Raw genomic sequence first — 57,671 nt, 5'->3', positions numbered from 1 at the left:
CATCAGCTCGGTCGCAGCCTTGGCTGGGATCTGCGGCGTGATGGTCAGGGACGACGGTGGCTTTACCATACGGGCTATACTGGCACTTTCTGGCTCATTCAGCCACAAAGTCAACTGGCACTGATCGTGTTGACAAACCGTGTCCACCCGCAGCCTAGTCGCGAGTTTCTGGGCAAACGCGACCAACTTGTGCAACGCTTTTTGGCGACCGAGCCAGATGCAGAGGCGAAAGAGTCCTGAACCCAGTAAGAATAATCGCCAATCTTGGTCAAGCGTCAAAAAAAAACAGGGCTCTTTGATAATCAGGTCCTGTTTTTTTGCAACAATCGCGTTTGTGGGTTCAACTTAAAATCCCGCCTTAATATAACCGCCTTCGCTCAACTTTTTGCGCAGCTGCAACATTGCCGTATAGGTTGACAAAACATAAAGCTGCTGCTGCGGCATTTTTTGCAGCTCGACGATCACGTTGTTAAGATCAGGTTGCGTCATGAGTTTGTCTTCCGGAACACCGGCGACTGTGAGCCGCAATGCAATGTCTTTGTAGCGTTCGCCGCCGACCAGATACGTCGCGGCTTTTTTGCTAGCAACAAAATTCTCGAAGTTACCGTCCCAAATCCAGCTGGTATCGATACCATCAGCATAGTTGGCATTCAGTAGCATGGCAAAACCAAAAGGCTGCTTGGCGGTTTCGATCATGCTGAGTACCTGATTCAAGCCGACCGGATTTTTCACCAAAATCAAGGTTAACTTTTTGTCACCGAGCTGAATGACCTCTTGGCGGCCGAAAACTTTCTCGTCATATGCGAAAGCCTGGCTGATTTGTTCAGGACTGACGCCAAAAGTCCGACCAACAGTGAAAGCGGCTAAGGCATTGTAAATGTTGTACGTGCCGCCGATATCAATGTGGCAAGGCTGGCGGTCGATGACGAAATCGCTGCTTTGCGGGGTCATTTTGGTCACTACATTTACTTGGTACTTAAGCTCTGGCCGTTTGAAACCGCAGTTGGGGCAGAAATAATTGCCAAGGTTGGCATAGGTGATGGCGTGATAATGCAAGATATGTTGACAGACTGGGCACAAGACGCCATCCGTATTTGGTGGGGCTTTATGATCACCTTCATCAGTCAACGTAAAGCCGTAATAATGAACTGGATTGGGCAACTTACGGGAACTAAAAATCGGGGCATCCCCATTAGCCAGCACCACGGCTTTAGGATCAAGGGTGACGCCGTCCAGAATTTTTTGATAGGTCGTGTAGAATTCACCATAGCGATCCATCTGATCACGGAAGATGTTGGTTAGCACAAAAGCTTTCGGTTTTAACTGGGCAGCCACTGGGGCAACGTTGGCTTCGTCGACTTCCAGAACCGCAATACCTCGGCCGTGCCCATGTTTGGGTTGCGCCAGGAAAGCAGTGGTGATGCCTTGCAACATGTTCGAGCCGGTGGGGTTGGTCAAAACTTCTTGATATTTTTGTTTAAGTACTTTGACGATTAAGCTCGTGGTTAGGGTTTTCCCATTGGTACCGGTCACCACGATCACATCATAGTCACGACCTAGCGCCTGCAAAACGTGCGAATCAATTTTATTGGCGAGTTTGCCAGGGAGGCTTGACCCGCCTTTTAAAAATGTGTGTAAGAACCAGTAGCTGCTGCGACCAATGGCAGTTGCCAGGCTGGCTTTTGCTGAAAATGCCACGGCGTTCTTCCTCTCAACTTAATGGGACTATTTTAGCATAAACGACAAGTAAACCGGCAGTCACGGTGTTCTTTGCAAAAAAAATCCGTTATACTGTGAGCTGTGAGATTTTAGATGGAGGCGGCATATGGCCCAGCTTTTCTTTCGATATGGTGCGATGAACTCAGGTAAAAGCATTGAAATTTTGAAAGTCGCGCATAATTATGAGGAACAAAATAAACGGGTGATTCTGATGACCAGCGCCTTAGATGATCGGGCCGGCGTTGGCTTGATTGCCAGTCGAATCGGGTTTGAACGGACAGCGATTCCGATCAAGCATGACACGGACTTATATGAAACGATCAAAGAAACAGACCCGCACGCGGCCTGTGTGCTGATTGACGAAGCCCAATTTTTACAAAAGCATCACATTTTTGAAGCTGCGTGCGTTGTTGACAAGCTGCATATTCCGGTCATGGCATTTGGCTTGAAGAATGACTTTCGCAACGAGCTATTTGAAGGTTCTAAATACCTGTTGCTGTATGCAGATAAAATTGAAGAAATGAAAACGATTTGCTGGTTTTGCGCCAAAAAGGCCATTATGAACTTGCGGATTCATGACGGAAAGCCGATTTATGAAGGCGAGCAGGTTTTGATTGGCGGCAATGAGTCGTATTACCCAGTTTGCCGGCATCATTATTTTCATCCGCCGTTAGATAAGATTGAGCACCAGGATTAGTGGGTAGTTGCTGACGCACGATCATAACGCGTTCGCAGTCGCAGAAATCAGAGTGTAAGGACCTTGGGCGTAATGGCCTAAGACCGGGCCATCACGCCCAAGGCCACTTACACTCTGATTTCTAAGCGCTCCTGCTCACGCTCACAGGAGGACAAATGGATAAGATTTTTGAACAACTGGACGGTCTTTTGGATCGTTATGAAGAATTGGAAGAATTGATGTCGGATCCTGAGGTTATCAGCGACACGAAGCGGTATCTGGCTTTGTCGAAGGAAGAAGGCGGGATGCGGGATGTCGTCGCTGCCTATAAAAAGTACAAGCAGGTATTGTCCGACATCAAGGAAAGCGAAGAAGTGCTTCGTGAGAGTAAAGACGAGGATATGGAGGCGCTGGCCAAAGAAGACCTTGATGATCTGCAAAAGCAAAAAGCCGATCTTGAAGATAAGATCAAGGTTCTGATGCTGCCGAAGGATCCTAACGACGACAAAAACATTATCATGGAAATTCGCGGGGCTGCCGGTGGCGATGAGGCCAGTTTGTTTGCTGGTGATTTATTGAATATGTATATGCATTACGCTGAACGCCAAGGTTGGAAAGCAGAAATCATTGATTCGACGCCAACTGAAGTGGGTGGCTACAAAGAAGTCGTCGTCATGATTACCGGCGACAATGTTTATTCCAAGCTGAAGTATGAAAACGGGGCGCATCGAGTGCAGCGTGTGCCCGTGACCGAAAGCGCCGGCCGGGTTCATACCAGCACGGCAACTGTTGGCGTGATGCCCGAATATGATGAAGTGGATCTAAAAATTGATCCCAAAGATATTCGGACGGATGTTTATCGCTCGTCAGGTGCCGGTGGTCAGCACGTCAATAAAACCAGTTCCGCAGTGCGGATGACGCACATTCCAACTGGGATTGTCGTATCGATGCAGGATGAACGTAGCCAGCAAGAAAATCGGGCACGGGCATTACAAATTCTGCGTTCCCGGGTCTACGACTATTACGAGTCTGAAAATCAAGAAAAGTACGATCAGACGCGTAAAAATGCCATTGGGACTGGCGATCGTTCCGAGCGAATTCGCACTTACAATTATCCGCAAAATCGGGTAACGGATCATCGGATCGGCTTGACGCTTAATAAGTTGGATCGCATCATGAACGGCGACCTTGACGAAATTATTGATGCCTTAATCGTCCACGATCAAGCTCAGAAGATGGAATCGCTCAATGTCTAAAACGTACGCTGAGGCGCTCAAATGGGCGTCTTTGTTATTGAGAGAACACCAAGTTGATCCTGATGGGGCACGGTATGTTTTAATGACACGGGCTAATTGGACGCCAAGTCAATTGATTTTGCATCGGCAAGATGTGATGCCCGATGCTTCATGGCAACAATTTCAAGCAGATGTCACACGTCTAATTAAATTTGAGCCGGCACAATATATTACCGGTGTCGCGCCGTTTTTTGGTGCGATGTTTAAAGTCACCCCAGCAGTTTTGATTCCGCGGTTTGAAACGGAAGAGTTAGTTGATTGGGTCGCAAAAGAACAGACGGCGGCTCGAAACGGTTTGGATCTAGGAACCGGTAGCGGTGCAATCGGTATTACCTTGGCTCGTCAGCTACCGGATGTTGCGATGACGCTAAGTGACGTGTCCGAAGCAGCACTGACAGTCGCCAAGCAGAATGCACAGTCACAACACGTTCAGGTACAATTTGTGACGAGTGATTTATTTAGTCACTTGCCGGGGCGTTTTGATTTTGTGGTCACTAACTTGCCATACATTGCGCCTGGAGAAACGCCAGTGATGGATCAAAGTACGTTGCGTTATGAACCCAAGTTGGCCTTGTTTGCCGATCATCACGGTCTGGCACTTTTTGAACGATTTATCGTAGCGTTACCGGCACATCTGAATGACGAAGGAGCCGCTTATTTAGAATTCGGTTACCGGCAACAACCGGCATTACAGAAGTTATTTGCGGAAAAAGTACCACAAGCACAGGTGAGTTTTCGGCAGGACATGGCCGGCCATCCGCGTATGGCGAAGTTGCAGTTTTAGGCATTTGCCGATGAAGAATCGACGTGATACCGGTTCTTTTGGCGTTACGTAGCAATAGACGAAAGATGGAGGCAAAAAAATTTGTCAAAACGTTATCATGAATCTGATATCCCGGAAGCCGCAGCTGCTTTAAAGCGCGGCGAGTTAGTCGCTTTTCCAACAGAAACGGTTTATGGCCTGGGTGCTGACGCCACCAATGTGAATGCGGTAGGTAAAGTGTATGCAGCTAAGGGTCGGCCTTCAGACAATCCGCTGATCGTAACGGTGGCGGATGCGGCGATGGTCGGGCAGTATGCAACGATTACCCCTACAGCAGCTAAACTAATGGCGGCTTTTTGGCCGGGACCATTGACGTTGATTCTGAATATTTTGCCTAGGCACTTGTCCATGAAAGTGACAGGGGGCTTGCAGACGGCCGCTTTTCGCAATCCCGATAATGCCTTGACGCGTAAGTTGATTGCCACAGCTGGCGTTCCGATTGTCGGCCCATCAGCAAATACATCAGGCAAGCCGAGCCCGACGACGGCCGATCACGTGTTACATGACCTGTCAGGAAAAATTGCCGGCGTGCTTGACGATGGGCAAACGCGAGTCGGGGTGGAATCCACGATCGTTGATTTAACCGTGACCCCGCCAGCAATTCTGCGCCCGGGGGCAATTGGCCCGAATGAATTGGAACCGATATTGGGACCGGTCGACTCTGCGGTGCGCCACGTCGGCAAGAATGAAGCGCCGAAAGCACCAGGCATGAAATACAAACATTATGCGCCATCTGCTCAAGTCGTTGTTGTCGACGATCCCAGTGAGTTTGCCGCAGCAGTCGAATGGGCGAAAACAACGGGTCAGACTTATGGTATTTTGGCAACCGATGAAATTTTAGCCAAGTTTTCCGATGTGCCTGGCTATTCGTTAGGACGCGATATTGAAAGTGCGACCCATGCACTATTTGCTGGCTTGCGGTGGTTTGACCTTCATCCAGATGTGACACTTGTGCTGGCGCAAGCTTTCTCTGACAGTGAATTGAGTATGGCTTACATGAATCGCCTCCTTAAATCTGCTGGAAATATGCACTTTCAACCAAATATGCCAACAGATTCGTTTTGATTTGCTATAATAAGGCCAGCTGGCTTGTGGTTGTCAGCTGGCTTTATTTGAATTAACGTACATTAGTGTTGCTGTATCGGTCTTTTTAACGGTTTTAGGTAATAGACAATTCGAAGAAAGGTGTTTAATAGTTTCAAGTTGGGTATAGGATCGCATTCAAGAGGAGATGGTAGATGTGGATTTTATGGCACAAGACCCACAAGTTTTCGGCGCCATTCATCATGAAGAAGAACGTCAGGAGCATAATATTGAACTCATTGCCTCGGAGAACATTGTTTCACCCGCAGTTCGCGCTGCTCAAGGTTCGGTTTTGACCAACAAGTATTCTGAAGGCTATCCTGGTCATCGGTATTATGGCGGTAACCAATACATAGACGTGACCGAGCAGCTGGCGATTGACCGGGCGAAGAAACTTTTCGGTGCCGAGTTCGCCAATGTACAGCCGCATTCTGGCTCCCAGGCTAACATGGCGGCATATCGAGCTTTTTTGGAAGACGGCGATAAAGTCTTGGCGATGGATCTGACCGATGGTGGGCACCTCACTCATGGGAGTCCTGTCAGTTTTAGCGGCCAGGAATATCATTTTTACCATTATGGCTTGGATGCTAAAACTGAACGTTTAGATTATGACAAGATTCGGGAACAGGCGGAACAGGTTAAGCCGCGGTTAATTGTGGCGGGCGCCTCGGCATACAGTCGCGGGATTGATTTCAAGAAGTTCCGTGAAATTGCCGATCATGTCGGCGCCTTTTTAATGGTGGATATGGCACATATTGCCGGACTGGTTGCTGGCGGAGTGCATATGAATCCGGTGCCGTATTCAGACGTTGTGACGACCACGACGCATAAGACGCTGCGTGGGCCGCGTGGTGGGATGATTTTGGCTAAGGCTGAATATGGGAAAGCCATTAATTCTGCTTTGTTCCCGGGGATTCAAGGTGGACCACTGGATCATGTAATCGCTGCTAAAGCCGTTGCACTGGGTGAAGCGTTGAAGCCCGAATTCAAGACATATACCCAACAGATTCTCGATAATATGCAGGCAATGGTTGCCGGCTTTGATGAGGATCCGCACTTACGGTTGATTTCCGGCGGATCGGATAATCACATGGTATTAATCGATGTCACGGGTTATGGCGTCAATGGGCGACAAGTCCAAGACTTATTGGACGAAGTGGACATTACCACCAATAAAAACCAGATCCCAGGCGAGCAAAACGGTCCGTTCAAGACTAGCGGCATTCGGGTCGGCACAGCGGCCATCACCACTCGCGGCTTTACCCCAGAAGAAAGCAAGCGGGTTGCGCAACTGATCAGTGCAGCGATTGCACATCGCGATGATCGACCGGCTTTGGATCAGATCCGTCAAGAAGTCCTTGCGCTGACAGCCCGACATCCCTTATCATAGATAGGGTTTGCAAACAATTGGCTCACACAGGAGGCTCGTCATGGGGAAATTTACAGTTTTAAATCACCCGTTGATTCAGCATAAGCTTACTTTGATTCGAAATAAGCATGCCGGTACTAAAGAATTTCGGGAAATTGCCAATGAAATCGCGGAATTAATGGTGTATGAAATTACGCGGGATCTGCCACTCGAAAGTGTCGAGATCGAAACACCGATGGGGAAAACGGTTCAAAAGCAGCTTTCCGGTAAGAAACTTGCGGTTATTCCGATTCTTCGTGCTGGTTTGGGCATGGTGGATGGCGTTTTGCGCCTTATTCCAGCCGCTAAAGTCGGTCACATTGGAATGTATCGCGACGAAAAGACACTAAAGCCGCATGAATACTTTGTGAAGATGCCGCCGGATATCGACCAGCGGGACTTAATCATTGTTGATCCCATGCTGGCAACGGGCGGCTCGGCCAACATGGCTATTGAAGCGCTCAAAAAACGCGGGGCAACATCTATGCGGCTCGTGGTACTTGTTGCTGCTCCTGAAGGCGTCAAAGCCGTTCAGACAGCCAATCCGGACGTGGACATTTATGCAGCCGCGCTGGACGATCATTTGAATGAAAACGGTTATATTGTGCCTGGTCTCGGCGATGCTGGCGACAGACTTTTTGGGACAAAGTAATATGAATTGGCATGCGTTCACGCACATGCCTTTTTAATTTTTAGTCAAAAGATTTTTTGTGAGTGCATTAAGAGCCTTGAAAACCACGGCCGCCGTGAAAAAATCAGTGAAAAAGCCTTTATGACAGCAAATTTTCTCTTTTTAGCGCTTTGTTTTTTCACTGAAATGGTGTTAGAGTAATGGTTGTGTTTCAAGGGTCTACCCTAGTAACCAACGATTATCGAAGTCTCTGCAATCTTGCCCCATCTCTTTGATGGTACGCACGATATGAAGCCACTTTAGTTAGGAGGTGAAATCTGTGAACGAAAAGTATCCCCAGTTCACGTTTTATGGTTTAGATTTTAACCTGACAAACGACCTTGGCGTTTTGGTTTCAGCGATTCTAGTATTCTTGCTTGTATTTTGGCTATCGCGTAACTTGAAAATGCGCCCTGGTGGCAAACAGAACGTGCTGGAATGGATCATGGACTTTACAAACGGTATCGTTAAGAGTGCCATACCCGGTTCGGAGCGTTACACGTTCAATCTTTTCGCGTTTACGCTTTTCTTGTTTATTTTTATCGCTAACCAGCTAGGGCTGTTTATAGAGTTAGATATCGGTAAAGATACATGGTTCCGTTCACCAACGGCGTCTCCGGTGATTACAATGACCTTGGCGTTGGCCGTTTTGGTACTTTCGCATTACTTTGGCGTTGTTTTCAGAGGTTTCAAGGGCTATCTCAAAGGATATGCGTCGCCGCTTCCACTACTTTTACCAATTAATCTATTGGAAGAGTTTACCAACTTTATTACGCTTTCCTTGCGACTATACGGAAACATCTTCGCTGGTGAAGTGCTGGTACTGTTGATTCGACAGTGGGCATTTTCCGGTGGCGCAATTAATTTTGTCAGTGCGACGGTCGCTGAGATAGCTTGGCAAGGCTTCTCAGTCTTCATTGGTAGTATTCAGGCTTATGTTTTCGTCACACTTGGTATGGTTTATACATCAAACAAAGTTCTACCCGAGTAATTAATTTAGGAGGAAAAATCATATGCAATTTATAGCTGCCTCACTCGCCGCTGGCCTTGCTGCCTTAGGTGCCGCAATCGGTAATGGGCTGGTCATCAGCAAAACACTTGAAGGTATGGCACGTCAGCCGGAAATGTCTGGAACTTTGCGTGGTACCATGTTCATTGGTGTTGGTTTGATCGAAGCTGTTCCGATCATCTCTGTCGTTGTTGCCTTCATGTTGATGCTCCGCTAACCTGGTTCATCAATAAAGAAGGGAGTGGCAAAAGATGAGTTTAGGTGACACACTCTTCACAATCGTTACATTTTTGATTCTGGTGATTGCGGTTGGAAAAGTGGCATGGAAACCAGTCGCAAAAATGATGGCGGATCGCCAGCAAAAGATTTCCGGCGACTTGGATTATGCTGAAAAATCCCGTAAAGATGCGGAAGAATTAGCAGATAAGCGCCGGGAGGAATTGCAACACTCCCATGCTGACGCTGTCAAGATTGTCAATCGAGCCAAAGAAAACGGTGAGAAACAACGACAACAGCTGCTTGACGCGGCCAATACCGAAGTCGCCACGCTGAAAAAAAATGCGCAGGAAGACATTGACCAAGCACGCAAAGATGCTTTGGCCGACGCTAAAAACGATGTGGCCAATTTAAGTTTAACAATCGCACAGAAATTGATCGGTAAGGAACTAAACGCAACTGATCAAAAAGACTTAATTGACGACTATATTAAACGGTTAGGTGATGCAAATGGCAGTCACTAATCAAATGGTTGCACCGCGTTATGCTAAAGCATTGCTTGAAGCAGCCCATGACCAGGATCAAGTGGGAACCGTTCATGAAGAGTTACAGGCGTTATCGTCTATATTTAAAGATAATCCGACGATTTTGACAATTTTTGATAATGTCCGAATCACAGCGGATGATAAGGCCGCACTGATGACGGCTTTGTCCAAAAATGTCAGTCCGCTTGTGGCTAATTTGTTGAAGCTAACCCAGCAGTATGGCCGCTTCGGCGCATTGCCAGCAATCATCGAGGCGTTTAATCGCGCTTATGATGAAGAAGCGGGGATTATTAAAGCTACCGTCACGACTGCAGTTGCTTTGTCAGCGAATCAAGCGGATGCTTTGCGCAGTGCTATTACAGAGCGTTTTGGCATGAAGTCGACGCAACTGGAACAAATCGTTGATCCGAGTGTCATCGGCGGCGTGCGTATTCAAGCGCACGGATCTGTTATCGATGGAACGATTAAACACCGTTTCGAGAAGATGAAGGCAGCACTGCTGGCAGATTAGAGATAAGTAAAGAGGTGAACCGGATGAGCATCAAGACTGAGGAAATCAGTTCTCTGATCAAAAAACAACTTGAAGGATATCAAGATGATTTAGCGGCTGAAGAAGTTGGCACCGTTACTTACATTGGTGACGGGATTGCCCGTGCAACTGGGCTGGAAAATGCCATGGCCAATGAATTGCTCCAATTTAGCAACGGCTCATACGGGATAGCGTTAAACCTTGAAACGAACGATGTCGGGATCATTATCTTAGGTGACTTCGATGAGATTCGCGAAGGTGACCAGGTTAAGAGAACTGGTCGGATTATGGAAGTTCCTGTCGGGGACGCCATGATTGGCCGGGTTGTCAATTCCTTGGGACAGCCAGTCGATGGCTTAGGCGCGATCAAGACGGATAAAACCCGTCCGATCGAGTATAAGGCACCTGGCGTTATGCAACGCAAATCTGTATCCGAACCTTTACAAACTGGATTAAAAGCGATTGACGCCTTAGTTCCGATTGGCCGTGGTCAGCGTGAGTTGATCATTGGCGACCGGAAAACTGGGAAGACATCTATTGCGATTGATACGATTTTGAATCAAAAAGATCAGAATATGATCTGTGTTTACGTTGCGATTGGGCAAAAGGACAGTACGGTTCGTGCCCAGGTCGAAACGTTGAAGAAATACGGTGCTATGGATTATACCATTGTTTTGACGGCTGGCCCGTCCGAACCGGCACCGATGTTGTATATTGCGCCTTATGCCGGTGCGGCCATGGGTGAAGAATTTATGTACAACGGTAAACACGTTTTAATCGTGTATGATGATCTAAGCAAGCAGGCAACTTCATACCGTGAGCTGTCCTTGCTGCTCCGTCGTCCGCCTGGTCGTGAAGCCTATCCTGGGGACATTTTCTATACCCACAGTCGTTTGTTGGAACGTGCTGCTAAATTGAGCGACAAGCTCGGCGGTGGTTCTATGACGGCGCTACCGGTTATTGAAACCCAGGCAGGCGATATTTCGGCTTATATTCCGACTAACGTTATTTCAATCACGGATGGTCAAATCTTCTTACAAAGTGACCTGTTTTATGCGGGTACACGGCCGGCGATTGATGCCGGGGCTTCCGTTTCTCGAGTTGGTGGGGATGCCCAGGTCAAAGCCATGAAGAAAGTTGCCGGTACATTGCGACTGGATCTTGCATCCTTCCGTGAACTGGAAGCTTTCACCCAGTTTGGTTCTGACTTGGATGCTGCTACGCAAGCCAAGTTGAATCGTGGTCGGCGCACTGTTGAAGTTTTGAAACAACCATTACACAAGCCATTGCCGGTCGAAAAACAGGTTATTATTCTCTATGCTTTGACCCACGGTTTTCTCGATCCGATTCCAATCGAAGATATCGGCCGTTTCCAAAATGAAATGTTTGATTTCTTTGATAGCAATGCGGCTGATTTGTTGAAGCAGATCAAAGATACCGGTGATTTGCCGGATACAGATAAGCTGGATGCACAGATCAAAGCCTTTGCTGGCGGCTTCCAGACTAGCAAACAGCTTGCTGCTGCTAAAGGTTAGGGAGGTGCCGCATGGCTGAATCATTAATGGATATCAAGCACAAGATCGCCTCGACCAAGAAAACCGGTCAAATCACGCAGGCCATGCAGATGGTTTCGGGTGCCAAATTGAGTCAGATCGAAAAACGCGCCAAAAAATATCAAGTTTATGCAGATAAGGTCCGTCAGATTGTGACTCATTTAGCTGCGGGTCAGCTTCTTAAGCTAGCTAGTGCCGCGAATAATGATGCTGAGTCGAATAAGAATCAGCTTGTTTCCGTTTCCAGTCTACTCGAGAAGCGTCCGGTTAAAAAGACAGGTTACCTCGTCATAACCAGTGATCGCGGATTGGTTGGCAGCTATAACAGTACGATTTTAAAAGCGATGATGCAGATGATCAAAGACGACCACGAAGGCGCGGATGATTATGTCATGATGGCCATCGGTGGAGTCGGTGCGGACTTTTTTAAGGCTCGTGGTCTGAATCTAGCTTATGAGTATCGTGGTGTTTCCGATATCCCGACTTTTAACGAAGTCCGCGAAATCGTGAAAACAGCTGTGACAATGTACGATAATGGTGTGTTTGACGAACTTTACGTTTGCTACAACCATCATGTCAATACATTAACCTCTGCTTTTCGGGCGGAGAAAATGTTGCCGATCAGTGATTTGGATGTCAGCGAAGTTGAGGATACCAATGTAGATTATTTGGTTGAACCTGATCTTGACGCTGTCTTGGATGCAGTCTTGCCGCAGTATGCGGAAAGTCTGATCTTTGGGGCGATTATGGATGCGAAGACGGCCGAGCACGCCGCATCGACAACCGCCATGCGCACTGCAACCGATAATGCTAATGATTTAATCTCGACTCTGTCTACCCAGTACAACCGGGCACGACAGTCGGCTATCACTACCGAAATTACTGAAATTGTCGGTGGTGCGGCAGCTCTAGAATAAAGAGGTGTGAACTGGCTCGTGAAGGGTCGGTTTGCGTTTACTATAACGCGTTCGTCAGCTCAGAAGTCTGCGTGTAAGGACCTTGGTCGCAATGGCCTAAGTTCACTTATACTTCGGTTTCTGGCGGCGCTGACGCACGCTCAAGGAGGACGAATATGCCAAATGCAACTGGTAAAATCGTGCAAGTGATCGGTCCTGTTGTCGACGTAGCGTTCCCAATCAATGACAATTTGCCAGAAATTAACAACGCCTTGACAATTACCCGCAAAGATGGTTCCCAGCTGGTACTAGAAGTTGCCTTGGAACTGGGTGATGGCGTCATGCGAACCATCGCTATGGATTCTAGCGATGGCCTGCAGCGCGGCATGGCAGTTCAAGATACTGGCGGTCCGATCTCAGTGCCTGTCGGCAAAGACACATTGGGTCGCGTGTTCAATGTATTGGGTGAGCCTATCGATGACGGCGAAGCTTTTGGGCCTGATCACCGGCGTGACAGCATCCACCGTGATGCACCAAAATTCGAAGATTTGAATACCAGTTCTGAAATTCTGGAAACCGGCATCAAGGTCATTGATTTACTCGAACCCTACCTGCGAGGCGGGAAAGTCGGGCTCTTCGGTGGTGCCGGTGTCGGTAAAACCGTTTTGATTCAGGAACTGATTCATAATATCGCCGAAGAACACGGCGGCATCTCCGTCTTCACCGGGGTCGGCGAACGAACCCGTGAAGGGAACGACCTTTACTTTGAAATGAAGGAAAGCGGCGTTCTGGAGAATACAGCCATGGTCTTCGGTCAGATGAACGAGCCGCCTGGTGCCCGGATGCGAGTTGCCTTGACCGGTTTGACGATTGCGGAATACTTCCGGGATGTTGAAGGTCAGGACGTCTTGCTGTTTATTGATAACATTTTCCGGTTTACTCAGGCTGGTTCCGAAGTTTCTGCCTTGCTGGGCCGAATTCCGTCAGCTGTTGGTTATCAGCCGACATTGGCAACTGAAATGGGTCAGTTACAGGAACGGATTACATCGACGAAGAAAGGATCAGTTACTTCCATTCAGGCCATTTATGTGCCTGCCGATGACTATACCGATCCGGCGCCAGCGACAACTTTTGCCCATTTGGATGCCACAACTAACTTGGAACGGCGTTTAACTGAGCAAGGTATTTATCCGGCCGTTGATCCGTTGGAATCTTCTTCCAGTGCCTTGGCACCCGAAATTGTCGGTGAGGAACACTACAAAGTGGCCACCGAAGTGCAGCGTGTCTTGCAGCGTTACCGTGAATTGCAGGACATCATCTCTATTTTAGGGATGGACGAATTATCCGACGAGGAAAAGGTGATTGTTGCCCGTGCTCGTCGCATTCAATTCTTCCTCTCGCAAAACTTCAACGTTGCGGAACGCTTCACCGGCCAACCGGGTTCATACGTACCGGTTGAAGAAACCGTTAAAGGCTTTAAGGCGATCCTAGACGGCAAGTACGATGACTATCCGGAAGATGCTTTCCGTTCAGTCGGTCGCATTGAAGAAGTTGTCGAAAAGGCTAAGAAGATGGGCTTTGCTCCTGATGAAAAGAACGCGGATGCTGACGAAAAGCCAGCTGCACAAGCTGCAGCTAACTAAGGAGGCGACGTGTTTTGGCAGAAACGAGCAATGTTCTTCGTGTCAATATCGTGACGCCTGATGGCTTGGTTTATGACCATCGTGCCAAGATGTTGGTGGTTCATTCTGTTGCTGGCGAATTGGGGATCATGGCCAACCATGAGCCGATTGTAACCCCCTTAGCGATCGGAGAGGTTGACGTGCAACGCGTTGACTCAGGCGATCATAACGATTCAATTGCGGTTAATGGAGGCTTTATGGAGGTTTCAGATAACGTTGCCTCAATCGTCGCTGACTCGGCCGAACGCGAACGCGATATTGACCTGAGCCGTGCTCAAGCAGCACGTGCTCGGGCTGAAAAGCAGATCGAGCAGGCCAAGAATGAAAATAACCAAGATGATCTGCGGCGTGCGCAAGTCGCATTGCGGCGAGCGATCAACCGGATCAATGTTAAAACCGGTCATTAGACTCATGAAGTCGCGTGAGTGTGTTTAGGTTGGTCGTACGATCATGAAGAACAAAAAGGTACTGGAGGCGAGTTTTGTCCCCGGTACTTTTTTTGCGCGTAAGCAAAGAGTTTTTCGAAACTTCAGGCTTGCGTTGAAACGCGATCGCAGGGCCAAAAACTGCACATAAGGACCTTGGTCGCAATGGCCTAAGCCCAGGCCATCACGCCTAAGGCCACTTATGCTCCGACTTCTAATCGCGCCAGTTCACGCTCTTGCATGAATGCCGAAAGTGCGGGAAGATAGCGTATGAGGTGATCGCATGTTTCAGGAAATCGGCCTAAATGCCGCCATAACGCTCGTGTCTCACTTTGTTTTCATCATGTTGGCATTCCGGGCATTGAATGCGCTGCGTTTTGAGCGGTTTATCAAGGCCAACCATGTCCGTGAAGCGCAAGTCTTGCTGCTTTTCATGGCTGTCGGGTTAGGTTATTTGGTCAGCTCCTTCTTTTTATCACTCGTTCAAGCAGCTTTAAACTTACCTAAACTTTTCCTATAAAAACCTCGTCTTAACTATGTTATAATGCGATAGTTAGTCAATTTACAAGGAGAGATATATACCCATGGCAAAAGATATTGGGATCGACTTAGGGACAGCCAATGTACTAATCAATGTTAAAGGCAAAGGCATCGTCTTAAATGAGCCGTCCGTTGTCGCCATTGATACCCATACCGGCAAAGTATTAGCGGTGGGGACAGAAGCCTATAAAATGGTTGGGCGCACACCGGGTAACATTCGGTCAATTCGACCACTTAAAGATGGCGTTATCGCTGATTTCGACATTACCGAAGCAATGCTTGAATATTTCATTAACAAATTAAACGTAAAAGGCGTGTTTTCAAAACCCAATATTTTGATTTGTGCCCCGACGAACATTACGGATATTGAGCAAAAGGCCATCATCCAGGCGGCTGAAAAATCTGGTGGTCGTCATGTCTACCTTGAGTTCGAGCCTAAAGTGGCAGCAGTTGGCGCTGGTTTGGATATTTTCCAACCACAAGGGAACATGGTGATCGATATCGGCGGTGGCACCAGTGACATCGCGGTGCTTTCTTTGGGGGAGATTGTCACCAGTCGTTCGTTGCGTTTAGCAGGCGATAAAATGGACTCGTCGATTGCAGCTTATGTGAAGAACAAACACAAACTGATTATCGGCGAACATACCGCTGAGCAGATTAAAATCAAAATCGGCGCTGTTTACGATGCCGATCCTAACGAAACCATCGAAGTTCGTGGACGGGATATTGCGACTGGCCTGCCACGTGAGGTATCGGTGACTTCTGAGGAAGTTTCTGATGCTTTACACGAAACCATGATGGCCATCATTGATGGCGCTAAAGGCGTCTTGGAAAAGACCCCGCCGGAGCTTTCTGCCGATATCATCGATCGCGGCATCATGCTGACTGGCGGCGGTGCGTTATTAAAAGGTATCTCCCAGTTATTTGCCGCTGAATTGAAGGTGCCAGTGCTCTTGGCTGATGATCCGTTAGACGCGGTTGCTCTAGGCACAGGAGTCTTACTAGATAACATCGAACATCATCGACAGTACTAGGAGTTAGCTTATGGACCCGGAGTATCCGAAACGCATTTTCCATCATATTAAAATTTGGTTGATCATTGCCGTGATTGCATTGATTTTAGGCCTGTTGATCGGTTTTGGCATGGACGGCAGCAATCCGTTTAAGGTGTTTTTGCCGTCCACCTGGATCCATTTCTTTAATTTCCTGCGTTAGGAGTGGACATGAAGCAAATCCTGACCTGGCTGGTGCGGGGCTACCAGCGATTTATTTCCCCGTTACTGCCGCCGAGCTGCCGGTATTATCCGACCTGTTCGACATACATGATTCAGGCGTTGCAGCGACATGGCGCCATTAAAGGGACACTTATGGGGATTGCCCGGATCTTGCGGTGCAACCCCTTTGTTAAAGGCGGACTTGATCCGGTGCCGGCTTATTTCACGTTACGGCGGAATCCGCATCCTGAAAATGACTTGGATCTCAGCGATATTCAAAATCTTAATCATAAGCTAGGAGGCCATCATGGCTAAAGAAAGAAACGTCAAGGTCACCCAAACGGATGAAACCCGTAATGGCCATACGGTTTCAGTGTTAAAAATTGGTGATCAGGAAATTGGCTTTGTTGAATCGGCTGGCACGCGTTTTGCAGCGTATGTTGCCGGTTCAGACAAGCCGAACCGTTATAAGAGTCTGGAGGATGCTGTCAACGCTTTGATCGCGGAATATCATTTACATCAAGGTTGACTCGATTTCGTAGAGCGCCAACTGGGACGGTTTCTAACCGAGTAAGCGTGTATTAAAACAGCGCGTGAACAGTAGCGTTAAAGGAGGTTCGCCGTGGAATCGCATGAAATTAAATCAAATTCTGAGGGCGATCGCATCGACTATGGCATCATTTTGTCCGTCATGCTTCTGGCGTTGATCGGATTGGTGTCGATTTATCTAGCAAGTTCCCATGACAGTTCAACGATAGAGAATCCGGTTAAAGCCACGATTATGCAGGCGGCCTGGTACGCGATCGGCGGCATCGGGATCTTCTTCGTCATGCGGTTTGATGCAGAACAGCTGTGGCGAATCGCGCCCTATTTATACGGTATCGGAATTTTTTTGATGATCGCGGTTCTGATTTTTTATGATCGCGCAACTGCGGTTAATACCGGTGCCAAAAGCTGGTTTGCACTAGGACCGGTTAGTTTTCAACCATCTGAGGTCATGAAGCCTGCCTATATCTTGATGCTAAGCAGAGTTGTCACACAGCATAATGCAGCTTATTCGCACACGATCCAAAACGATTGGAAATTAATTGGCCGTATGGTGTTGTGGACGATTCCGATTGCGATCTTGATGAAACTGCAAAATGACTTCGGGACGACGTTGGTCTTTTTGGCCATTTTTGCCGGGGTTGCTTTGGTGTCTGGCATTAATTGGCGAATTTTATTACCTATTGCCTTGGGTGCGGCTGCGATTGGAACGTTGGCCATTTTGCTGGTTACGCAGCCATGGGGCCGGGCATTTCTCGGCTCAATCGGCTTCAAAACCTATCAGTTTGCCCGAATCGATTCATGGTTAAATCCATCCGGCAACACCAGTGGCGATAGTTACCAATTATGGCAAGCGATGAAGGCCATCGGATCGGGACAACTGACTGGTAAAGGGCCGTTCCACATAACTGTGCCGGTACCAGTGCGGGAATCGGATATGGTTTTTTCCGTGATTGGCGAGGCATTCGGGTTTATCGGCTCGGCAATGCTGATTCTGTTATACTTTATGTTGATCTATCAGATGATCCGGGTCACGTTCGATACTAAGAACGAGTTTTATGCTTACATCTCGACCGGTGTCATCATGATGATCTTATTCCACGTGTTTGAAAATATTGGCATGAACATCGGCTTGTTGCCATTGACAGGGATTCCGCTACCATTCATTTCGCAAGGGGGGTCATTCCTGCTTGCGAATATGCTATCAGTTGGCATGGTTCTCTCGATGCGCTATCATCACACAAGTTATATGTTCAGCCGCGACACAGAAGATTTTGAATAGGGGCGAGAAAATGGCAACGACTTATTTTTGGCAAGACGAACTGGCTGCAGGTCAGGTTCGTTTGGGGTTAACCGAAGATGCACAGGAAACATTAGGCAAAATCAAGTTTGTTGATTTACCTCAAGTTGGTACGAGTTTAACGGTTGGCAAACCGTTTTTGAGTGTTGAAGCGGAAAAGGCCGTCCTCGATCTTGAGGCACCGCTGGCCGGAACCGTGGTGGATGTTCACCAAGAACTTGGTGACAAGCCGGCTTTGTTAGACGAAACCGATCATAATCACAATTGGGTTGTGACTGTTTCCGCCAAATAGCCGTGACCACTTGATATCAACTTGACAAGTGTGTGACGCAGCCAATTTAAAGAGCAGCTGACATCAAAATGATGTTTAGCTGCTTTTTAGTTGGTTTTAACCTTTTGACTGCATAAATGTTAGGCGAAGAACCGTTTTGCCATTTCCTGGTAAATCTTGATGGCAGTCGTGTAGCTGTCTAAGTCGACGTGTTCATTAACTTGGTGGCTGAAATGATTATCGCCCGGGCCATAAACGATAACGTCAAAGTGGTTGTCAGAACGAATGAATTCTGACGCGTCGGTGCCGCCATATGCCACTGCGAGTTTGGCTGGCGTACCGGTGACAGATGCAATTGCCTGATTAGCAGTGGTGACAAGGCGACCATTTTTGTCGGAATGCACTGGCAGGAAGCGGTGCAAGACCTTGAGCGTTAATTTGGCAGACGTAGCTTGATTAGCCTGATCGACCAATTGCTTCAACAGGTCGATAACTAAGTCAATATTGGCAGCAGGAGTTGGTCGCAAGTTGCCGCGTAGATAGGCGTGGGCAGGAATTGTGTTGACTTGATCGCCGCCGTTGATCACCGTGATTGAATGCCGAAAGACACCCAGATCCGGATCATCCGGTGCTTGCGCAAAGGCAGTTGGCTCACGGGTAGCAAAAGCCACTAACCCATCGATGGCATTGACACCTTTTTCTGGTCGTGAACTATGAACCGAGACGCCTTCACTATCGATTTCGTAATTGACGGTTCCACCATGCGCATACTGCAGCAGTTTGTCGGTTGGTTCACCAACGATCAAGCCTTCCAAATCGTCAGCATAGCCTTGTTCAGTGAGTTGCCGTGCACCCATTGCACCAAATTCTTCGCCAACCGTTGCCATGAACCGAATGTGATGGGTAAAACCGGCTTGCTTCAGAGTGATGAGTGCGAGAGTCATCGCTGCCAGACCACTTTTCATGTCGTCGGTACCGCGACCATACATGACATTGTTGACAATCTTTCCGGAAAAAGGCGGATACGTCCACGCAGACTCGTCGCCGGGGCTGACCACATCTTGGTGACCAGTGAAGCCCAGCACGCGGTCACCTTGGTTAAGTTCCGCCACTAAATTAACTCGATCATCCTGATACGGAATCAGCTTGGTGGGAATATCAGCGGCCTCAAACTCAGCCTGCAAGATTTTTGCCACAGCCAGCTCATGACCGTTTGCTGAATCAATACGAATTAACTTTTGCAACAGTGCAACAGGATCTGTCATATTTGCTCATCCTTTCAGTGCTATGTTTCATGGCCATTTAATTGAATTTTTCATTAACAGCTGATGTTGAAGCAAGCTTACACTCTTTTTGAATTAAAATTCAATGTTTGACTACTAAAAAATTTGTGCTAAACTCATGGCTATGAACTTGGAATTGATGATAAACGGACTAAGTGAGTAGCGGTTGCGAGACAGTACAGAAAACCCGAAATGATGAGAGCGGGGTTGTAAGTGGACGCGAATATGGCTTAGTGCATACGGCACACCGAACATTTTTTGTAAGGCTGTGATGGTCTGCGCCCATTAACGCGCTCCCGGATGAATCCGTCCGGTGAGTGGGTCGCGCACAGCACGGCCAATTAGAATGGTACCGTGGGTGAAGCTCACTTCTAACTAGATTTGGTTAGAGGTGAGCTTTTTTGCGAGCGCGTTATGAAGAGATGCAAGCCGTTACGCTCATAGTTCTTTTATCACTCGATCAAGCTAATACAGCTAGCAGCTATACAGTCGCAAAAATTTGCAACTTATAACTAAACGTTGAATATACGAGGAGGATTCAAGATGAAGCGTTTTTGGAAGATTTTTGCCACTATTGCAGTATTAGGGTTGGTTTTGGTTGGCTGTGGTAACAGCAGTAGTAGCAGTCAAAAGCAGACAACTGTCAAGATTGGGGTTGTTGGCGCGGATAACCGTGTTTTGCAATCTGTTGCCAAGAAAGTCAAGAAGCAAGGCATCAACATTAAGATTGTCCAGTTCTCTGACTATAACCAACCTAATACGGCATTGAAGGATCATGATATTGATTTGAACTTGTTCCAGCATCAGTATTTTCTGAATAACTGGAACAAGACGCATCACGGTGATCTCGTTAGCATTGGCCAGACCATTATTGCGCCATTAGCGATTTATTCTAAAAAGATCACGAAGATCAGTCAGATTAAGCAAGGCGACACGATTGCGCTGCCAAATGACCCGACTAACGAAGGCAGGGCCTTGCAGTTGCTCCAAGCGGCAGGTTTGATCAAGCTCAATACGAAGGTGGCTTTGCCAACGACCCGTGATGTGACCGACAACAAGCTGAATTTGAAGCTCAAAGCGGTCGATGCAGCGCAAACGGCAAGTTCCTTGCCAGATGTCGCAGCGTCGGTGATTAACTCAGGCGTTGCTCAGGATGCGAAGTTGAATCCCAAGAAGGCTGTTTACACGGAAAAGGTCAACAAACAGAGCCAGCCTTGGATTAACGTGTTTGTGGCGAATAAGAAGGACAAGAATAATAAGACTTACCAGAAAATTGTGAAGGCGTTCCGGACGAAGGACACAGCTAATCTGATTGAGAAGCTGTACCATGGGAGTGAGGTACCTGCCTGGACGCAGAAGTTTTAGGATTACGGGTAATGTGTGTAGGGGAACTATTTGATTTGCTTTCCGGTTGATAGGTTGAGGATTTTCATGCGATTGTTGACTTTTTTTGCGAATCGCGCAATAAGTGGTGGAAGGCAATCCGGGTCGCAAACGCGTTCGCAGGTTTCTAACCGGCCACGCTCACGCTCTTCCTAAACGCGCTCGCGTGGCCAGAAACCTGCACATAAGGACCTTGGTCGCAATGGCCAAAGCCCGGCCATCACGCCCAAGGCCACTTATGCTCCGGTTTCTAACCGGCCACGCTCACGCTCTCTAACATTTTTCTTGACAAGTCCCTCTTCTTTCGTCTACACTCGGTTTAATCAATTTCGGGAAACGAATGATATGAGTGAGTAAATTTGATGAGACTGTACAGAAAACCTGATTAGCTGAGAGCAGGGTAGTTGATTGAATCGAAGATGGCTCATTGATCGGCATCGCTGAGCAGTAGTTAGGCGATGATGGCTGGCGGTCATTATTCCGCACACAGGTGATTGCCTGTTACTGAGGGCGCTTTGGCGTCGAATTAGAATGGTACCGCGAGCTGGCTCGCTTCTAAAACATTGTGTTTAGGAGCGAGCTTTTTTATTTTCCAAAAAGCTTGCACATATTGTTTGCGAACCCGAACGAGGAGGAAAAAATCATGAAGTTTTGGAAAAGAGCCATTATCACACTTGCTTTGGTTTTGCCATTATTTGTTTTAGCAGCCTGTGGTAAGTCGTCAGCAAGTACCAGCAAAAATGCGACGGTTAAAGTCGGCATTATGAGTACGGATAAGGAAATCTGGGCGGACATCCAGTCTCGGTTGAAGAAGCAGGGTGTCACGATCAAACTGGTGCAATTTACGGATTATAACCAACCAAACCAGGCGCTTGAAGACGGCGACATTCAGTTAAACGCTTTTCAGCATCACAATTTCTTAGATAACTGGAATAAAAAACACCACACCAAGATCGTTGACATCGGCGCAACCTATATCGGACCGATGCGCGCTTATTCCAACAAGATCAAGTCACTTAAGGAAGTTAAAGCGGGTGACAAGATTTCCTTGCCAAACGATCCTTCCAACGAGGGCCGGGCACTGCAGCTTCTTGCTCAAAATGGCCTACTGACATTGAAAAAAGGGGTGGCATCTCCAACGATTCGCGATATTTCGGAAAACAAGCTTAACTTGAAGTTTACCGAACTGGATGCGGCCCAAACCGCGCGTTCACTGGACGATGTTACAGTGGCCGTTGTCAATAATGATATTGCGGCAGCAGCCAATCTGAAGCCGGCCAATGCGATTGCGGTTGAAAAGATCACCAAGCAGTCCAAGCCATGGGTCAACTTCATTGCTGCCAAGTCAGCAAAGGACAAGAACAACGCCACTTACAAGAAGATTGTCAAAGCTTACCAGACGAAGCGAACGGCTGAGCTGCTGAAGAAGGTTTACAAGGCTCAACACTGCCAGCCTGGAACTATAAGTTTTAATTAGAAACGGGGACAATTATGTCAGATCAAGCAGTTGTGACGTTAAAAGATGTGGACGTTGAATTTCATGGAAAGACCCGCTCAGTACATGCTGTTGATCATGTGAGTTTAACGGTCAATCGCGGCGATATTTACGGGATTGTCGGGTATTCAGGAGCCGGTAAATCGACACTAGTTCGAACCATCAATCTGTTGCAGCGGCCGACCAGTGGCAGCGTCAATGTTTTAGACCAAGATATGCTAGCTTTGTCGGCGGCGCATCTACGCAAGGAACGTAAGCGAATCGGCATGATTTTTCAGCATTTTAATCTGATGAACAGCCGTACGATTGCCGATAATGTTGCGTTTCCGTTAAAGGGCATCAAATCAAAGCAGGAGATCCGGAAGAAGGTAGCTGAGCTCTTAGATTTGGTTGGGTTGACAGATCGAGCGAATGCTTATCCGGCCCAATTATCCGGCGGTCAAAAACAACGGGTTGGGATCGCACGGGCTTTGGCTTCTGACCCTGAAATCCTGATTTCCGATGAAGCCACCAGCGCGCTAGATCCGAAAACCACAAGTTCAATTCTGGATCTTTTGAAGTCTTTAAATGAACGCTTGGGATTAACGATTGTTCTGATTACCCACCAGATGGAGGCGGTTAAGCAGATTTGTAATCGCGTGGCTGTCATGGATGCTGGAGCGATCATTGAACGCGGCGATTTACTGCAAGTCTTTTCCGATCCGCAGCAGCAGTTGACCAAGGATTTCATCGATACGACGTTGCAGCTTGATCAGGCAATTGAATCAGTTCTTAAGCAGCCTGCTGTTAAGAATCTTGGGCCGAATGATCGCTTGTTGCGGTTAACCTATGTCGGAGCTTCTGCCGATCAGCCACTGGTGGCTAAGTTGTTTGAAAGTTACCACGTGACCGCGAACATTTTGTTTGGTGATATTCAAATTTTACAGGACACGCCATTTGGCAATCTGATCGTGGTTTTGTCCGGTGATCAATCTGAAGTGGATGCCGGCATTCAGTATCTCAAGCAGCAGGATGTCAAGATCGAAGACATCTTAAAAAAGGAGGTCTAGACAGATGGCACATTTTTTTTGCAAAATTTTTTCCTAACGTTGTGCCCATCTGGTCCGGTGATGGCGGCGTAACGCAGGCAATCGGCGAGACGCTGTACATGACGGCCTTGACGGCAATCGTTGCCGGCATTCTGGGTCTTGTCATTGGGATTTTGCTGGTTTTGACCGATGAAAGTGGGCTATTGGCCAATCGTCCGTTTTACTTTGTTTTGGATAAATTAGTGAACATCTTCCGAGCTGTGCCGTTTATCATCTTGCTTGCAATTATGACGCCAGTGACGCGAGCCATTGTCGGAACCGGCATCGGTCCGACCGCCGCACTGGTACCACTAATTGCAGGTACGACCCCGTTTTATGCGCGGCAGGTGCAAAACGCTTTGTTGACGGTCGATCCTGGTGTCATTGAAGCAGCCGAAGCGATGGGCGTTTCACCGTTGGGGATTGTCTGGCGTGTTTATTTGCGTGAAGGGTTGTCCGAGTTAATTCGTGTTTCCGTCTTAACGATTATTTCCATTATCGGCTTAACAGCCATGGCCGGCGCTGTCGGTGGTGGCGGTCTCGGGAACCTGGCCATTGCGGTCGGCTACCAGCGTTATCAGTACGACGTGATCATTGTGTCACTGATCTTCATTTTGGCACTGGTTTTCTTGGTTCAGTTCATCGGCGACTTCTTTGCAAGGAAGAGCCACCATTAATTGCGATTGAAAAAGAACGTCATTTAGATTTAAATGCCTCACAATGATCAGATAAGCAAACTCTGATCATTGCGGGGCTTTTTTGGAAGCGGGCTGTTTGCTGCACCCGTTGTTATGACGTAGAATAACGATATAACGAAAAGTCAAATCCAGTCGGGGGTAACATTTTGCATACACTTGAGATTAAAGATTTACACGTCAAAATTAAGGCAGAACCAGAGCATCCGGAGATATTAACCGGAGTCAATTTGAAATTGGCAACGGGCGAGATTCATGCCATTATGGGTCCGAATGGTACAGGTAAGTCGACGTTGGCCGAGACGATCATGGGCAATCCGGCTTATGAAGTCACTCAAGGCGACATTTTAATTGACGGCGAGTCGATTCTGGGCATGGCTGTTGATGAACGGGCGCGTGCCGGGTTGTTTCTCGGTATGCAGTACCCGCAGGAAATTGCTGGGGTGACAAATGCAGAATTCATTCGTGCGGCGATCAATGCGCGGCGACCAGAAGATGATCAGATTCGCATTAGCGATTTTTTGAAACAATTAGACAAGACGATGGCAACGCTAGAAATGCCGGAATCAATGGCAGATCGTTACCTGAATCAGGGTTTTTCCGGTGGTGAAAAGAAGCGTAATGAAATTCTGCAACTGATGATGATTCATCCGCATTTTGGCTTACTGGATGAAATTGACTCCGGCTTGGATATTGATGCACTGCGGATCGTTGCCAAAGGCGTTAACCTGATGCGCGGACCGGAATTCGGTAGCATGATCATTACCCATTATCAACGCCTATTGGATTACATTATTCCTGATGTTGTGCACGTCATGAAAGGCGGCCGGATCATCGAAAGCGGTGGCCCTGACTTAGCCAAAAAATTGGAAAAGACCGGTTATGAACACCTTAAAGTGGGTGAACAAAATGGTTGAAACAACCACACTGCCGGCGCCTAACCTGCCTAAGTTCCCGTTGGCGCGCTATTTAAAGAACCAACCTGATGCAGTTGAAGATCGGGTCGTTTTGCATGCACCTCAGGCAATTGCTTATGCAGCCGGATCAAGTGAAGTCCAACGTTTTACGCCGACAAACTCACTCGATGCATGGTTGCTGCGGTCACCTCAAGGCGCAACGACGGTTGATATTCCCGCTCATTTTGTCAGCGGCGATGACCCCATCGTCTTGACTGGGCCTAAAAACGCCGGTGGGTTATTGTATGTTCATGTTGGCAAAGGCGCTAAAGTTACCCTACAGGAAAAATGGGCCAGTGGTGGCCATGTGTTAGGCATTTGGCTCATGTTGGTGGTTGAAGCTGACGCAGACGTTAATTGGTTGAGCTATGATAGCTTTACTGCTGATACCGTGTTGGTGAATCGGACAGCGACATTAGCCGCAAATGCGAAGCTTAACTGGACATTAGCCGGGTTTTCGCATAATTCAGGATTGAATCGGGTTGATGTGCGACTGTTGGGGCACAATGCCGAAGTAACAGTTAACGTCGGCGTGTTGGCGTCCGGCAATCAGCATGTCAATTACACGACTTCGGTGACCAATGAAGGTCAGCATACAGTAGGGCATATTAATCAACGCGGTGTGATTACTGGCAATGCCCACCTGATGTTTAATGGCATTGGCCACATCATCAAAGGGGCCCGCGGAAGTGATGCCCAACAGGAAAATCGGGTGCTGATGCTTTCGCAGCGCGCGGAAGGCGATGCCAACCCGATTCTGTTAATTGATGAAAATGACGTCACAGCCGGCCATGCCGCTTCCGTGACGCGGGTGAACGCCGATCAGCTTTACTATTTAATGAGTCGCGGACTTTCCGCGACCTTAGCAAAACGATTGGTGATTCGTGGCTTTTTGGAAGGCGGCTTGGCTGAAATCGATGATGTTCGGCTGAAGAAAGAATTGTTTGCAACGATTGATCGAACGCTGGTGGCTGAAGATGCGTGAACAATTTCCGTTTTTTAAGGCTCATCCTAATCTGGTTTATTTAGACACCGCTGCGACTTCCCAAAAACCGCAAGCTTTGTTGGATAGCCTGCAAAATTACTATATTAATGACAATGCCAACGTGCATCGCGGTCTCTACAAGTTGGCTTATGATACGACTGAGGCATATGAAAGTGTTCGCCAGCAAGTCGCTGATTTCCTTCATGCCCAAAGTGCTGAGGAGATTATCTTTACCCATGGCACGACGGATAGTCTGAATTTGGTGGCGAGTGCTTTTGGACCACATGCGGTGCCTACTGGTGGTCGGATTGTGGTTAGTGGTGCCGAACATCACAGTAATTTTATTCCGTGGCAGCAGCTTGCTAAGCGTCAGCAGGCAACCTTCGTGGTAACGCCCGTTCATTCGGATGGGACGGTTGACGTACCTGCTTTATTAGCCGCCATTACCCCAGGCACTAACCTGGTGGCGATTGCCCAAGTGACGAATGTTGCCGGCGATACGCTGCCAGTGGCAAAGATCGTCAAGAAGGCACATGACATGGGAGCCTTTGTTGTCGTTGATGGCGCTCAGGCGGTTGCTCATATGTCGGTTGATGTCCAAGCGTTAGGTGCGGACTTCTATGCCTTTTCCGGGCATAAAATCTATGGGCCAACAGGTATCGGCGCACTTTATGGGCGGGCTGACTTGTTAGCGAAAATGCCACCGATTCAATTTGGGGGCGAAATGATTTCCGAAGTTCGTGACCAAGGAAGTACATGGGCAGATGGGCCGATCAAGTATGAGGCCGGTACGCCTCACATTGCCGGTGTGATCGGTATGGGCGCGGCGTTGCACTGGTTTCAGGAAAATGTTGATGCTGCGGCGTTGCAAGTCGAACATGAACTAGCGAATCAACTGCGGACCGCGTTGAGAGCCATTCCGGATCTGACGGTTTATGGCAATGATGATAGTTTGGCAACGGTTTCCTTTAATTTAACTGGTATTCATCCTCACGATGTCGCCACCTTCCTTGACGAGCAGCAAATCGCCATACGCGCCGGCCATCACTGTGCCCAACCGCTTATGGCAAGGTTAGGGATTCCGGCCACGGTGCGCGCCAGTTTTGGCATTTACAACAATCAGGATGACGTCACGAAATTGGTTGAAGCTGTTCAGGCCGCAAGGAGGTATTTCCATGGCATTGACTAAGCTAGATCAAATGTATCGCGCAGTGATTCTCGACGAGGCGCAACACCCGCGGCATCACGGTGTTTTAGCCGATTTTGATCACGAAATCACGGTGCGCAATCCCAGCTGCGGCGATGTTTTGCACTTGCAGATTAGTGAAAAGGATGGCAGGGTGAACGATGTCGCTTTTTCCGGCAATGGCTGTACCATTTCTCAAGCCAGTGCCAGCCTGATGACCGATCAGATTCTAGATAAAACACCGGCTGAAATCGAGCAGATGGTGGAAACTTTTTCCGACTTGATTATCAAAGGTGATGTTCCTGATGCTGACCGGCTGGGGGATGCAGCCGTGTTAAAAGGGGTTCACCAGTTTCCGGCACGCATCAAATGTGCCACGTTAGCATGGAAAGCAGCTGCGCAAGTTTTGACGGAGAAAGGTAAAACCGATGACTGAGACAAAAAATACTAAAAATAACGAAACTGTTGCGGCGGATATTGACTTTTTACCTGACGAAAACCCCGCTGATTTCAAAGACGATATCACGCCGGTTTATTCAACCGGGCGTGGGCTTACCAAAGAAACGGTGCGTGCCATCTCGGCGGAAAAGCATGAGCCGGAGTGGATGCTAGATTATCGGCTGAAGGCGTATGAGACTTACCGTAAGTTAGCAATGCCTAATTTTGGTCCGGATTTGTCGGATTTGGATTTGGATAATATGCTTTATTTCCAAAAAGCGACGGATCGCACGTATCGTGACTGGGATGATGTGCCGGATACGATCAAGAAAACGTTTGATCGCCTCGGAGTGCCGCAAGCAGAGCGAAAATATCTGGCTGGTGCCAGTGCCCAGTACGAATCTGAAGTGGTTTACCACAATATGCGCAATGAATTTGAAAAGCTCGGGATTATTTTCATGGACATGGATTCAGCCTTAAAAGAATATCCTGAGTTGGTGCACGAATACTTCGGAAAATTGGTTAAGCCGAGTGACAATAAGTTTGCGGCGCTTAATGGGGCGGTTTGGTCTGGCGGCAGTTTTATTTATGTTCCTAAGGGCGTCCAGACCGATGTGCCCATTCAAAGTTACTTCCGAATCAATGCGGAGAACACAGGACAGTTTGAGCGGACTCTCATCATTGTGGAGCCGGGTGCCCATGTTAACTATGTCGAAGGGTGTACGGCACCAAATTATTCCAGTGACAGCTTGCATGCAGCTGTCGTTGAGGTTTTTGTCAAAAATGATGCCTATTGTCGCTACACGACGATTCAAAACTGGAGCAAGAATGTGTTCTCGCTTGAAACCAAACGGGCTCAGGCGCTTGATAATGCCACGATGGAGTGGGTTGACGGCAATCTTGGCAGTAAGACGACCATGAAGTACCCTAGCGTCTATCTGGATGGCAAAGGGGCGCACGGTACGATGCTCAGTATTGCGGTGGCTGGTGAAGGCGTTGATCAGGATAACGGGGCACGCATGATTCATAACGCGCCGAATACGAGCAGTTCGATTGTTTCTAAATCCATTGCCAAAGATGGCGGGGCGGTTGACTACCGCGGAACGGTCCGGTTTACCAAGAAAGCCGATAACGCCTTTTGTCACGTGGAGTGCGACACCATTTTAATGGATGAAAAGAGCTCCAGCGACACCATTCCCTACAACGAAATCCATAATTCGACGGTCTCGATGGAACACGAAGCAAAGGTTTCAAAGGTTTCGGAAGAGCAGCTGTATTATTTAATGAGCCGCGGCATCTCTGAAGCTAAGGCAACCGAAATGATTATCATGGGTTTCGTTGAGCCATTTACCAAAGAGTTGCCGATGGAATATGCGGTTGAGTTGAATCGCCTCATCGGGATGGAAATGGACGGTTCGGTTGGGTGATGCTGTCGTAGCGCGGTTTACACGGGTTTAAAGGACAATGAAAAAAGACATTAGCTAAAAACTTCCCACAAAAAATTTGATTAACAATATCTAATTCGTTTAGGTTTGCCTAAAAACAACCAATTGCTGAAGATGTGTTACAACACAGACGATCAGCAATCGGTTGTTTTTTTGAATAAATTATTAGGCAAACCTAACTTTTTGTTTTATGATAGATGCGGTACCAAAATGGCAACATTGAGGGGGCTGCTAATGGACAACTATGATAAAGCAAGGAAGGTCTTGCAATCAATGGCGCTGTCTAAGATTGCACAGGAGACTGGCATCAGCATTGGCCAAATCTGGCATTATCGTGATCGTCATGAGGGTATTGAAAAGGCGCCGCCAGCTTATGTGGAGCGAATTGCGCGTCTGTATCGCAAAAAGCGCGTCTAAGGTGGGCAAAGTTGGGATGGGGTAGTCGATGAGAGGAAGTGGCCAACACCTTTTAAGATAAGGCTTGAGAAGTAAGCATGACGATGTTGTCTTGAGTGAAGAAACTTGGTTCGCTCAGACGGTGTCGGGCCGTTGGGACTGCTGATCCGAATATCGACAAGACCGCATGGCAAGCGGGATAGCTGCCATGCGGTCTTGTCGTTTTTTGATCTTTAGAGTGAGTGGACGCTATTTAGACACGGGTGCTACAATGGGTAAATGTATGGATTGGCTATGGCTAATCGCATCGTGACTTCTGGGTGGTACATCATAATAAAGCGTCAGGAGGAAGATCATGGCTGAGGACTTGGAACATTTCATTAAAATAATGGCGCTTGGCATTCCAACCATTAAGCCAGATGAGAAGCGAGCTTTTTTGGGCAACTTTCGCGAACGGGTAGCATTAGCCGTGACGATTCAGCAACTGCGGGATGCCCGAATTACAGCGATGCTTGACTCGGTGCTGACACGTTATCCTGGTTATCGAGTTTTTTTAAATGGTCGGATGGGGGAAAGCTTAGTCAACCAATATATGTTGCAAGCACTGGCGCATCAATATCCTTTTACAATTATGAATCAACCGGGGATGCGCGTCATCAAGCGCGTGTTGCCGACTGACTTTGGCTGGGTACTGGCGCATCCAACTCAAAAAATTAGTCGCCCGATTTTGCTGTAGAACCAGCAACCATAGAATCGGTTGGCGACAGTAAATCGCACCGCAACGCCATTTAGCTTTAAAAGGAGGCCCATTTTGACGCAACTAGATACCATTCAAACCACAGTCCAACAGTTACGGACTTTATTGAATCAAGGTAAGATTTTCGCAACATTGCCTGATATGCTGGGAAAAGTCATTGATAGTGTCGCAACAGAATCAAAGACGCGGGTCAGCGTTCCTCGCGATGATAAAACTGCCATTGTAAGAATTCGTTCCATTCAGAAACGGATCAAACAAACGAGTGATCCGAGCGTCACTGATGATGAGATTGCCTTTTTGGTGACGCATTTGGCCAGTACCAAGCCAGCTGTTCGGGACAAAGGCGTTTTTTTCTTATTCAATGATTTATTCCAGGCAGAAGCGTTTACGAATGAACAAGTCAAGGCGCTTTTTAAACGTCTGCAAGCGCCGGATGTTTTGTTCAGCCACATTTTTGAGCCGCAAAATGATGCCATATTTCTGCGAAGTTTTGCGGTGATGATCTTGAGTGGCATGATTTATGCCGACCAGAATCGCTATCATATTCTTAGTAAAGCCGATTATCTGGCAGTTGTACAGAATATTGGTACGTATATTCTGCTTGAAAAAGATGGCCGCGGCTATGTCGAAACCAAAGGCTGGGCCCATGCATTTACGCATATTGGCAATATGTTGGAAGAACTGAGTCAAGTCGATATGTTGCCGCGATCCGAGAAAGTCTTCTTGATGGCCGCAGTCGTGGAAGCTTGGCGCAGGATTGAGACGCCGTTGATTTTTGGCGAAGACCATCGAATGGCTTTGTATCTCAGTAGCATTACCAACGTTAATCAGTTTTATAGCGAGACGCTTTTAATGTGCCTTAAGAACTGGCAACACACGCTGGTTAATATTCGACCGCAGGAATCTTACACTTTCTGGGTTCGGTGGTACAATCGCAATCGCCTGTTGCAGGCGTTGACATTACGAGCTGATTTACCGCAACCGGTTACGGATTACATTCAACAAATTGTCGATCTTTTCTAATTTTAAGCAAGTTCTATGTAAGTGCAATTGGTACACTTATTAATCTTACTGAAACCAGGATGAAGTTGATTTTTATGGCCTATGCTTTGTAACAATTTTTGTAGGTCAAAGTAATAGAAATATTTATGTATAAATATAAATATTTAGATATTGTAGTATGTTTGTTTTGACTTTGTGACCTTTTTCATTATTGAAGCTCAAAATTTAAAAAAATTTTTTACAAAAAAAGAATAAATACCAGTTGTTATTGTTAGCTTTTAAAACCACTTATCCGTATAATTGACACTAGGTTAGGGGGAGACCCCGTGACTTCTATGTTGATTTGTTAAAAGGAACACTGGGGAGTGATAAGTGTGCGAAAGGAGCAGCAAACGTTGCGGATTTTGGGGGATAAAGTCCGCTACTATCGCAAGTTAAAAGGCCTATCTCAGGCGGAACTGGCAGCAAATATCTGTACGCAGGCAACGATTAGCCTTATTGAAAAGCGAAATAAGGTTCCAAGTATGAATATTCTGATGCGGCTTATTAGCCGTTTGGGGATTCAACTTGATGATATTGTTGTTGAACATCATGATCGGATCCAACAGTTGCTGAATGCGATTGATTATCAAATCCAGCACCATCAATACGGGGTTGCAGCAGATAATCTGAGCAAGATCCGGCTGGATAAGATTAAAAGCGAAGATGATCAAAAGCGTTATTACTATTATCAAGGAATCATCGAGCTATTCAAGAACAACGCACCTGACGAGGCCATTTATTTCTTTGGTCGGGTTTTAAGCCCGCTTGTAAATTCAGAGCGTGATTTATATGCCATTTTGGCAACCCTCGGCTTGGGACTGGCATATGCGGACAAGCATACCTTTGATCGTTCGCGGGTCTACATCGATCAGGCATTGCGCATGTTAAAGCATGTGCCATTGTCTGACAGTAAGTATCTCGATGTGGAACTAACGATTTATTGGCATATTGCGCGCGTATACTATGAACTAAGTGATTTTAAAGCTGTTTTGAAGTATACCGACTACGGCATTCGTGAAGCGGTCAAGCACGATAAGCTTTTTTTGCTTGACGAACTTTACACTTTGCAGGCTCGGGCCTTGAAATTACTTGGTAATCCGGAGGCACCTAAGAGTTATCAAATCGCCATTGCGTTTGCACAGGTTACCGGTTCCACTGCACTGGCGGCGAGTCTTGCTGCCGAAATGGTGACACAAAAGCCAAACAGCGAAACGGCATAGCCGCAAGCCACCGGCAATCGTTTGGTGATCGTCAAAAATACCTGAGGCTTTCGTCCTGCATCTGCTGATGTAGTTGGCAAAGGTCTCAGGTTTTTTAATGTCGTCTATGTGTGGAATCATTGAATGACACGTTGGCAACTTTGCGCTAACCATTCCAATTTAGCCTAGCGATTAGTCTTCTTGAGGTTGATCAGCCGGTTTTTTGGTACTTGCCAATGCCGGCTTGTTGGTCAAGTCAGTCCGAACCACGAGGACATCGCATAAGGCGTTCCGTGTGACGTATTCGGTGACCGATCCAATTAACAGACGTTCAACGGCGTTTAAACCAGTTGCCCCAATCATGATCAGATCGATATTTTTAGCTTTGGGGATGTCTCTGGCGATGATTGTTTTTGGTGCGCCGTATTCAATGCTGAAACTGACCTTGTCCAATCCGGCTTTCTTGGCCTGATCGACATAACCTTCCATGGTGCTCTTAGCGTTTTCTGTTACTTGTTCGACCATCGCTGAATCAAAGCTGGAAACGTTCTGGAACGCTCGGGTATCAACGATATGAATAAGAATTAACTCTGCCTGATTTCGTTTGGCAACGGCAACCGCTTTTTTGAATGCTAACTCTGCTTCATATGAGCCATCAATCGCAACCAAAATATGTTGATATTGTTGTAACATTCCTCATCACCTCTATCTTCATTGTACTTGATTCCATCGGGAAATTAAATGAAAAGCATTTCACAACTTCATCTGGGTCAGGCTGATAAAAACAAAAACTGTTGCTAAAAAAGCGCCGAAAACCAAAATGACCAAGTTCATCCACATCGGGAACAAAACTCCACCGATGATGGCGAGGATGCCGACAAGGGTGAAAAGATAGGCAAAGATCTTGAGAAAACGCGTCATGCCCGGAGCCGGTTTTTTGATAATCAGAAAGTTTTGATAGCGATGAAGCCATGTGTAGGCTGCCAATCCAAACAAGGCGACCGCGTAAATGCACATTAAAATGATTGTCAAAGGATCAGTCCTCCCTAGCTGTTTGCTTATATTATGCCACAGCAGTAAGGAAAAGCGGTTGACTTTTTAAATATTGCGATCGTGTATACACATGACCCTGGCAAGAACTAGCGGTTGCAAGACAGATACTTGCATCAGCTGTTCTGCGATTTTGGCATGAAAAAAGCCGGCACGGAGCCGGCCAAAAACATGATTGGTTTTTTTTGAAAGACTAAATGGTGCCGTTTTCTTCCCGGATCGTTGAAACCCGCTGCTAGCTATGTGGGTCCAGACGTCGTAGACATTAGCCGCTAAGTGAAATAGCAGCACCGTCTACGGCTCTTCCGGTCCCAAGGTCTCGATACTGTTCGGTCAACTGATAGTTAAGGAAGCGCGAACACCTTAGAACTTTCACTGTTATAGTAGCACGGGAAGCCGCATGGGTGCAAGTGGAAACGCTTTCGTTACTTTTTCTTCGACTTCTCGGCATCACGCTGCCATTTTTCAAGTTGTTGTTGACGCTGAGCCAGCGCGGCTTCATAACGTCCGGTGGTTTTAGGATGGTAGTATTGATGATGTTTGAGATTATTTGGTAAATATTGCTGCGCTACCCATCCATTAGCGTAATTGTGTGGTAGTTTGTAACCTTGACCATGTCCTAGTTGCTTGGCGCCGCGGTAATGGGCATCGCGCAGATCGTCCGGAATCTGGCCGGCGTTTCCGCTTTCAACGTCAGCCAAGGCGGCGTCAATCGCCTTGATGCCTGAATTACTTTTAGGTGCAAGGCAAAGATCAATCACAGTATCGGCGAGGGGAATGCGGCCTTCAGGAAGCCCTAAGCGTTCGGCGCTTTGAATCGCCGTTAGTGTGCGGCTGGCAGTTGCCGGATTGGCTAAGCCGATGTCTTCATAAGCGATCACTAACAACCGGCGTGTAATGCTGTTCAAGTCGCCAATTGCGATTAATCGGGCGAGATAGTGTAAGGCAGCGTTCACATCAGACCCGCGAATGGATTTTTGAAACGCCGAAATAATGTCGTAATGCGCATCGCCGTTGACATCTCCAGCTAACGATGGCTTTTGTAGGCTTTGCTGAATGGTCGTCAAGTCAACACTGATGGTGCCATCGTGATCTGCTGGGGTTGATAAAACGGCGAGCTCAAGACCGTTAAGTGCGGCTCGTAAATCGCCATTTGTTGAGTGGGTGAGGTATTCTCGCGCTTTGGGTTGTAAGTTAACCTGATACTTGCCTAGACCGCGTTTTTCGTCTGCCAGTGCGCGATCGATGGCGGTACTGATGTCATCAGGAGTCAGCGGTTTGACCTGGAAAATCTGGGTGCGACTGCGAATAGCTGGTTGGATATTCATATAGGGATTTTCAGTAGTGGCCCCGATCAAGATAACTCGGCCGCTTTCGAGTAACGGCAGCAAAAAGTCCTGTTTAGTTTTATCTAGTCGATGGATTTCGTCTAGCAGCAAAATTACCGTGCCACTCATTTTGGCTTCTTCCGCGACAATTTGCAGATCTTTTTTAGTGTCAGTGGCAGCATTTAAAATGCGAAAAGCATATTTCGTACTGCCAGCAATGGCGCTGGCGATGCTGGTTTTTCCGGTGCCAGGTGGGCCATAAAGAATCATTGAACTTAGGCGGTGGGCACTGACCATGCGACGGATAATTCTTCCTGAACCGACAAGATCCTGTTGCCCGACGACTTCATCTAAATTTTGTGGGCGCATGCGATAAGCAAGCGGTTGTTGCAAAAAAATTCCTCCTTGTAAGGCTTTCGTTGAGTGATGATAGTGGGTTTAGTTGTCTTTCCTTGACTGAAAATCCACGTATCGGATTATCTTGTTTTCTGGCTGGGATTCGGTTCGCGCTTTCGCCGACAGCGTGTTAATCTAATTCTAAATCATCACTTAAAGGAATGACATATTGTGAACCATTATTGGCAACTGATTCAAGAACAACATTTATCTGATTTGGCCACGCAGACCCGCGTTGCCGTTGTGCGGACGGTGAAGCCGGTATTACCGGAAGGGGTTCAGCTGGCTGCTTGGCCCCAGTTAAGTCGACATGCATTGGTACAGCCTTTGTCAGTTTCGACGCTTCAGGTGGCGACACCGTTACTGGACGACTTTACGGGTGTGATTGCTGAATTACGTGCGGGACTCAGTCGTATTTGGGCAAATTTGCCTGAGGGCGGGCGTTTGCCGGTCTTTTCCAAAGAGCGCGTGAATCAGCAAGTCGTGCGCATCGTGTTGCCGGAAACGCTGTTTGAACGCTTGTATACTGCAGAAAATTTTCAGGGTCAGGGTCCGGATTATGTGGCTTACCGTAATAAGGTTTACGATTTGATTGCCAATGGTTTGATACGACAACTGCCTTTGATAACCTATCTGTTCGCAGCGTCACCAGCGTCTGGTCATCAGGCATTTTGGCCATCGCCGGATCAGGAGCAGCATTTGGTTCAAAAAGTGACCGATCCGGACCATCTGGATCGAACGCTAGCCATGGATATCATGGTCGAACTTGATCCTTACGCTGCCAGTGGTATAACGTCCCAAATGCTGACTTTTTTGCGGGATAGTTGCTGGTTTGCCTTGAGCCAGCCAGCGATTCCGGTAGCGGTGGTGAGCGAAGTACGGCGCCATGCCTTGGAAGAAGCCCGAAAAATTGCCGCGATGACACCTGCAACACCGGTCAAGGAACTAACAGCGAACATGGATGCAATGGCCACGTGGTTGAACCATATGGGGATGACGGCGCAGCAGAAGCAGGCGTTTGAACTGATGCAAACTCGTTTGATGAAACCGGAGACAACGCTTGCCGGTCAGGTTGCAGCGAGTTTTGGCGATAAGAACACTGCGGCTAATTCGTTAAGTGAGGAAGCTTGCGCGGATTTGGCGGGTGCGGATGGGTTGCCGGGAATGGTTGATTTGTCAGGTAATACGCAAGCGTTAGTGCAGGCTGCCATTGATGGCGGTTATCAATTTACGCTGTTGGATCGGCAGCAGGGGTTGGTGCAAGTTGAGACAGATATGCAAACACAAGTGATTGTCGATGGTACCATTACCCAATACACCCCGGGCAATGCCTTGGTAGTTGCGACGCACCGGCATGCTGCAAAAAAAATACTTGCTGCGGCTGGTATTCCGGTGGCCCGCGGTGCGAAATTCACCCGGTGGCCAGATGCCAAGTCGGCGTTTGAGCGAAGTTTTGCACATAAAAGTATTGTTGTTAAACCGGAAGCGCGCAGCCAAGGCGTTGCCGTTGAGCAGTTTGCCGTCCCACCGACTGAAAAACAATTTGCACGTGCTTTTCATGAGGCCAATCGTCATCATGGAGTTTTAATCGAGATGATGGCACGTGGAACGACCTATCATTTTACCGTTGTCAATCGGCAAGTTCTCAGTGTGTTGGAGGCCGCGGCGGCGAATGTGGTAGGGGATGGCCGAAAAGCCATTAAAGAATTGGTGGCACTGAAAAATGGGACGCGACCGGCTGCCCGTCAGTTGCAACTTGATGCTGCTGCTCTACGTCAATTGAAGTTGCAGTCGGTGACCCCCGAGACCGTTTTGCGCCGTGGTCAGCAAATCTTTCTGGCCACTGCAGCTCACCCGCAAACCGGTGGCGATCTTTATGATGTCACGGATGAGATTGATGGAAGTTATAAAAGGCTGGCTGTTGAGACAGCGGCAGCCCTTGATCTGCCAGTAGCCGCGGTCGATATCGTGATTGATAATCTGTATGCCGCCTATGATCCAGACGTGGCAGGACAGGCGGTGGTGATCAGCGTTAATCCAGCGCCAGACCTGACCTCACTGGAGAAGCCGGACATGGGCACACCGCGCTTCATTGCCCCCAAATTGTTAAATTGGTTGTTTGCTGAAAAGTAATTGATGTCACAAAAAGTTCTGCCGTCTCCACTAAATAAAAGTACCCCCAGAAACGTGCGCGTTTTGGGAGTAGTTACTTTCATATTTTTATTGAGTTGAACCATGCCGGTGATGGTCTGCTTACAGATGCTTGAACAAATCAAAGCCGTATTTTTTTGGTTTGGGTTTGTCTTGATCTGGATCCAGTGGTGGCAGGTCGATCGTGTTTTGGTTGATTGCTTTATCTGAAACAATCAGCAGGCCAGCAGCTTTTTCATCGGTTTGGGCGGTTTCATTTGCCACCAAGGTAAACGGAATGTTGGCGCCAGTCAGCATTTTCATGTAAGGGCCCGTGACGGCGTTATCAAGTTTACCGTTTAATAAGGCTTTGTAGCCGTGGTCATGAAAATCTTTTAGCAGAGGTGCCACTTGTTGCTGGCGCGCAGGGTCCGCCAATTCTTGGTTGGAAACGCGCAAGGCAACTCTTTCGCGTAATGAACCCATAAACCGCCGCCGCTCATCGGGGTTGGTCTGCGGGGGACCGTAAAGTGCATTATTCAGATGCTCCTGCATGTTATCGTCTGACATATTAAAAAGTCCTCCTCTAAGTGAGTTAGTCTAAGCGGCGATTGTCAACTAATCGTCGCTGCTCCCATGCTTCTCATTGTAACATGATCCGGTGCAAAGAAAGGAGTGAGCGATCAGTGTTTACGAAAGAAGATTTCACAGTTTTTGCGGAACCGACACTTGCTGCACGAATGACTTTAATCCGTGAACGATTAGATCCAAAGTTTGCCGAGGCTGCCAAGACGATTGTGCCATTGCTGCAGCAATTCGATCAACCGGTCTTTGCTCACATTGCCAAACATCAGCGTCGCCATAAGAATCCGCCTCCTAACACATGGGTTGCGTTTTCCACGAGTCGCCGTGGGTATAAAATGTTGCCGCACTTAGAATTAGGTTTTTGGGATGATCGCTTGTTTTTGTGGCTTGCTTGTTTGCGTGAAAGTAAAACGGTACCACAATTGTTGGCAGGTATTGAGCCGATAATGACAAAACTACCCGGCCAGTGGTTGATCGCCGATGACCATACTACCAAGGCTACGATTGCGCTAAGCCCAACCACACTGACGCAGAAGATCACGCGGTTTGAGACAGTTAAAAATGCCGAGTTTCTGATCGGGCAGGTGTATGTAGCCAAAGATCCCATTTGGACAACCCCGGATGTTTTGTGGACACAGATCCAGCGGCGTATCGCAGACCTGGCACCGATATTGGATCAGCTTGTGCAAAACGTGGCGGCTTGCGAGGCCGACAAGTGAATAACTGGCTATCAATTAGCCGCGAGGAAGAAGTAGAATGGAAGCTTTTAAAATCAAGCATGCTGAAGTTCAGGGTGGTAAAATCACATTGAATAGAAACTCACGTTGTTTAAGAGGTCAGCCTGCTTCGAGCGGCTTTGACACCTATAATAAGGAGAAAGCTCATGCCAGATATTCGGTTTCATAGCGTCTTTGATATTATTGGTCCCGTTATGGTCGGACCCAGCAGTTCTCATACTGGAGGGGCGGCGCGTATTGGCAAAGTTGTTCGTGATATTTTTGGCGAAAAACCGGAAGTCATCACTATCTATTTGTATGAATCATTCGCCAAAACCTATCGTGGTCACGGGACAGATGTGGCACTGGTTGCCGGACTACTGGGGATGGCGCCTGATGACCCACGGCTGCCGGAATCCTTGAAATTGGCATACGACCAAGGGATTAAAGTCAGTTTTGTGCCGAAAAGCGATAAGGTCGATCATCCCAATACGGCGCATATCGTCCTGCAAACTGGCGATCATCGACTAGCGGTGACCGGCGTTTCCATTGGCGGCGGTAATATTCAGATCACAGAAATCAATGGCTTCAAGATTTCGTTGAGTATGGGCCAGCCGACTTATATCACGATTCACGATGATGTGCCAGGGATGATCGCCAAGGTGACCGGCATTTTTTCCAGTGCAGGCATTAATATTGGTACCATGACCGTCACGCGAACGGCTAAAGGTAAGCAGGCGATTATGATTATTGAGGCTGACGATTATCAAACTGATATTCTGGCGAAGCTGAAGTTGCTGCCACACATGCGCAATGTGACCTATTTCGAGTAAATCGCATTTAAAATGTTGTCACGAATTGCCTGGTAAAGGAGTCAAAGATGTTTTATACCGTCAAAGAGCTTGTTGAGCAAAGTCATGCTTTTCCTTCCATTGCTGCGTTAATGGTGCACACGGAAGTTGAAAACTCGACCCGAACCGAAGAACAGATTCGCCATTTGATGAGCCGCAACCTTGAAGTCATGGAGCGTTCGGTTAAAGAAGGAATTGCCGGTGTAAAAAGCGTCACTGGGCTGACCGGTGGCGAGGCAAAGAAGTTGAACACTTATATTAACGGGCAGCATTTTATGAGCGGCCAGCCGATTATGGAAGCGGTGCGTAATGCGATTGCCGTTAATGAAGTGAATGCCAAAATGGGGTTGATCTGCGCAACCCCGACTGCAGGATCTGCCGGTGTTTTGGCGGGTGTTTTATTGGCGATGCGCGATCGGCTGCATCTGAGTCACGATCAGCAGCTGGATTTTCTTTTCACAGCCGGTGCGTTTGGCTTGGTGATTGCTAATAACGCCGGAATTGCCGGAGCAGAAGGCGGTTGTCAGGAAGAGGTCGGTTCAGCCAGTGCGATGGCCGCGGCGGCTTTGGTGACGGCTAACGGCGGGACAGCGGAGCAAGCGGCCACAGCCGTTGCGATCACCTTGCAAAACATGATGGGGTTGGTGTGCGATCCGGTGGCCGGCTTGGTGGAAGTGCCATGTGTGAAACGCAATGCGCTGGGTGCCAGTCAGGCCATGATTTCAGCTGATATGGCGCTTGCCGGTTGTATCAGTGTGATTCCGGCTGATGAAGTCATCGAAGCGGTCAATCGCGTGGGGATGCAGTTGCCAGCTACATTGCGAGAAACCGGTGAAGGTGGTTTGGCGACCACGCCAACGGGATTAAGGCTAAAGAAGAAAATTTTTGGCAAAGCGTAAGTGTCAAGGGTAACCGATTGAAGTATTTAGGTGAAAGGCAGCAATGATTCACCAGGGATGTCGCGTTTTGAAAGGAAGCAGACTGTGATCAATTTATATTTGGTTCGTCACGGCGAAACGGTAGGTAATGTGCGGCAACTAATTCAAGGTGTCACGAATTCGCGCTTGGATGCGCATGGGCGTAAGCAGGCATTTGCGTTAGGCTTGGGGTTGCGCGCAAGTGGTTTGAAATTTGATCGGGTTGTTTCCAGTGATTTGATTCGTGCTCAGGAAACGGCGCAGCAAATACTTTTGGGGATGGACGAAAAACAGTCAATTGAAACCAATAGCGGCTTGCGTGAAGAAAATGACGGTATTTTTGAAGGCCGCGAACTCAAGGATGTTTCAGAAGAAGTTTTTGGGGTCCCGGATTACCATCAACTTGTGACAAGTGGTAAGGTGCCACTCGAAGCCATTCCTGATAAGTTCCATGCCGCTGATGTGACCAATCAGGCAGAGAATACCCAACAAATTGTTTCCCGCTATGATTTGGCCTTGCGCCGAGTCGTTGCCGCAGCAGAAGCAGCTCATGAGACGAGCATTCTGGTTGTCAGTCACGGCACTGCCAGCCTGTTATGGTTACTGGCGCATGGTGGCAAATTGCCGAATCGCACTGAACTTAAAAATGCCAGCGTCAGCAAGGTTACTTATCAGAAAGGTCGATTTAAAGTGGGCTGGTTGGATAACACGACTTTTCGGGATCAGGGGTTACAAGAAGCGTGGTCACAATGACAGGATTGCAAAAACGTTGTCTGCTTAGCAAGTGAGCAGACTTTTTTTGTTCCCGAAAGTATTCCGATAATCCAAGTTTAAAAAGATTGTGCACTATCTAAAAATAAGCAGCACGCGTATACTGAAAGTGACTCAACCACTGGAGGCGATGCGCGATGAAGATGACGCCGGAAGTCTATCTTGCAAAGTTAACGAATTTATTGCTGGCACCGGGGACGAGAGCTTTCGAGCGGAAGCAGTTGCTTCAGGCTAAACAACAAGTTGAGGCTGGACAATCAGTCGGGGTAAGCTGGGATCAGTTAAAAGCCAGTTTGCGTCCGCTCGCAATTCGGGATAACCTGACGCCGGATTTAGCCGATTTTTATCGAACCCAGACCGGGGATGATGAAGCGGCAAGCGAAACTGATGTGAGTGCCCATTTTCAGCGCGATCTTGCCTATCAGGATCGCGCCATCTTTGCAGGTGGCTGTTTTTGGTGCATGGTGGAACCGTTTGTCGATATGCCAGGCGTTGAATCGGTTGTTTCAGGGTATACAGGCGGCCAAGCTGACCATCCGACTTATGAACAAGTGATCAGCGACACCACCGGCCACGTTGAAGCCGTTGAAATTATTTTCGATACACGGAAAATATCGTATCAACAACTTGTCGATCTTTATTTTCAACTGACGGATCCAACTGATGCATTGGGGCAGTTTCAGGATCGCGGTGGTCATTATCGGCCAGTGATCTTCGTGCGCAATGATGACCAGCACCGGATTGCTAAAGAAGCAAAAGCTAAGCGGGCTGCCTCGGACCGTTACTTGCGACCGATTGTGACGGCTATCGAGCCAGCAGCGACATTTTGGTTAGCGGAAAATTATCACCAAGATTTCTACAAAAAGAACCCTAAACGGTATCGAATGGTTGAAAAGACCCGGCAGCAGTTTCTTAAGTTTCAACATGCACAAGGCGATTTAAGGATGCTGTTGAAACGGCGAAAGCGGGCTTAAAAGCGGTCACGGTCTTTGAGGAGGTGACATGGATGCAGGCACCTAAACGACATTGGACGGAAGACGACATGCCTGATCTTACTGGTCGGTATGCGGTTGTCACCGGCGGCACAAGCGGCGTTGGTTTTGCCATGAGTAAAGCATTATTGAGGCATGGTGCAATTGTGATCATCATTGGCAAGAATCGGCTTAAAGGACAGGCAGCGGTTAAGAAATTAAAGCATGCAACCCATCGGCAATCGATTAGCTTCATCGCTGCCGACCTTAGTGATCAAACCGCGGTGAATCAGCTCGCCGATCAGCTTCTGGCTATGTTGCCGCAACTGGATATTTTAATTAACAATGCCGGTGTCATGATGCCAGCCAAGCGCACGATCACGCGCGATGGGGTGGAACTGATGTGGGCGGTTAATTACTTTGCCGGTTTTATCCTTACCTTGCGTCTAGTCCCGTTGTTGACAAAAACGCCAAATACCCACGTGGTGAACGTTGCGTCGATTGCAATGGGGCGGCCGCATTTAACCTTTAATCAGTTTGATGGGCGCCATTACCGTCCGTGGAGATTTTACGCCAACTCCAAATTGGCGCAGGCGATGATGGCAGTGAAACTCAATCAACTGTTTCAAGAGGCGGGGCAGTCGGTCATGGTCAATGGATCAAGCCCGGGATTAGCGGCGACCAGTCTTAAAACCATTCAGTCACGGGAAACGGCCTGGCCAATGCGATTGGCGGCATTGAGTTTTCACATCATGCCTTGGCTGCGTCAGTCACCTCGGCGAGCAGCATTGCCAGCGCTTTACGCCGCAACGGATACCCACGCGCAAGGCGGCGTCGTGTATGCACCGTCGTCATGGCACGGTCTGCGCGGTTATCCGGAGCTATGGCGCTGGAACAACCGGTCTGAATTACATGATCAGGACTTATTAAATCGGTTGTATCGCGCATCGCGGCAGGTTACTGGCGTTTGAATCAGGACATTTTCCAGACGCGATAAAATTAAAAAATAATCCAATTTCTTGAAAGGCTGGTTTGATCAATATGAAAACGGTTTTATTGATGTAGCACATGTTGTGGTAGACACAGCCATTACCACCAATATCTTGTATATGCAAGACTTACATTTCACAAAATATTGCGTCATAATAAAGATGTTCGTTATCATACGACGAAATTGAAGCGTAAAGGGGTCTTGTTTCGTGCAAACGTCTGGGAATTATTTTAGTTGGTTGCTGCATCAGTTAAAAGGGTGGCCGCAACAAAATTATTATTTGTTTTGGTTTGCGTTTGGCTGTCAGCTGATGACGCTGGTGGATGCCAAGATTACGGCTGTGACGGTGATTACGTTCATCGGAACCACTCTTGGCGTTCTTTGTGTTTTGGCCATCAACGCGACCAAAGCCGTTAATGGTTGGTTGGGGCTGTTGAGTGCGGCTTGCTTTATTTTTGTCGGGTACACGGCCCGCAACTATCTTTCGATGTTTGAACAGGTTGCGTATGTCATCACTCTTGACTTGCCGGTGTTGATCAGTGTGCGGACATGGAATGATGATACCAAGAATCATTTGAAGACTTTCAACTTGCAAAAGTGGGTGCTGTCGATTGGCTTTACACTAGTTGTTTGGGCTGCTAGCGCCTACTTAATCGGGCGGTTCACCAATGACCCGCGGCCGATTTACGACGGCATGGCGTTTGCGATTTCGTTGACAGGCGGCATTGTTTGCTTCTTGCGTTACAATAACCAGTACTTCTGGTGGTTGTTCAGCGGCATCGCGCAATTGATTCTGTGGGCCGTAACATTTGCCCAAGGCGATGCCAGCTTGGCGATGGCCATCAACTCCAGCATTTATGTTATCAATGATATTCTGGCGTTCACGGTCAGCCCATGGTTCAACCGCGGTCGTAAGCAACTTGGCTTGAAGGCACTTTAGGTAGTCTTTTTGCCGCTGTTGTGGTAGTGTTTTGATTTGTTGTCGTTATTTCATTCGGATAATTGAGGAGCGAGATTCGTGATTTACATTCTGGGTAGCATTGGTGCAGGAAAAACATCACTGACAAAAGTTTTGTCGGCGGACATGGAAGCCCCGGCGTATTATGAAGATGTTGAAGGCAATGGCATGATTGCCAACATGTTGCAGAAATTTTATGGTGCCGGAGCTGATAGTCGCAAACGCACAGGTGCCATGTTGCAGATTGCTTTTCTAACCTTCCGTTATCAGCAATTAAAAAAAGCCGTTACCCAGGAAAATGCCATTATGGACTCCTCGCTTGAATCTGACTTTGTGATGGCGTCACAGTTGCATAAACATGGTGAAATCGATGATGTCGATTACAATGTTTATGTTACGCTATCGCAGGAGATGCAGAGCAATGTGAATGGCAGTCCTTGGAACGGTTTGCCGGATCTGGCGGTTTATTTGAAAATCGACCCCGACCACGAGCTTGATGAGATTCAGAATCGCGGTCGAGATATGGAAGACGTTCGCCAAAAACCGGAATTAGTGGACTATTATCGGCGCGTGAACACTGCTTATCAGGAATGGGCTAAAGGTTACACCCGCTCATCCATGATCACCGTCGATCGCGACCGCTATGATTTTATCCATTCTGCAGCTGATCGTGCGACAGTGCTTGATCAAATCGAAACCAAATTAGTCGATTTAGGCAAGCTATCGCCAAAAGCATTTGATGCCCTACAAGCCAAACATGCAGCCGATGATTCAGTCTCCAAATTTGCCTGATTGTTGGGCCAGATTTGACAGTTTGCAGCAGTGAAAAATGGTTCTCAGTCAAATGATCCTGATTCTGGGTCGGTTGCTGGGAACCATTTTTCGTTTTGGCAGGGGAAATGTTTTTTGCATTTGATCTAAGAAGCGAAAACTTTTCTTTCCTGAACCTGCTAATCATGTTTGGCGCCATTAGCAAACAATTTTTATGCTATGCTTAATGAAACGATGATATGTAACCAAGCAGTGATGTCATTGTTCGCATGGCGTGGCAATTTTTGGAGGAGGCAATCCTACGTGAAGATTTATGATCAACACATGCACACCCTATATTCGTTTGACTCTGAGGCCCAGTTGCGTGATTATCTGTCCCAGACGCAAGCGCCGGTTGTGACAACTGAGCATTTGGAATTCGACAATCCTGACGACGGTGGCCGCGATGATCTTCCGGATTATGAAGGGATGGTGCGCACCCAAGCAGCCTTGGCCGAGCATTATCACAATGAGCTGTTGCTGGGCATTGAGGTTGGCTATTTTGCCCCAGCTGAAGCCCGATTGCGTGACTACCTGGCCCGCCATGACTTCGACCTGACCTTGTTAAGCTTTCATCATGATGGCCGGCATGATTATCTGGATTCGCAAATAGCGACGCTGCCGGCTAAGCAAGTGTTGGAGGCTTACTTTTCACGGATGCTAACCGGCATTCAGCGTTTTCATGATGCTGATGTGTTGGCTCATTTTGACTATGGCGTGCGGCAATTTTCGATAACGCCGGAACAGTTAGAGGCATGGGGAAAAGGGACGCTGGATCAGATTTTTGCGACTGCAGTCGAGCATGACTTGGCATTGGAATTGAACACAAAGTCCATGTACAAGTGGCATAATGCGCCGCTGTATGAGCAGGCTATTGCTTGGTATCAGGCGGCTGGTGGGCATTTGTTCACGATCGGTAGTGATGCGCATGAAGGCCCGCACTATGAGGCCAATTTCGCGCAGGCGTTGGCGATGCTTAAACGCCATGGCATCAAGGAGATTGCCACTTATCATCGACATGAGCGAACGATGGTGCCGATTGAACCGCCAGAGATTGACGCGGATAATGTGTATTGAAATTGGAATTTGGAAATGAAGGTAGTAAAAAGCCGGCTCACGTATGGCGAGTCGGCTTTTTGGCTTATTTCAAGTAAGCATAAACAAAATTGAAGCTATTTCCGGGACTGGTTTTGAGATCGTGCATCTTCGGATTAACCATCCGCGCGGCGACAAGCTGATAAAGTGGAATCGCGCCGGCTTGGTTGACTAAAAGTTGCTCAGCCTCAGTCATGTCTTTAAACCGGGCTGTCGGATTATTGGCGTCAGTTGTATTGGCTTTGGTCATGAGCTTATCATAATCGCTGTTTTGCCATTGACCGTGGTTGTATTCGCTTGTGCTTGTGAACAGATCGAGATAGGTGTTGGGATCAGGGTAATCGGCACCCCACGTACTCAGCACCATATCAAAATTTCGGGTTGAGGCGCGTTGCTGACGATTCTTTGCTGGCACACTAGCAATACTGATTTTAAGCCCCGGTAGATTCTCCTGTAATGTGCCCTGAAGATATTCTTGCGTGGCTTTAACCGCATCAACATCATCACCGAGCAACTCAACATTGACGCTCTTGAGCCCGACTTCCTTCAGCCCTTGTTCCCAAAGTGATTGGGCTTTCTTCTTATCGTAAGACGTGATAGCTTTAGTGCCTTTAGCGACGGCGGTAGCAAAATCCGTTGAGCTGTTTGGCAACTGACTGAGATCGGCCGGGGTAATCCCACGGGCAACGATCGAACCGTCAGCCAGCACATTTTTGACAAAAGAATCTCGGTTGATCGCCATTGAAATCGCTTGACGAATTTTGGCATTCTTGAAAGCTGGTACCTTGTTTTCATTCAGCTCTAAGAAGTAGGTGCGCGCACGCTTCGTGGCAACATAGCCGGTTTTACCTTTTTGCTGAGCGGCAAGCTGACCGGTTAACGTGGCGTCATCTAGTTTGCCGGTATGATAAAGGTCAAGCGCGGTATTGCTGTCTTTAACTACCTGAACATCAATTTGCGTCAGATGAACGTTCTTTTTGTTCCAATACTGGTTATTCTTGACTTCGATCCATTTATCGCCGGTTCCGCTCCAACCCTTAGACTTAAAGGCGCCGTTCGAGAGTGTGTAGACAGATTTGGTGCCGTACTTGTCGCCCCATTTTTGCACCTGTTTGGCCGGTTGCGGGAAGAAGGCGACGTTGTTCAATAAGCTATTGAAATATGGGATGGGGTGTTCCAAGGTAACTTCCAGCGTTTTGTCATTCAATGCCTTAACACCCAGCGTGGCTGCCGGTTTCTTTCCGGCGCGAATGTCATCGGCGTTTTGAATGCCAGAATACATATTGGCCTGCGATGATTTCGTCGCTGGGTTAACGGTGCGCTGCCAGGCAAATACAAAATCCTGTGCTGTTACTGGTGTGCCATCGCTCCATTTCGCGTTACGCAGCTTAAACGTGTACGTGAGACCATTGTTCGTTGGCTTGACGATTTTAGTCGCCATTGCCGGTTGTAAGTCGTGGCCTTCATACTTATACAGGCCGTTCATGGTATCAATGATGGCCTGGCCGGAGACACCTTCTGATGCTTTGCTTGGATCAAGCGTTTGCAAAACATCCGATTCCATGCGGTGCCAAATCTGTTTGCTCGAACCGGAACCGGACTTAGCCGCCGATTGACCGCAAGCAGCTAGCACCAGCGCTAGTGCCGCAGTGACCTTCACGAGCCATTTTTGTTGTATTTTCAAAAGCTTGCCCCTCCATTTCGTAAACTGCTTTTAGAATAACAAGTTGCTTACAAAAAGCAAGTGGATTGTCTTGAAATGGAGGAGCTAAATAGTTGAGAATCGTTGGCTGGTTAAAAAAAATAGTCGATGCTTGGCATGATCATTTTGGGCTTTCACGAAAAGTTAGCTTAACAGTAAAAGTATGATTGTGAGCGTCGATTGCCATTTTGCCGCTGAGGGTTGTGGTCAGTGATTGAACAATGCTCAGGCCTAGCCCAACACTTTGCGTCGTTCTTGCTGTGTCGGTGGTGTAGAAACGATCTGCTAACTGCTCGACGTTGCGGACCGGTTCCACTGTATCATTCGTAAAAATCATTACGATATGGTTCGCATCTTGGCGAATGAGGGAAAGGCTTGCTTGGTTTTTTGCGTATTTAAGCCAATTACCGATCAAATTCTGGATAATGCGTCGTAGCAACGTTTCATCGGTGACTAAGGTAATTCCTTCTGAGATTTTCGGTTTAACCTTTAACCCATTAGCCGAGAGTTGATCGAAATAATCGAAAAGTTCTGTTTTGAGCAACGTTGAGACGTCGATTGGCTTGCGATTTAAAGTGCGCGTTTTTTCCTGAATCAGATTGAAGTCCATCAAATAGTGCAGGTAGTAGTTAACCGAACACAAATTATTGGCGATGCGGGACAGGGATGCTTTGGCACTGGCTTCAGGTTTGCGATCGAGAAGTTGGACGTAACCAGTGGCGACGGTGAGCGGTGTTTTAATATCATGGGTCAGATCCATCAGCATTTGATGGATCTTTTTTTCTTGCTCGACTTGCCGAATCCTCAACTTGCGCATCGCGTTGATATTAAGGTTAATACCGGCAGTCAATCTGCGAATCAAAGGAAAGTTTGTGTTGCTGGTCACGTCAGCATTTGTTTCGTGATTGTTGATATAGTCCAGATCGTGAAGGATGCGCCGCAGATCAATGATGACAAGCGAAAACAGGATGGTCACCAGAAGGCAGACGAGACTAAGTACGATAATAATGGCAAATATCATAGAAATTCTCCTTGTCAAACGAAGCGAACGCCAATGCCCCAAATCGAAATAATGTATTTAGGATCCTGAGCCAGATCATTGATTTTGGTGCGTAAATTGCTGATGTGGACGTTCAGTGTGTTATCAGCGTTTAAAAATGGTTCGCCCCACACTTGCTCATAAAGTTGGCGTTTATCAAACACTTGATGAGGGTCGCGCATCATGAGGGCTAACATAGCATATTCTTTTTTGGGTAACGTCAATGGGTGATGATTGACAGTTACCGCGTGACGTTTTGCATCAAGCACAATTTCGCCGACTTGTAATTGTTCAGAGTTTGCTGACGTTGAAGGTGTATTTTGGCGCAGTTGTACCTGCACACGCGCAAGCAATTCATCGATATCGAACGGTTTGGTCAGATAATCATTCGCGCCATGTTGAAGCAATGACACAGTTTTCTGCTTATCTTGAATGGCTGTCAAAACAAGTACCGGGACTTGTGAGGTCTTACGGATTGTGGTCAAAACACTCTCGCCAGTGACATTTGGTAACATGAGGTCGAGAATCACAAGATCAGGATGCTCTTGGTGAAATTGCGTTAAAGCCTGAATGCCATCGTAGGCTTGGACAACCGTATAAGTCGGCGACAAAACGTCATGCAATAGTGCCTGAATATCCTTGTGATCCTCTACAATTAAAATTTTAGCCATGATGCCCGCTACCCCCTATTACTAATAGTGTAAGCTAAAAAGGCTATATCCCACAATTTAGGATTAATTAAGGTTTGATTATGCTAGCAATTAAGAAAGAATTGGTATGCTGGTTTTGTTGGCTAAAAGAGAACTAAAAAGTTTTGGAGGTTAGGCAATATGAGCGAGCCAATATTAACCATTAATCAGGTTAGCAAACACTTCGGCCATTTTCAGGCGCTAGACCATTTGAGCTTTACGGTTCAGCGTGGTGATATTTTCGGCTTAATCGGCGAAAACGGGGCAGGGAAAACGACACTTATGAGGTTGATTACCGGACTTTCACCGATGCAAACAGGCTCGATTACGTTGTTGGGAGAAAAAGCCGGCCATTATCAGCGCGCATTGAGTCGCATTGGCGCGGTGATTGAAAGCCCAGCTGCGTTTGAAAAATTGACCGTTTTACAGAATCTGCGTCTTTGCGCCATTCAACACGGCATCGATGATCAACAGGTGATGACTGAAACGATTGACTTTGTGGGTCTTCAGGAAAAGCAACGCACGCAAGCTCGTCATCTTTCATTGGGTCAGCGTCAGCGGTTAGGATTGGCACTGGCAATTTTACCGCGCCCGGATTTCCTGATTTTGGATGAACCGATTAATGGATTGGATCCGTCCGGCATTATGGAATTTCGCCAGTTACTCAAACGATTAAACGAAGAACGGCAGACAACCATGCTGATTTCGAGTCACATTTTGAGCGAACTTTATCAAGTCTCGACAAGGTTTGGCATTATTCACCACGGCAGGATGATCAAGCAACTGAGCAAGACCGAATTGGATCAAGCCAATCAATCAGGACTGTCGATAACAGTTGATCAAGCACCTTTAGCCGCGCAAGTACTTGATCACAACGGTTATAAACCTTTCGATGTGCTTGACGATCATCGCCTGTTGTTGCGAAAAGGGGATGTTGACGCTGCCCGCGTGAATCAACTATTGGTGACAAATGGCGTTTTGGTTCAAGACATCAGTCACCAAACCGGTTCACTAGAACAATTTTACATGCAGCTGTTGGGTCAGACTGAAAAGCAGGAGGCCAACCATGATTAATCAAATTCGCGCAGATTTCTATAGACAACTCCACACAGTCGGCATGTATCTGATGCTGGCAGTGACGATCATTTACGCTCTCTGGGCAGTGTTAACGAAAAGTGTTGGCGGTGTCTCGGTGTCTGTCGGCAGCGGCATTTTTACGAAGATCGCTGATCAATCATGGACGGTGCTTTTTGGGCTGAAGGCGGCTAACATGACCGCAACGTTATTGCTGTACTTTTTCATTGGCGTTTTCGTGATTGTCTTTGGTTATGAGTTCACACAAAAGGTCTACAAAAATACGTTAATTTCCGGAATCTCGCGACTGCAATTCATATTGGCCAAATATTTGGTGATGTTGTTGGATCTACTGATTTTGTTCACGACTCACTTTGCTATGGTGCTTATCGGCGGCTTAATCAAGGGTAGAGCATTAGGCGGCGACTGGACAACAGTTTTTGAAACAATGGGGTTGAGCATTGTCGCCGCCACCTTCTTTTTAAGCGTTGTCTTTAGTCTAGGCGTGTTCTTACTGATTGCCACTGGATCCATGACCATTGCCACGATTGTCGTCGTGATTTTCCCGCTACTTATCGAGGTTCTTAATGTCATTGCACAGTGGAAGTGGCTCAAGTATTTTGATTTCTTCGGTGTTTCGCAAAGCATTGGCGTGGGGGCTATGAAAATGAGTGCGTTGTCGCCGTATATTGCTACCAGTTTTGGCTTCCTGATTGTGATGATTGGATTATCTGTCTTGATTTTGCGGCGGAAGGAATTGTAGATTGATTTAAGAGACGTTCCCAAGAAACGACTGAAGTGTCATTTCAGACTAATGACCGATATTTTCGCACAAAACTAATGTTAATATAAAATAAATCGCAAACAGGTAAAGGCAGTTTGTTCTTTGTTTTAATTTGAGCTCTAATAAAGTTCAAAAATGTAGTTAAGCCTGTTATTCAATGATTTGTGAAAATAACGATCAAGTTGAAGACAATCAGAAGGAAATGGTAAAGATGATTAAAAAACTAGAGTCACTACACGATTACGTTAAGAAAAATTACGAGGCCGGTAAGTACGATGCATCGGCAAATGAATATAAACAGTGGACGGAGGATTATCAAGCCGCAGCCACAACGAGTGGACATGCAGATGATGACAGTGATTATGACATGGGTTACCAGCAGTCGATGACCGATCACGACCATGGATTTAGTTTTCGAAATTACCCCGAAGCTGCGATTGATTTTGGAAATCTTGTCTCAGGCAATCGGATGCATGAAGTTGCCGATTTTATCAAGGGCTATAATGCGGCTAAGAAGGATATTGTTGAAAAAACTCAATAATTCCAGAAGATTCTTTCGTTCCCCAATCATTGAAAAACCAAGAATTCAGGAGAGCCGTTGCTAATGCGACGGTTTTTTGTGATGATGTTTGTTCATTTACTTGCTGGAAAAACATCAAAAACTTTTGTGCTGCTTTTGACAGTGGCGTATTTTTTGTCCAAATGAGCGCCATTTGTGTCGAAAGCTTAGGCGAAAAAGGCACAAATTTTAATGACATTTCTTCTTGGTTGAGGAGATGACTGATGCCAACCACGTAACCCATTCCTGCTTCTGTAAGTAATCCGGCATTATAGATTAAATTGTAACGAGCGACAATTTGGCTTTCGGAAAAATGATGACCGGCCCATTTTTGTAACATTTCTACGACCGATTGTCTTTCTGAAACAATGAGTGGTTGCCCGCTTATCTGAGGGGCGGAGATGCCAGGCAAACTGGCCAAGGGATCGTTAGTTGGTACAAGTAACCCCCAAAGATTTTCGCCGATAATTTTGCTAAAGGCATATTTGTAAGTGTCAGTTGGATCAATTACAACTCCAAAGTCCAACAAGCCTTGATCAAGTCGTGCTGTGATTTCATCGGCGTTACCGCTATAAAGTTGCAGCTGGATACTTGGGTATGCAACTAACAATTGTTTAACAGCGCGCAGGACAGTGCGGTTGAGATGGGATTCGCCCAGACCGATCGCCAAATTGCCACCGATGATATTTTCATCCACGATATCGGCAATTGCAGTTTCTGTTAGATTGAGAATCTGACGCGCACGATTGACCAAATAGGTACCATTTGCCGTTAGACTGATCGCCCGGCGCTTGCGCTGAAAGAGTTTGGTGCCAAGTTCGGCTTCAAGTTCCTGCATTTGTCTGGACAAGGCGGGTTGAGAAATGTGAATCTTATTGGCTGCGGCCGTGATGGTGCCCGCATCCGCAATGGCCACGAGGTAACGCAAAGTTCTTAATTCCACTGAGAACCCCCCTTAGTGAGTAGCGATCTGCCTGGATGGAAATAAAACCTCAGACGAGATAGATCGGGACAGATTGTTTCGTTTGAGATTTAGTCTTTTCGGCTGGTGAACGCGTGTTGATTTTATATATAGAGAAAACACATAACACAACATGTTATATAAGTATTATACATTTTTAAACGTCTGACCGATAATAAAAGAAAATATAAGAAGGCACAAGCAATGAACGATAAAGATCAACAAGCAGGCATTTTTGGATTAGGTGCGGTTAATAGCGCGTACCAACAATATTTTACCGGAAAAAGTTATTTGAGAAGTTTAGCAAATGCGTCCGATGACGTTGATGTGCACGTGTCCAATGTGACTTTTGAACCCGGATGCCGGAATAATTGGCATATTCATCACAATGGCTTTCAAATCTTATTAGTTACGAGTGGTGAAGGTTGGTACCAAGCAGCCGGGGAACCTGCACGCCTATTGCATCCAGGCGATGTCGTCACAATACACGAAGGCATCAAACACTGGCATGGGGCGACTAAAGATAATTGGTTTAGTCACGTGGCAATTACCAAGGGGACTAGCGAATGGTTAGAACCAGTTTCTGATCAAGCTTATGCACAGCTACGGGAGGTGAAATAGCATGGCAAAACAAACAGCAGGACGAAAACAATTGGGTAAATTTGCACCACAGTTTGCGGCTTTTAATGATGACGTGTTGTTCGGCGAAGTCTGGTCAAAAGAGGATGAACTATCGGCTCGCGACCGTAGTCTCATTACGATTGCGTGCCTCATGACCAGCGGGGATTTTCCGCAACTAAAGGCGCATCTGCGTATGGGCAAGGAGCACGGCATCACCAAGAAAGAAGTGGTTGCTGAAATTACTCATTTAGCTTTTTATGCAGGGTGGCCAAAAGCTTGGTCTGCGTTTGCTCTGGCAAAGGAAGTCTATGATGAATGATGAGATTGGCGTACGATTGACTAAAGCTATGGATTTTATCAGCTAAAAATTGGCAAAGACTTAGTGGCCGTGAGCGCAACTGAGGCTTTGCCTTTTTTCTGTGAGTGGGGTTGTCATCGGCAGTCAGAAGAACTAAGCTAGTTCTATGGGTATCGAACAAAAAGATAAAACAATGGCAAATATTTTTAAAGTCCTCGGTGAACCGCATCGCATTGAGATTTTGCGGATACTTTACCACGCGAGACGAGAGCTGACGTGCTCGGAGGTTAGTGCGCAGCTTAATTTAAGTAAATCGACAGTGTCGTATCATTTTCGTGCTATGCGATTGGCTGGATTGACCCATACGCGGCAAGTGGCCCAAACCAAGTATTTATCGATCAATGAGACAGTTTTTGAACGGTTTTTACCAGGCTTTTTGACGACGCTTTAATTTTTTGTCTATTAGTTCGATGTTAATCGAATAAAGGGGGATGCATAGTATGCTTAGGTTATTTTACGCATCAGGCACCAGTGCGATGGCGCCGCATATTTTGTTGACAGATGCCGGTCTAGATTTTGAGGCGGAAAAGGTCAACCTGGATCGCAAAACTTGGCGAGGCGGTGATTATAATCAGATCAATCCCAAGTCATATGTGCCAACGTTGCAGATTTCACCGTCAACATATCTAACTGAATGCGCTGTGATATTGGAGTATATAGCCTCAAAAGCTAAGGGTGATTATCGAAGTTCAGAGGACAGTATGGCTTACTGGCGGGAACGCATGTGGTTAAATTATATTGCAACGGAGCTGCACAAAAATTTTATATCGCCATTTCGCCGTGGTAATTGGCTGCCGAATACCGCGAATTCAAAAAAATTGGTGTGGCAGCGGGTAGCACCGAGATTGCAGTATGTTGAGGAACGTCTTCAGGGGCCATGGTTGATGGGTAAACGGTTTTCGATGGCGGATCCGTATCTTTTTGTCATGACTAACTGGATGCGGCGGCTTGGTTTTTCGTTTGATGGGTTGCAGAAGTTACAGGCGTTTGACGAATCAATGCGTGAGCGGCCTAGTGTGAAGGAGGTGCTTAAGATTGAGGGCAAGCCGCATAGCGTTACGGATGGATAAGAATCGGGAGGCGACCATATAAAAAACACCAGATGTCGAGAAAATTGACGGTATAAATTGTAGACCAATTCTGGTGGCCGCTGTCAGTTTTGATTTTCTAATTTTGATGTTCATTTTATTGACTTTATAACGACAGGAACTACGGGTAGATTCAGCAAACAGTCTAAACAATAAGCCGGCATGTGACAGACTTCCAGTCGGGTTCCATGCTGGTTTATTTGCGGAGAAAGTGCAGTATTAAAGCAACAATTTTGCTTTGTGTATTCTATTGATTGGAATGATTTCAACGCCCTAATGCCCCTTCACAAGGGGTATATTTTAATTCACGCAGTCACGTAGACTGCGACGTAGCCACCATGCGTGCCGGCCAAGTAGCAACCATTTCAATTCACGCAGTCACGTAGACTGCGACTTTTACATTGACTTGCATAACGCGGTGTACAATAGATTTCAATTCACGCAGTCACGTAGACTGCGACAGTCACCACTGGCATTGACTGATAACCCAACTTGCGATTTCAATTCACGCAGTCACGTAGACTGCGACGTTAAAGAGTTACAGCCTCACATCGAAGCCGTCAAATTTCAATTCACGCAGTCACGTAGACTGCGACGGGAATGAACACCAAATTCCCAGTCGTGCTGTGATATTTCAATTCACGCAGTCACGTAGACTGCGACGGCAATTGGATCCAGATGATTCGGAGGCGTCACTTATTTCAATTCACGCAGTCACGTAGACTGCGACGATGCGCATTTATGACCATCACGTTGCAAATCTTGGATTTCAATTCACGCAGTCACGTAGACTGCGACAGGTGACTATTCATCCTTGGTCAGTGCAATTGATATTTCAATTCACGCAGTCACGTAGACTGCGACGTGATCGATTGCTGTCACTCGTCTTGCGACGAAATATTTCAATTCACGCAGTCACGTAGACTGCGACCTTTCATTCATGGATAAGACGTTTAGCGGGTTGATTTCAATTCACGCAGTCACGTAGACTGCGACAGACACTCGGAACCGAGCTAACTTCCTCTTCCATATTTCAATTCACGCAGTCACGTAGACTGCGACCTGATCGCCGTACATAAGCACCTTTGGAAATTGGAAATTTCAATTCACGCAGTCACGTAGACTGCGACGATCTCTTCGGTTTTGCCGTTCTTATCAGGAATGAATTTCAATTCACGCAGTCACGTAGACTGCGACCGCTGGCGTAAGCTTGAATATCTTGACCAACCTATTTCAATTCACGCAGTCACGTAGACTGCGACGGCTTGCCTTGATTAATCCGCCAGCCAATACCCAATTTCAATTCACGCAGTCACGTAGACTGCGACTTGCCCAGCTCAGATTCCCCGCGCCTATAGCGCAATTTCAATTCACGCAGTCACGTAGACTGCGACTTCACTACCAAACGTCGATCAACTCGGCAACAAATTTCAATTCACGCAGTCACGTAGACTGCGACCGCAACATAATGTGTTTCCTAACACATAAGACGAATATGTTGTGGCTGGAACTATTTATAAAACACAAGAAAAGCAAAGAGCAAGTCAAATTGCGAAATATACTTAACAACAGGAGTGCGAATGTACCGGCGTTTTCATGTGTGCCTTACATTCGCACTTAGATCTTCATTGCCGAAACATGTTGTTCTTCACTAATAATATAACATAGTACGTTAACTTATCTTCAATGCCTGCCTGATATGATCAACTAGATTTAAAAAAACTTTTGGCTGCAGGCTTGTAAGCGCTATGTTTTCGGCTTCTTCTGCTGGCAATCAAAGCCAATAGGTGAAATAATGAGCATAGGTGAATTTAATAGCTGCTTTGGAGGTGACTCGATTGTATTATTCAGAAGAGGATTGGCTTTTAATATCTGGCATTCAGCATTTCGTTTTTTGCAAACGTCAGTGGGCACTTATTCATATTGAACAAGTCTGGAAAGACAATGTGCTTACGTATGAAGGCACTCAACTCCATACAAATACTGATGATGTAACCTTTAAGGAAAAACGCAAAGATTTATTAGTTGTTCGGGGATTGCGTGTCCATTCCGCGGAATTAGGTATTAGTGGCATTTGTGATGTTGTTGAGTTTAATAAGTCGCAAGATGGCGTGCAACTTAATGGTCGCAAGAGTCGCTATCAGCCGCTTGTCGTGGAATACAAGCACGGGCATCAGAAGCGGGATCTTTCCGATACTTTACAGTTGGTGCTAGAAACAATGTGTCTGGAGGAGATGCTCGGCGCCACTATTGATGGGTATACTCCTACTGAGGTAGACAAGCAAATAATTAAAGCTTGTCTGCCGAGGAAGGAGTATTTTTATGGGCCGAAAAGGTTCGAGATACAGCGTAGAAGAAAAGCTTTACTATATTGGTTTAGTGAAGGGGGGTATGTCACCTAACGCCATTCGAGAAGAGTACGGTGTCCATCCTTCACATGTGGTTCAGTGGATAGAGCGGTATGATGCGGGTGGCGTGGACGCACTGGCCAAACGCCG

The 57,671-nt window shown here is 47.2% G+C and carries 62 protein-coding genes, 2 pseudogenes and 1 CRISPR repeat array (1 of these 65 running past the window's edge); of the genes and pseudogenes, 54 read left to right on the top strand and 10 right to left on the bottom strand.

What is annotated here, in order from left to right:
* On the top strand, positions 1-240 hold the 3' portion of the coding sequence (locus tag BVJ53_RS10695) for a serine hydrolase domain-containing protein (RefSeq protein WP_129302378.1). It extends 774 nt beyond the left edge of the window; 240 of the gene's 1,014 nt are visible here — the last part of the coding sequence; its start codon lies beyond the left edge, outside the window; the stop codon is at positions 238-240.
* A 105-nt stretch (positions 241-345) separates the two neighbouring features.
* On the opposite strand, the gene BVJ53_RS10690 is transcribed toward BVJ53_RS10695, so the two are convergent.
* Positions 346-1,698, bottom strand: a complete 1,353-nt coding sequence (locus tag BVJ53_RS10690) for a Mur ligase family protein (protein WP_129302377.1) — start codon at positions 1,696-1,698, stop codon at positions 346-348.
* Between the two features lie 127 nt (positions 1,699-1,825).
* Between BVJ53_RS10690 and BVJ53_RS10685 the strand changes: the two genes are divergently transcribed.
* The 21 genes from BVJ53_RS10685 to BVJ53_RS10580 all read left to right on the top strand — a co-directional run bounded on the left by BVJ53_RS10685 (position 1,826) and on the right by BVJ53_RS10580 (position 18,421).
* Positions 1,826-2,416 (top strand): thymidine kinase, encoded by a 591-nt coding sequence (locus BVJ53_RS10685; RefSeq protein WP_129302376.1) that lies wholly within the window; start codon positions 1,826-1,828, stop codon positions 2,414-2,416.
* A 155-nt stretch (positions 2,417-2,571) separates the two neighbouring features.
* Positions 2,572-3,651, top strand: a complete 1,080-nt coding sequence (gene prfA, locus BVJ53_RS10675) for a peptide chain release factor 1 (RefSeq protein WP_129302375.1) — start codon at positions 2,572-2,574, stop codon at positions 3,649-3,651.
* A complete protein-coding gene (prmC, locus tag BVJ53_RS10670) occupies positions 3,644-4,474 on the top strand; it encodes a peptide chain release factor N(5)-glutamine methyltransferase (protein ID WP_129302374.1) in 831 nt (276 codons plus the stop codon). Before prfA ends, prmC begins: the two co-directional genes overlap by 8 nt.
* An 81-nt stretch (positions 4,475-4,555) precedes the next feature.
* Positions 4,556-5,578: an L-threonylcarbamoyladenylate synthase gene (locus BVJ53_RS10665; protein ID WP_129302373.1), complete on the top strand. Its 1,023-nt coding sequence runs from the start codon at positions 4,556-4,558 to the stop codon at positions 5,576-5,578.
* A 175-nt stretch (positions 5,579-5,753) separates the two neighbouring features.
* Positions 5,754-6,986: a serine hydroxymethyltransferase gene (gene glyA, locus BVJ53_RS10660; protein ID WP_129302372.1), complete on the top strand. Its 1,233-nt coding sequence runs from the start codon at positions 5,754-5,756 to the stop codon at positions 6,984-6,986.
* A gap of 40 nt (positions 6,987-7,026) precedes the next feature.
* The gene (gene upp, locus BVJ53_RS10655; RefSeq protein ID WP_129302371.1) at positions 7,027-7,656 is read left to right on the top strand and encodes a uracil phosphoribosyltransferase; all 630 of its coding nucleotides are present in this window, start codon (positions 7,027-7,029) and stop codon (positions 7,654-7,656) included.
* Between the two features lie 298 nt (positions 7,657-7,954).
* Positions 7,955-8,665, top strand: a complete 711-nt coding sequence (atpB, locus tag BVJ53_RS10650; protein WP_129302370.1) for a F0F1 ATP synthase subunit A — start codon at positions 7,955-7,957, stop codon at positions 8,663-8,665.
* 22 nt (positions 8,666-8,687) lie between these two features.
* Positions 8,688-8,900 carry a F0F1 ATP synthase subunit C gene (atpE, locus tag BVJ53_RS10645; protein ID WP_129302369.1) on the top strand — a complete coding sequence of 71 codons (213 nt, stop codon included), beginning with the start codon at positions 8,688-8,690 and terminating at the stop codon, positions 8,898-8,900.
* Positions 8,901-8,934: 34 nt separating this feature from the next.
* Complete coding sequence (atpF, locus tag BVJ53_RS10640; protein ID WP_129302368.1) at positions 8,935-9,423, top strand: F0F1 ATP synthase subunit B; 489 nt, start codon at positions 8,935-8,937, stop codon at positions 9,421-9,423.
* Positions 9,410-9,955 (top strand): ATP synthase F1 subunit delta, encoded by a 546-nt coding sequence (gene atpH, locus BVJ53_RS10635; protein ID WP_129302367.1) that lies wholly within the window; start codon positions 9,410-9,412, stop codon positions 9,953-9,955. The genes atpF and atpH overlap by 14 nt, the downstream gene beginning before the upstream one ends.
* A gap of 23 nt (positions 9,956-9,978) precedes the next feature.
* The gene (gene atpA, locus BVJ53_RS10630) at positions 9,979-11,508 is read left to right on the top strand and encodes a F0F1 ATP synthase subunit alpha (protein WP_129302366.1); all 1,530 of its coding nucleotides are present in this window, start codon (positions 9,979-9,981) and stop codon (positions 11,506-11,508) included.
* An 11-nt stretch (positions 11,509-11,519) separates the two neighbouring features.
* Positions 11,520-12,443: a F0F1 ATP synthase subunit gamma gene (locus BVJ53_RS10625; RefSeq protein ID WP_129302365.1), complete on the top strand. Its 924-nt coding sequence runs from the start codon at positions 11,520-11,522 to the stop codon at positions 12,441-12,443.
* Positions 12,444-12,598: 155 nt separating this feature from the next.
* Complete coding sequence (gene atpD / locus BVJ53_RS10620; protein ID WP_129302414.1) at positions 12,599-14,065, top strand: F0F1 ATP synthase subunit beta; 1,467 nt, start codon at positions 12,599-12,601, stop codon at positions 14,063-14,065.
* 14 nt (positions 14,066-14,079) lie between these two features.
* On the top strand, positions 14,080-14,511 hold the full coding sequence (locus tag BVJ53_RS10615; protein WP_129302364.1) for a F0F1 ATP synthase subunit epsilon: 432 nt from the start codon (positions 14,080-14,082) through the stop codon (positions 14,509-14,511).
* A 301-nt stretch (positions 14,512-14,812) separates the two neighbouring features.
* The gene (locus BVJ53_RS10610; protein ID WP_010488885.1) at positions 14,813-15,049 is read left to right on the top strand and encodes a DUF1146 family protein; all 237 of its coding nucleotides are present in this window, start codon (positions 14,813-14,815) and stop codon (positions 15,047-15,049) included.
* Positions 15,050-15,113: 64 nt separating this feature from the next.
* Entirely contained in the window at positions 15,114-16,103 is a 990-nt protein-coding gene (mreB, locus tag BVJ53_RS10605; protein WP_129302363.1) for a rod shape-determining protein, read from the top strand.
* 10 nt (positions 16,104-16,113) lie between these two features.
* Complete coding sequence (locus BVJ53_RS10600) at positions 16,114-16,284, top strand: DNA-directed RNA polymerase subunit beta (RefSeq protein WP_129302362.1); 171 nt, start codon at positions 16,114-16,116, stop codon at positions 16,282-16,284.
* Between the two features lie 8 nt (positions 16,285-16,292).
* On the top strand, positions 16,293-16,598 hold the full coding sequence (gene yidD, locus BVJ53_RS10595) for a membrane protein insertion efficiency factor YidD (RefSeq protein ID WP_010488878.1): 306 nt from the start codon (positions 16,293-16,295) through the stop codon (positions 16,596-16,598).
* On the top strand, positions 16,591-16,812 hold the full coding sequence (locus BVJ53_RS10590) for a DUF2969 domain-containing protein (RefSeq protein ID WP_129302361.1): 222 nt from the start codon (positions 16,591-16,593) through the stop codon (positions 16,810-16,812). Before yidD ends, BVJ53_RS10590 begins: the two co-directional genes overlap by 8 nt.
* A gap of 93 nt (positions 16,813-16,905) precedes the next feature.
* Positions 16,906-18,111, top strand: a complete 1,206-nt coding sequence (locus BVJ53_RS10585; protein ID WP_129302360.1) for an FtsW/RodA/SpoVE family cell cycle protein — start codon at positions 16,906-16,908, stop codon at positions 18,109-18,111.
* Positions 18,112-18,121: 10 nt separating this feature from the next.
* The gene (locus BVJ53_RS10580) at positions 18,122-18,421 is read left to right on the top strand and encodes a glycine cleavage system H family protein (RefSeq protein ID WP_129302359.1); all 300 of its coding nucleotides are present in this window, start codon (positions 18,122-18,124) and stop codon (positions 18,419-18,421) included.
* A gap of 119 nt (positions 18,422-18,540) precedes the next feature.
* Here the strand turns inward: BVJ53_RS10580 and BVJ53_RS10575 are convergent, their stop codons facing one another.
* Complete coding sequence (locus tag BVJ53_RS10575) at positions 18,541-19,665, bottom strand: ArgE/DapE family deacylase (protein WP_129302358.1); 1,125 nt, start codon at positions 19,663-19,665, stop codon at positions 18,541-18,543.
* Between the two features lie 561 nt (positions 19,666-20,226).
* Here BVJ53_RS10575 and BVJ53_RS10565 point away from each other — a divergent pair.
* From BVJ53_RS10565 to BVJ53_RS10500, 13 genes and pseudogenes are all read left to right on the top strand, one after another.
* Complete coding sequence (locus BVJ53_RS10565; protein WP_129302357.1) at positions 20,227-21,048, top strand: MetQ/NlpA family ABC transporter substrate-binding protein; 822 nt, start codon at positions 20,227-20,229, stop codon at positions 21,046-21,048.
* A 661-nt stretch (positions 21,049-21,709) separates the two neighbouring features.
* Positions 21,710-22,539, top strand: a pseudogene (locus BVJ53_RS10555) (MetQ/NlpA family ABC transporter substrate-binding protein).
* A gap of 18 nt (positions 22,540-22,557) precedes the next feature.
* On the top strand, positions 22,558-23,610 hold the full coding sequence (locus tag BVJ53_RS10550) for a methionine ABC transporter ATP-binding protein (protein ID WP_129302356.1): 1,053 nt from the start codon (positions 22,558-22,560) through the stop codon (positions 23,608-23,610).
* Positions 23,611-23,621: 11 nt separating this feature from the next.
* Complete coding sequence (locus BVJ53_RS10545; RefSeq protein WP_129302355.1) at positions 23,622-24,305, top strand: methionine ABC transporter permease; 684 nt, start codon at positions 23,622-23,624, stop codon at positions 24,303-24,305.
* 167 nt (positions 24,306-24,472) lie between these two features.
* Positions 24,473-25,240 carry a Fe-S cluster assembly ATPase SufC gene (gene sufC / locus BVJ53_RS10540; RefSeq protein ID WP_129302354.1) on the top strand — a complete coding sequence of 256 codons (768 nt, stop codon included), beginning with the start codon at positions 24,473-24,475 and terminating at the stop codon, positions 25,238-25,240.
* Positions 25,233-26,264, top strand: a complete 1,032-nt coding sequence (locus tag BVJ53_RS10535; RefSeq protein WP_129302353.1) for a SufD family Fe-S cluster assembly protein — start codon at positions 25,233-25,235, stop codon at positions 26,262-26,264. The genes sufC and BVJ53_RS10535 overlap by 8 nt, the downstream gene beginning before the upstream one ends.
* Positions 26,257-27,453, top strand: a complete 1,197-nt coding sequence (locus BVJ53_RS10530; RefSeq protein WP_129302352.1) for an aminotransferase class V-fold PLP-dependent enzyme — start codon at positions 26,257-26,259, stop codon at positions 27,451-27,453. The genes BVJ53_RS10535 and BVJ53_RS10530 overlap by 8 nt, the downstream gene beginning before the upstream one ends.
* On the top strand, positions 27,440-27,886 hold the full coding sequence (gene sufU / locus BVJ53_RS10525) for a Fe-S cluster assembly sulfur transfer protein SufU (RefSeq protein ID WP_129302351.1): 447 nt from the start codon (positions 27,440-27,442) through the stop codon (positions 27,884-27,886). Before BVJ53_RS10530 ends, sufU begins: the two co-directional genes overlap by 14 nt.
* Positions 27,879-29,315: a Fe-S cluster assembly protein SufB gene (gene sufB, locus BVJ53_RS10520; RefSeq protein ID WP_129302350.1), complete on the top strand. Its 1,437-nt coding sequence runs from the start codon at positions 27,879-27,881 to the stop codon at positions 29,313-29,315. Before sufU ends, sufB begins: the two co-directional genes overlap by 8 nt.
* A 252-nt stretch (positions 29,316-29,567) precedes the next feature.
* Complete coding sequence (locus BVJ53_RS10515; protein ID WP_025012620.1) at positions 29,568-29,750, top strand: hypothetical protein; 183 nt, start codon at positions 29,568-29,570, stop codon at positions 29,748-29,750.
* Positions 29,751-30,084: 334 nt separating this feature from the next.
* A complete protein-coding gene (locus BVJ53_RS10510; RefSeq protein ID WP_129302349.1) occupies positions 30,085-30,465 on the top strand; it encodes a DUF1694 domain-containing protein in 381 nt (126 codons plus the stop codon).
* 75 nt (positions 30,466-30,540) lie between these two features.
* Positions 30,541-31,509, top strand: a complete 969-nt coding sequence (locus BVJ53_RS10505; protein WP_129302348.1) for a DUF2785 domain-containing protein — start codon at positions 30,541-30,543, stop codon at positions 31,507-31,509.
* A 353-nt stretch (positions 31,510-31,862) separates the two neighbouring features.
* Positions 31,863-32,750 (top strand): helix-turn-helix domain-containing protein, encoded by an 888-nt coding sequence (locus tag BVJ53_RS10500; protein WP_129302347.1) that lies wholly within the window; start codon positions 31,863-31,865, stop codon positions 32,748-32,750.
* 171 nt (positions 32,751-32,921) lie between these two features.
* Here the strand turns inward: BVJ53_RS10500 and BVJ53_RS10495 are convergent, their stop codons facing one another.
* From BVJ53_RS10495 to BVJ53_RS10480, 3 genes are all read right to left on the bottom strand, one after another.
* Positions 32,922-33,422 (bottom strand): universal stress protein, encoded by a 501-nt coding sequence (locus BVJ53_RS10495; protein WP_129302346.1) that lies wholly within the window; start codon positions 33,420-33,422, stop codon positions 32,922-32,924.
* A 60-nt stretch (positions 33,423-33,482) separates the two neighbouring features.
* Positions 33,483-33,761, bottom strand: coding sequence for a hypothetical protein (locus BVJ53_RS10490; protein WP_129302345.1), 279 nt, complete (start codon positions 33,759-33,761; stop codon positions 33,483-33,485).
* 443 nt (positions 33,762-34,204) lie between these two features.
* Positions 34,205-35,500 (bottom strand): replication-associated recombination protein A, encoded by a 1,296-nt coding sequence (locus BVJ53_RS10480; protein WP_129302344.1) that lies wholly within the window; start codon positions 35,498-35,500, stop codon positions 34,205-34,207.
* A 171-nt stretch (positions 35,501-35,671) separates the two neighbouring features.
* Between BVJ53_RS10480 and BVJ53_RS10475 the strand changes: the two genes are divergently transcribed.
* Complete coding sequence (locus BVJ53_RS10475) at positions 35,672-37,636, top strand: glutamate--cysteine ligase (RefSeq protein WP_191983446.1); 1,965 nt, start codon at positions 35,672-35,674, stop codon at positions 37,634-37,636.
* A 120-nt stretch (positions 37,637-37,756) separates the two neighbouring features.
* Here BVJ53_RS10475 and BVJ53_RS10470 read toward each other — a convergent pair whose 3' ends face one another.
* Entirely contained in the window at positions 37,757-38,203 is a 447-nt protein-coding gene (locus BVJ53_RS10470; RefSeq protein ID WP_129302342.1) for a YueI family protein, read from the bottom strand.
* Positions 38,204-38,319: 116 nt separating this feature from the next.
* Between BVJ53_RS10470 and BVJ53_RS10465 the strand changes: the two genes are divergently transcribed.
* The 9 genes from BVJ53_RS10465 to BVJ53_RS10425 all read left to right on the top strand — a co-directional run bounded on the left by BVJ53_RS10465 (position 38,320) and on the right by BVJ53_RS10425 (position 46,280).
* Entirely contained in the window at positions 38,320-38,937 is a 618-nt protein-coding gene (locus BVJ53_RS10465; protein ID WP_129302341.1) for a DUF1054 family protein, read from the top strand.
* 164 nt (positions 38,938-39,101) lie between these two features.
* Positions 39,102-39,767, top strand: a complete 666-nt coding sequence (gene sdaAB, locus BVJ53_RS10460; RefSeq protein WP_129302340.1) for an L-serine ammonia-lyase, iron-sulfur-dependent subunit beta — start codon at positions 39,102-39,104, stop codon at positions 39,765-39,767.
* 47 nt (positions 39,768-39,814) lie between these two features.
* Positions 39,815-40,684 carry an L-serine ammonia-lyase, iron-sulfur-dependent, subunit alpha gene (gene sdaAA, locus BVJ53_RS10455; RefSeq protein WP_129302339.1) on the top strand — a complete coding sequence of 290 codons (870 nt, stop codon included), beginning with the start codon at positions 39,815-39,817 and terminating at the stop codon, positions 40,682-40,684.
* 84 nt (positions 40,685-40,768) lie between these two features.
* A complete protein-coding gene (locus BVJ53_RS10450) occupies positions 40,769-41,455 on the top strand; it encodes a histidine phosphatase family protein (RefSeq protein ID WP_129302338.1) in 687 nt (228 codons plus the stop codon).
* Positions 41,456-41,616: 161 nt separating this feature from the next.
* Positions 41,617-42,447 (top strand): peptide-methionine (S)-S-oxide reductase MsrA, encoded by an 831-nt coding sequence (gene msrA, locus BVJ53_RS10445; protein ID WP_167470193.1) that lies wholly within the window; start codon positions 41,617-41,619, stop codon positions 42,445-42,447.
* Positions 42,448-42,479: 32 nt separating this feature from the next.
* The gene (locus tag BVJ53_RS10440; RefSeq protein ID WP_129302336.1) at positions 42,480-43,415 is read left to right on the top strand and encodes an SDR family NAD(P)-dependent oxidoreductase; all 936 of its coding nucleotides are present in this window, start codon (positions 42,480-42,482) and stop codon (positions 43,413-43,415) included.
* Between the two features lie 228 nt (positions 43,416-43,643).
* Positions 43,644-44,375, top strand: a complete 732-nt coding sequence (gene pnuC / locus BVJ53_RS10435) for a nicotinamide riboside transporter PnuC (RefSeq protein WP_129302335.1) — start codon at positions 43,644-43,646, stop codon at positions 44,373-44,375.
* Positions 44,376-44,453: 78 nt separating this feature from the next.
* On the top strand, positions 44,454-45,185 hold the full coding sequence (locus BVJ53_RS10430) for a deoxynucleoside kinase (protein WP_129302334.1): 732 nt from the start codon (positions 44,454-44,456) through the stop codon (positions 45,183-45,185).
* Between the two features lie 282 nt (positions 45,186-45,467).
* Positions 45,468-46,280, top strand: a complete 813-nt coding sequence (locus BVJ53_RS10425) for a PHP domain-containing protein (RefSeq protein WP_129302333.1) — start codon at positions 45,468-45,470, stop codon at positions 46,278-46,280.
* Positions 46,281-46,344: 64 nt separating this feature from the next.
* On the opposite strand, the gene BVJ53_RS10420 is transcribed toward BVJ53_RS10425, so the two are convergent.
* The 3 genes from BVJ53_RS10420 to BVJ53_RS10410 all read right to left on the bottom strand — a co-directional run bounded on the left by BVJ53_RS10420 (position 46,345) and on the right by BVJ53_RS10410 (position 49,710).
* Complete coding sequence (locus BVJ53_RS10420; protein WP_129302332.1) at positions 46,345-47,982, bottom strand: peptide ABC transporter substrate-binding protein; 1,638 nt, start codon at positions 47,980-47,982, stop codon at positions 46,345-46,347.
* 139 nt (positions 47,983-48,121) lie between these two features.
* Entirely contained in the window at positions 48,122-49,018 is an 897-nt protein-coding gene (locus tag BVJ53_RS10415; RefSeq protein ID WP_129302413.1) for a sensor histidine kinase, read from the bottom strand.
* 17 nt (positions 49,019-49,035) lie between these two features.
* Positions 49,036-49,710 (bottom strand): response regulator transcription factor, encoded by a 675-nt coding sequence (locus BVJ53_RS10410; protein ID WP_129302331.1) that lies wholly within the window; start codon positions 49,708-49,710, stop codon positions 49,036-49,038.
* 159 nt (positions 49,711-49,869) lie between these two features.
* Between BVJ53_RS10410 and BVJ53_RS10405 the strand changes: the two genes are divergently transcribed.
* The 3 genes from BVJ53_RS10405 to BVJ53_RS10395 all read left to right on the top strand — a co-directional run bounded on the left by BVJ53_RS10405 (position 49,870) and on the right by BVJ53_RS10395 (position 52,127).
* The gene (locus tag BVJ53_RS10405) at positions 49,870-50,802 is read left to right on the top strand and encodes an ABC transporter ATP-binding protein (protein ID WP_129302330.1); all 933 of its coding nucleotides are present in this window, start codon (positions 49,870-49,872) and stop codon (positions 50,800-50,802) included.
* Positions 50,795-51,565 (top strand): ABC transporter permease, encoded by a 771-nt coding sequence (locus tag BVJ53_RS10400; protein WP_129302329.1) that lies wholly within the window; start codon positions 50,795-50,797, stop codon positions 51,563-51,565. The genes BVJ53_RS10405 and BVJ53_RS10400 overlap by 8 nt, the downstream gene beginning before the upstream one ends.
* Positions 51,566-51,797: 232 nt before the next feature.
* Positions 51,798-52,127: a hypothetical protein gene (locus tag BVJ53_RS10395; RefSeq protein WP_129302328.1), complete on the top strand. Its 330-nt coding sequence runs from the start codon at positions 51,798-51,800 to the stop codon at positions 52,125-52,127.
* A 91-nt stretch (positions 52,128-52,218) separates the two neighbouring features.
* Here BVJ53_RS10395 and BVJ53_RS10390 read toward each other — a convergent pair.
* Positions 52,219-53,088 (bottom strand): annotated as a pseudogene (locus BVJ53_RS10390) (LysR family transcriptional regulator); the annotation flags it as partial.
* A gap of 222 nt (positions 53,089-53,310) precedes the next feature.
* Between BVJ53_RS10390 and BVJ53_RS10385 the strand changes: the two are divergent.
* The 6 genes from BVJ53_RS10385 to BVJ53_RS15540 form a co-directional block, all read left to right on the top strand.
* Complete coding sequence (locus BVJ53_RS10385; RefSeq protein WP_129302326.1) at positions 53,311-53,727, top strand: cupin domain-containing protein; 417 nt, start codon at positions 53,311-53,313, stop codon at positions 53,725-53,727.
* 1 nt (position 53,728) lies between these two features.
* Positions 53,729-54,046, top strand: a complete 318-nt coding sequence (locus tag BVJ53_RS10380; protein WP_129302325.1) for a carboxymuconolactone decarboxylase family protein — start codon at positions 53,729-53,731, stop codon at positions 54,044-54,046.
* A gap of 145 nt (positions 54,047-54,191) precedes the next feature.
* Positions 54,192-54,476 carry an ArsR/SmtB family transcription factor gene (locus tag BVJ53_RS10375; protein ID WP_129302324.1) on the top strand — a complete coding sequence of 95 codons (285 nt, stop codon included), beginning with the start codon at positions 54,192-54,194 and terminating at the stop codon, positions 54,474-54,476.
* 49 nt (positions 54,477-54,525) lie between these two features.
* Positions 54,526-55,155, top strand: a complete 630-nt coding sequence (locus BVJ53_RS10370) for a glutathione S-transferase family protein (RefSeq protein WP_129302323.1) — start codon at positions 54,526-54,528, stop codon at positions 55,153-55,155.
* A 315-nt stretch (positions 55,156-55,470) separates the two neighbouring features.
* Positions 55,471-56,632: direct repeats of the CRISPR family, unit length 32 nt; unit sequence ATTTCAATTCACGCAGTCACGTAGACTGCGAC.
* A gap of 379 nt (positions 56,633-57,011) precedes the next feature.
* Positions 57,012-57,575, top strand: coding sequence for a CRISPR-associated protein Cas4 (locus BVJ53_RS10365; RefSeq protein ID WP_238150167.1), 564 nt, complete (start codon positions 57,012-57,014; stop codon positions 57,573-57,575).
* Positions 57,496-57,671 (top strand): helix-turn-helix domain-containing protein (locus tag BVJ53_RS15540; RefSeq protein ID WP_137295988.1); only part of this gene is annotated, 176 nt, incomplete at its 3' end. The genes BVJ53_RS10365 and BVJ53_RS15540, both read left to right, overlap by 80 nt.

Origin of the sequence: Lacticaseibacillus chiayiensis, assembly GCF_004123795.1 — a bacterium.
Classification (GTDB): Bacteria; Bacillota; Bacilli; order Lactobacillales; family Lactobacillaceae; genus Lacticaseibacillus; species Lacticaseibacillus chiayiensis.
Note: the sequence above shows the minus strand (reverse complement) of the source record. Positions and strands in the feature narration are given on the sequence as shown.

What these genes read in the sequence shown, in the direction of transcription:
- BVJ53_RS10685 (WP_129302376.1), top strand. Translation starts at nt 1,826, where the DNA reads ATGGCCCAGCTTTTCTTTCGATATGGTGCGATGAACTCAGGTAAAAGC.
- prfA (WP_129302375.1), top strand. Translation starts at nt 2,572, where the DNA reads ATGGATAAGATTTTTGAACAACTGGACGGTCTTTTGGATCGTTATGAA.
- prmC (WP_129302374.1), top strand. Translation starts at nt 3,644, where the DNA reads ATGTCTAAAACGTACGCTGAGGCGCTCAAATGGGCGTCTTTGTTATTG.
- upp (WP_129302371.1), top strand. Translation starts at nt 7,027, where the DNA reads ATGGGGAAATTTACAGTTTTAAATCACCCGTTGATTCAGCATAAGCTT.
- atpE (WP_129302369.1), top strand. Translation starts at nt 8,688, where the DNA reads ATGCAATTTATAGCTGCCTCACTCGCCGCTGGCCTTGCTGCCTTAGGT.
- atpF (WP_129302368.1), top strand. Translation starts at nt 8,935, where the DNA reads ATGAGTTTAGGTGACACACTCTTCACAATCGTTACATTTTTGATTCTG.
- atpH (WP_129302367.1), top strand. Translation starts at nt 9,410, where the DNA reads ATGGCAGTCACTAATCAAATGGTTGCACCGCGTTATGCTAAAGCATTG.
- atpA (WP_129302366.1), top strand. Translation starts at nt 9,979, where the DNA reads ATGAGCATCAAGACTGAGGAAATCAGTTCTCTGATCAAAAAACAACTT.
- BVJ53_RS10625 (WP_129302365.1), top strand. Translation starts at nt 11,520, where the DNA reads ATGGCTGAATCATTAATGGATATCAAGCACAAGATCGCCTCGACCAAG.
- atpD (WP_129302414.1), top strand. Translation starts at nt 12,599, where the DNA reads ATGCCAAATGCAACTGGTAAAATCGTGCAAGTGATCGGTCCTGTTGTC.
- BVJ53_RS10610 (WP_010488885.1), top strand. Translation starts at nt 14,813, where the DNA reads ATGTTTCAGGAAATCGGCCTAAATGCCGCCATAACGCTCGTGTCTCAC.
- mreB (WP_129302363.1), top strand. Translation starts at nt 15,114, where the DNA reads ATGGCAAAAGATATTGGGATCGACTTAGGGACAGCCAATGTACTAATC.
- BVJ53_RS10600 (WP_129302362.1), top strand. Translation starts at nt 16,114, where the DNA reads ATGGACCCGGAGTATCCGAAACGCATTTTCCATCATATTAAAATTTGG.
- yidD (WP_010488878.1), top strand. Translation starts at nt 16,293, where the DNA reads ATGAAGCAAATCCTGACCTGGCTGGTGCGGGGCTACCAGCGATTTATT.
- BVJ53_RS10590 (WP_129302361.1), top strand. Translation starts at nt 16,591, where the DNA reads ATGGCTAAAGAAAGAAACGTCAAGGTCACCCAAACGGATGAAACCCGT.
- BVJ53_RS10580 (WP_129302359.1), top strand. Translation starts at nt 18,122, where the DNA reads ATGGCAACGACTTATTTTTGGCAAGACGAACTGGCTGCAGGTCAGGTT.
- BVJ53_RS10575 (WP_129302358.1), bottom strand. Translation starts at nt 19,665, where the DNA reads ATGACAGATCCTGTTGCACTGTTGCAAAAGTTAATTCGTATTGATTCA.
- BVJ53_RS10565 (WP_129302357.1), top strand. Translation starts at nt 20,227, where the DNA reads ATGAAGCGTTTTTGGAAGATTTTTGCCACTATTGCAGTATTAGGGTTG.
- BVJ53_RS10550 (WP_129302356.1), top strand. Translation starts at nt 22,558, where the DNA reads ATGTCAGATCAAGCAGTTGTGACGTTAAAAGATGTGGACGTTGAATTT.
- BVJ53_RS10535 (WP_129302353.1), top strand. Translation starts at nt 25,233, where the DNA reads ATGGTTGAAACAACCACACTGCCGGCGCCTAACCTGCCTAAGTTCCCG.
- BVJ53_RS10530 (WP_129302352.1), top strand. Translation starts at nt 26,257, where the DNA reads ATGCGTGAACAATTTCCGTTTTTTAAGGCTCATCCTAATCTGGTTTAT.
- sufU (WP_129302351.1), top strand. Translation starts at nt 27,440, where the DNA reads ATGGCATTGACTAAGCTAGATCAAATGTATCGCGCAGTGATTCTCGAC.
- sufB (WP_129302350.1), top strand. Translation starts at nt 27,879, where the DNA reads ATGACTGAGACAAAAAATACTAAAAATAACGAAACTGTTGCGGCGGAT.
- BVJ53_RS10515 (WP_025012620.1), top strand. Translation starts at nt 29,568, where the DNA reads ATGGACAACTATGATAAAGCAAGGAAGGTCTTGCAATCAATGGCGCTG.
- BVJ53_RS10510 (WP_129302349.1), top strand. Translation starts at nt 30,085, where the DNA reads ATGGCTGAGGACTTGGAACATTTCATTAAAATAATGGCGCTTGGCATT.
- BVJ53_RS10495 (WP_129302346.1), bottom strand. Translation starts at nt 33,422, where the DNA reads ATGTTACAACAATATCAACATATTTTGGTTGCGATTGATGGCTCATAT.
- BVJ53_RS10470 (WP_129302342.1), bottom strand. Translation starts at nt 38,203, where the DNA reads ATGTCAGACGATAACATGCAGGAGCATCTGAATAATGCACTTTACGGT.
- sdaAB (WP_129302340.1), top strand. Translation starts at nt 39,102, where the DNA reads ATGCCAGATATTCGGTTTCATAGCGTCTTTGATATTATTGGTCCCGTT.
- sdaAA (WP_129302339.1), top strand. Translation starts at nt 39,815, where the DNA reads ATGTTTTATACCGTCAAAGAGCTTGTTGAGCAAAGTCATGCTTTTCCT.
- msrA (WP_167470193.1), top strand. Translation starts at nt 41,617, where the DNA reads ATGACGCCGGAAGTCTATCTTGCAAAGTTAACGAATTTATTGCTGGCA.
- BVJ53_RS10440 (WP_129302336.1), top strand. Translation starts at nt 42,480, where the DNA reads ATGCAGGCACCTAAACGACATTGGACGGAAGACGACATGCCTGATCTT.
- BVJ53_RS10410 (WP_129302331.1), bottom strand. Translation starts at nt 49,710, where the DNA reads ATGGCTAAAATTTTAATTGTAGAGGATCACAAGGATATTCAGGCACTA.
- BVJ53_RS10405 (WP_129302330.1), top strand. Translation starts at nt 49,870, where the DNA reads ATGAGCGAGCCAATATTAACCATTAATCAGGTTAGCAAACACTTCGGC.
- BVJ53_RS10400 (WP_129302329.1), top strand. Translation starts at nt 50,795, where the DNA reads ATGATTAATCAAATTCGCGCAGATTTCTATAGACAACTCCACACAGTC.
- BVJ53_RS10395 (WP_129302328.1), top strand. Translation starts at nt 51,798, where the DNA reads ATGATTAAAAAACTAGAGTCACTACACGATTACGTTAAGAAAAATTAC.
- BVJ53_RS10385 (WP_129302326.1), top strand. Translation starts at nt 53,311, where the DNA reads ATGAACGATAAAGATCAACAAGCAGGCATTTTTGGATTAGGTGCGGTT.
- BVJ53_RS10380 (WP_129302325.1), top strand. Translation starts at nt 53,729, where the DNA reads ATGGCAAAACAAACAGCAGGACGAAAACAATTGGGTAAATTTGCACCA.
- BVJ53_RS10375 (WP_129302324.1), top strand. Translation starts at nt 54,192, where the DNA reads ATGGGTATCGAACAAAAAGATAAAACAATGGCAAATATTTTTAAAGTC.
- BVJ53_RS10370 (WP_129302323.1), top strand. Translation starts at nt 54,526, where the DNA reads ATGCTTAGGTTATTTTACGCATCAGGCACCAGTGCGATGGCGCCGCAT.